Raw genomic sequence first — 57,272 nt, 5'->3', positions numbered from 1 at the left:
GATGGCGTCGGTGACGCTGTGCCACAGGGACCGGCCTTCGGTGACCGCCTCGATGAGCACCGTCAGGTCGTCGTCGGTCAGGACGAGGTCGGCCGCGTTGCGGGCGGCCGCCGAGCCACGGGCCTGGATGCCCACGCCGATGTCGGCGGCACGGATGGCCGCGGCGTCGTTGGCGCCGTCGCCGACCATCCCGACCACCCGGCCGGCGTCCCGCAGCGCCTCGACGACCTGGAGCTTCTGCTCGGGCGCGACGCGTGCCACGACTCCCGCGTCGCGCAGCATCCGGGCCCGTACCGACCTGTCGGCGGACGCGAGTTCGTCGCCCGTGACGACGGTGGTGTCCTCGGGCCAGCCCAGTTCGGCGGCGATCGCGCGCGCGGTCTGCGGGTGGTCGCCGGTCAGCATGACCGGCCGTACGCCCGCCCCGCGCAGCCCGTGCACGAGCGCCGTGGACGTCTCGCGCGGTACGTCGGCCAGGGCGAGCAGGCCGGTGAACTCCAGTTCGTCCAGGGGCGCTTCGAGGGCGTCCGACGGCTCCTCGCCCGCGCGCAGCGGACGTTCGGCGACCGCCAGGACACGCAGCCCGTCGCGGGCCAGCGACTGTGCCGTCCCGGACGCGTGGTCCGGGAGGTCACGGCAGACGGGCAGGAGCGTCTCCGGGGCGCCCTTGACCACCAGGGCCGGGGTGCCGTCGCCCGCCCGGCCGACGGCGGCGGCGTAACCACGGGCAGCCTCGAACGGCCGTCCCTCGGTCTGCTCCCACTCGGGGTCGGGCCCGGCCGCCTTCAGCACCGCCTCGTCGGTGGCGTGCACCGGGCGGGAGGACGAGCCGTTGAGCCGGGGGCAGGCACGGGCGGCGACGCGCAGGGTGCGGGGCATGTCGTCGGGGGCCGTGTCCTTGGCGGCGCGAACCGTGCCGTCGGCCTCGGTGACGCGCACCACACGGAGGCGGTTCTCCGTGAGGGTGCCCGTCTTGTCGAAGCAGACGGTGTCCATGCGGCCCAGCGCCTCCAGGGTGCGCGGGGTGCGGACGAGGACGCCGTGGCGGCTCAGTCGGCGGGCGGCCGACAGTTGCGCCACCGTCGCGACCAGCGGCAGTCCTTCGGGGACGGCGGCGACGGCCACCGCGACTCCACCGCTCACCGCCTCCCGGATGGGCGTGCCGCGCAGCAGGGCCAGACCCGTGACCGCCGCGCCACCGGCCATGGTCAACGGCAGTGCCTTACGGGTGAGTTCCTGGATCCTCGCCTGCACTCCGGCGGACGGGGGCGTACGGGCGGCGAGGGCGACAGCGCGTGCGGCCTCGGTGCGGTCGCCGGTTCCGACCACGACGGCCCGGGCCTGACCGGCCACCACGGTCGTGCCCTCGAAGACCATGCAGGAGCGGTCGGCCACCGGGGCGCGGGGAGTCGGGGCCGTCCGCTTGTCCACCGGCAGGGACTCGCCGGTGAGCGCCGACTCGTCCACCTCCAGTCCGTCCTCCCACAGCAGCCGGGCGTCGGCCGGGACCACGTCGTCCCCCTTCAGCTCGATCACATCGCCGGGGGTGAGCCCGGCGGCGTCCACCGTCCGGGCCTCGGCCGACGTGTCCTCGGCGGGTGGCGCGGTCGGCTCCTCCGCGTCCCTGGGCGTGACGCGGGCCTTCCGTTTCTGGTCCGCGAGCAGCCCGGACAGGGCCCGCTCGGCCCGCAGCCGCTGCACACCGCCGACGAGGGCGTTCAGGTCGAGCGCGCCGAAGACGAGGAGGGCGTCCACGACCGATCCGAGGATCGCGGACGCGGCGGAGCCGACCGCCAGCACGGGGGTGAGGGGGTCGTCGAGCTCGCCGCGGACGGCTCGGGCGAGTTCGAGGGTCCAGCGCACGGGAGCCATCGCGGGGGCATGCCCCATCGCGTCGGCCGCCTCGTGCAGTCGGGTCGTCGCCTCCTCGATCGGCGTCATGTCGGTGCCGGCGCCGGGCTCGTGCTCCAGCCGGGTGAGGACGTCGTCCGGTTCGAGTGCGTGCCAGGCCGTACGCGGGCGAGGACGGGGCGCCCGGGTCATCGCCACACCGAGTGCCGACCGTGCGCCGGTGAGCAGGGCCGTGGCGGCGGCGACGTCCACGGGGACGTGCCGCAGCCCGGGCAGGGGCGAGCGGCGCGGCCCCTTCGACTCGCCGACGGCCACGAGCAGCCCGGAGAGGGCGGCGCCGGACCGGGCCAGGATCTGCGAGCGGCGGCCCACCGCGCGGGCCGCCGGGACCGCGGTCAACAGCCGCCACACATCGGCCGGGCCGTTCAGGGCCAGGACGTCCGCGCCCCAGACGACGGCACTGTCCCCGTCCGCGAGGGCGACGGCCACGTCACCGCCGAGCAGCCCGTCCAGCACGTTCATGGCGTCCTGTGCGTACGTGTCGCCGTCCTGTGCGTACGTGTCGTCGACCGGTACGTGGGTGTCGTCGACCCGTACGCGGGTGTCGTCGACGTCCGCTTCGGGGTCGGCCGAAGGCAGCCGGGCGACCGTGAGGACGGTGGCGCCCTCATCGCGCAGTGCCCGCACGACCTCGCGGAACGGCCGCGCACTGTCCACGACCTGGTCCGCGAGGCTGGTGAAGTCGCGCAGCGCCGGGTCGTCCACCATGACGACGGTGAGGCGGGCTCGGCGTGCCGCGTCCAGGACGGTCTCGGCCCAGGGGTCCGCGCCCGCTCCGGGGGTCCGCAGCGCGCTGGGGTGCAGGACGATCGTGTCGACCGTCTCCAGCTGCCGCAGCCGCTCCGCGTCGCGCACCAGCACGCCGGTCCGGGCCAGTGCCCCGCTCAGTACGGCGTGGAAGGCGGCGGGCCCGTAGCGCGCGGCCTTGGGCGAGCCCGAGAGCACCGCCTCGGCGGCCTCCTGGCCGTCGTGCTTGACCAGCAGGGTGGCCACGGCGCCCAGCACACTGCCGGTGGTGGCGTGGGCGGCGTACTCCTGGGCGGGGGTGGTCCGCAGCGGCGGGCGCACGGAGGGGCGTGGGGGCAGACCGACCCGTACCGGCGTGCACACCTGGTCGTGGGCGGTGTCGAACGCGGTCGCGCGCGCCACCGTGTCCCCCAGTTGGCAGGTGCGCAGCGCACCGTCGAGCAAGAGAGCGATCGGTGTCTGCCCGGCACCGTGCACCGCGGCGTTGCCGGCGGCCAGCAGGACGTCCATGCGGGACGCGCCGAGGCGGTCGCGCAGGAATCCGCGGAAGCGCGGGTTCTCGCGCAGCAGCGTCGCCACCGCGGTCACCAGCCGCGGCGAGGGCGGCAGGCGCAGGAAGGACCCGGCGAGCGCGACCCCGGTGCCGAGGACGTCGGCGGCGAGAGCCGCCGCGGCGGCCCGTATCCCCGCCGCGTCACCGGGATGGGCGTACCCGTCCACGGTCTCGTCCGTCGTCGACAGTCCGTGCCGGGCGGCGAGCGCGATGGTCTCCTCCACCACCTCGTCGCTGAGCGCCTCCTCGGCCGCGGCCACCACGAGCCGCGCCAGTCCCCGGTCCCAGTACGCGAGCGCCACGTCGGGCCGTTCCGCCAGCGCCGCGGCGACCTTGCGGGCCACGTGTTCCGTCCCGCCCTCCCGCCGTGTCCGTTCGAGGGTCTCGGGACGCAGCGGGAAATGGGCCCGTGCACCGGAGCGCCAGGGGCGCGCGCCTCCCGGCAGGGCGTTGCGGGCGACGCGCGCGGCGTGCGCCGCGGTGTCCACGCTCCGTACGCCCGTCCGCGCCGCTCCGGCCACCGCTGCGGCGGCCATGCCCACCGCGGTCCCGGCGCCTCGCGCCAGCAGCCGGGGCCCCGCCGTCGCGAGCCCGGTGGCGACAGCCGTCGGACGGGTCAGCAGCCCGAGACCTGCGGCGTGCCCCCGCTCACCCTGCTCGTCATCCTGCTCGCCACCCCACCGGCCACCTCGTGCCATGACTCTCCTCACCTCGAGCGTGATCCTCTTCCGAGGGGAGCCGGGTTCCCGCGAAACGGCTCGTCATCCACGCCGTCTGTGAGCATGTCCGCCGCCGTGGCGGGCCGCTCACCTCCGCTGGAGCAGGCGGGCCGGAACCGCTGCGGCCAGGATCCGGTAGCCCTCGGGGTTGAGGTGCAGCCAGTCGCCGTCGTGGAGGGTCGGGAGGAGTCGGCGCGGGTTCGCGGGATCGCGGACCGCGCGGTCGAAGTCGAGGACGGCGTCGAAGCGGCCGCTGGTCCGGATCCAGGTGTTGACGGCCTGCCGGGCCGTCTCCCGGTGTCCGGCGGCGTCGTCGTACGGAGTGTTGCCGCCGAAGGGCAGCAGGGTCGCGCCGTAGACGCGGATGCCCTGGGCGTGGGCGCGGACGACGAACTGCTCGTAGGCGGCGATGAGGTCGGCGGTGACGCGCTGCTGGGCGGCGGGGGTGGCCTCGGCGGTCCCGATGTCGTTGATTCCCTCGAAGACGATCAGTTGTTCGACGGCGCTGTGGGCCAGGATGTCGCGGTCCAGGCGGGCGAGGGCGCTCGGGCCGAGTCCGTCGTTGAGGACGCGGTTGCCGCCGGCCGCCTGGTTCACCACGGCGATGTGCCGGGTGCCGGGCTTCTGCTGGAGGCGATCGAAGAGCTGGTCGGGCCAGCGGTTGTTGCCGTTGGTGGTGGAGCCGCGGCCGTCGGTGAGCGAGTCGCCGAGGACGGCGACCGCGGTCGTGGCGGGCCGGGACAGCACCTCGACATCGCTGAGCAGGTACCAGTGGTTGGTCGGGGTCGCTCCGGGCAGGTCCGTGTCCTCGGTGTGGTCGCCGTGCCGGAGGTACGAGGTGGTGCGGGAGCCCGGGTGCGAGGTGAGGGCGAGGGACGCCTGGCCCTCGGCCAGGTACGCCGTCACGGTCAGGTTGGCGCCCGGCTTCAGCGTGAAGTCCAGCGGGTCCGAGACCACTTGGGCGCCGACCGGCACGGTCGTGGACTCCCGGCCGCTGAAGGTCACCGTCCGGGACGTGCCGGGTTCGATCGCGCCGACCCCCGCCTGCCCGCCCAGCGGAAGGGCCACCGTCACGGTGGTCAGCGGCAGCGCGCTGCCCCCGAAGGCGTTGGAGAAACGCAGCCGGACGCGGTCGCCGCCGGTGGTGACGCGCACGGTCTGCCGCAGGGTGGTGTCGACGAGCACGGCACGGTCCCCGGTGAACGGCGCCGGTGGCATGTTGTGGGGCTCGGTGAGCTGCGGCATCGCGGACCAGGTGTTCACCCAGTGCCGGGCGGACGTCGCCGCGTCGCGGGTGCCGGCGCCGTCCGTCCGCTGCGGGCTCCTGACCAGGGCCACCACGGCGGACGATGCCACCATCAGGGCCAGAGCGAGGACGCAGGTGGCGATCAGGGTGGTGAGCGGCGCTCTGCCGGCCGGCTCGGAGGGCTGCGGGGTTCTGGGCGATGGCAAGGGCGGTGCCTTTCTCCGGAAGTGGGGCGAGCATCGACGATGTCCGGGCGCGCACCTCGTCGGCGCACGCCCGGAGGGCTGGTCGGGCGGGAGATCGGTGAGTCGGAGGGCGGCGGGGACGGGAGGTCGGTGAGGTCGGAGGGCGGGCGGGGACCGCAGGCCGGTCAGCGCGGGCGGCCCCTCGGACACGTCAAGCGCTCGTACACGCCGTCCCGTTGAGCGTGTACGACGACGGTGCGGCGCTGTTGCCCGTGTGGTTCGCCTGGTAGCCGATGCTGACGCTCGCGCCGGGTGCGATCGCGGCGTTGTACGTGGCGTTGGTCGCGGTCACAGCGCCGCTCGCCGGGCTGTAGGTGGCGCCCCAGCCGTTGGTGATGGCCTGTCCGGAGGGCAGGGTGAAGCCCAGTTTCCAGCCGTTGACCGCCGTCGTACCGGTGTTGGTGAGGGTGACCGAGGCGGTCAGGCCGGTGCTCCACGCGTTGGTGGTGACGGTCACCTTGCAGGGGCCGGCCGGGGGCTGGGGCGCGGGGCCGGAGCTGTTGAGGCCGAAGAAGGTGAGGACGCGCTCGGCCATGCCCCAGGCGTAGAGGTTGTGACCGGTGCCCTGGAGGCTGATGGCCTCGACGGGGGCGCGGTCACCGGTGCCGCCGTAGCGGGTGCGGGTCCAGCCGGACTGGGGCGAGTCGGTGGCGGCCGGTGTCTGGCTGACACCGTGCACGTGGGTCCACTGCTTGATCTCCTCGCCGAAGTTCGGGTAGCGCAGCACGTCGTCCTCGGTGCCGTGCCACACCTGCATACGGGGCCGGGTCCCGGTGTATCCGGGGTAGGCGCCGCGGACCAGGTCGCCCCAGGCCTGCGGGGTGCGCGTGATGGTGCCGTTCGCGCAGTCGCTGTTCCACTCCGAGCCGTTGGTGGTGGCGAAGCAGGCGAAGGGCACGCCCGCGAAGGCGGCGCCGGCGGCGAACACGTCGGGGTAGTCGCCGAGCAGGACGTTGGTCATCATCGCGCCGGAGGAGATGCCGGTGGCGAAGACGCGGTCGGTGTCGGCGTCGTAGGTGCGGACGGTCCAGTCGACCATGGACTTGATGCCCACGGGGTCGCTGCCGCCGCCGCGGGTCAGCGCCTGCGGGGAGGCGACGTCGAAGCACTTGCTGCTGCGGGTGACGGACGGGTACACGACGATGAACCCGTACCGGTCGGCCAGCGAGGCGTACTCGGTGCCGTTGTACATCGCCGGTCCTGAGCCGGTGCAGTAGTGCACGGCCACCACGATCGCCGGGTTCGCGGTGACGCTGTCCGGCACGTACAGGTACATCTGCAGGTTGCTGGGGTTCGTGCCGAAGCCGGTGATCTCGGTGAGGGCCGCCCGGGGAGCGGCCTCGGCCTTCGCGTCCGCCGCGGCGGCCGTGGGCGCGGTGAGGAGCGTGGCCGCGAGCAACGGCACCAGGGCTCCCAGCAGCGCGACGAGTACCGAACGCAGCGGTCCGCGCGTGCGGTCGTGGGGGGTGAGGGTCACGTCGTTGTGCCTTCCTGTCACGGGTTCGGCAAGAGGGGTCGGTCCGGGCCGGCAGTCGGCAAGAGGGGCCGGTCCGGGTCAGAGTTGGTCCGGGTGAGCAGGCCGCCGCGAAGGTCACGTTGGTCGAGCGGATGGCGAGCGCCTCGACGAGCATCAGGTACCCGCCGCTGTCGCCGATCCGGTAGACGTTGCTCGCCTCGAAGAGGTCGAAGCGGTGGGGCTCGGAGAGCACGATCTCGGTGTCCCGGAAGCCTCCCGGGAACTCGCCGACCGTGGTGCGGGAGCGGTATTGGGACGCGGCGCCCGGTTTCCGGGGAGATCAACGGGCCGGTCGAGGACCAGGTGAAGGAGCCGGGCAGGGGGTCCACCCGGCCGGGCGACGCCAGGACCAGTCCGCTGGCGAACGTACGCACACGTGGAGTCGTCATCGACTCGCCCCTCTCGGAAGGGAAGCGTCCGCCGAGCATCGTGACATGCACATGGTTGCCATGGAAGCGCTCCCACGTGTCGAAAGAATTCGCTCGCGCGGGTGGGCCGTAACCGGTCGACCACCCGACCGAACCCACCCGACCGCGCTCACCAGGCCCGACCCAATGTCTTTTGCGCAAAGCGTTGACTAGAAAGCGCTTGCCCCCTACGTTCCGTTCAGCAGTGTGAACTGCCCGCCAACGCCACTTGGCAAGGGCCAGGCACGCCGGGGTCCCCCACTCCCCGAGAAACCGCTCCACCTGCACCATCGAGGTCCGCACCTCGATCTTTCCGCTCGAGCGTGTCGATCAACATACAGAACGCTGTTCATCTACATGGCCCGTCAGCTCTCCTGAAGGGACGCACCCGCATGCGTACCACCGTCCCCCCACGTACACACACGCAAAGATCAGCCCTGGTGGCCGCCGCGGCCGCCCTGGCGACAGCCGCCGTCCTCGCCCTGCCGCAGTCCGCCGGAGCCGCGGAGACCGCACCGATCGGCTACGGCGCCGGGACCACCGGCGGCGGCAGCGCCACCCCGGTCACCGTCTCGACGCTCGCCGCCTTCCAGAGCGCCGTCACCGGCAACGCGGCCAAGGTCGTCCGCGTCAACGGCCTGATCTCCCTGAGCGGTCAGGTGGACATCGGCTCCAACACGACGGTGCTGGGCGTGGGTTCGTCGTCCGGGTTCACCGGCGGCGGCCTGCGGATCAAGGAAGAGACCAACGTCGTCGTCCGCAACCTGAACATCAGCAAGCCGGTCGCCCCCGCCGACGGCATCACCGTCCAGGAGTCCACGAAGGTGTGGATCGACCACAACTCCTTCTCGGCGGACCGCTCGCACGACAAGGACTACTACGACGGTCTGCTGGACATCAACCACGGTTCCGACAACGTGACGGTGTCCTGGAACACCTTCAAGGAGCACTTCAAGGGCTCGCTCGTCGGCCACAGCGACAACAACGCCTCCGAGGACACCGGCCACCTGAAGGTGACGTACCACCACAACCACTTCGGCAACGTCTACTCGCGCATCCCCAGCCTGCGCTTCGGCACCGGGCACTTCTACAACAACTACGTGGACGGCGCCGAGACCGCCTGCCACTCGCGCATGGGCGCCCAGATGCTCGTGGAGAACAACGTCTTCCGCAACACGGGAGTCGCGGTCACCACGAACCGCAGCAGTGACGTGGACGGCTACGCCAATCTGCGCGGCAACGACCTCGGTGGGGCCGCCACCGAGATCTCCCGGGTGGGGAGCTTCACCACCCCGCCCTACAGCTACACCGCCGAGTCCGCCTCATCCGTCGTCGCCTCGGTGACGTCGGGCGCGGGGGCCGGAAAACTCTGAGAACCCTCCAACCCCCCATCCGCTCGGACAACAGAAGGAATCGGGACATGACTTCTGCAACACGTCCGCGTGCCCGCACGCGCGCGCTGACCGGCACGTTCGCCGCGTTCAGCCTCTCGTTTGGCATGATCATGACTAGTGGGGCCACCCCGGCGAACGCCGCCACCTGGCCGACGCCCAGCAACAGCCAGCCGGTGAGCTCGACCATCAACGTGTCGGGCACCAGGGACGGCGGCATGGTGCGCTACTACGGCAGCGGCGCCCTGGCCGGCGACGGCCAGGAAGAGGGCCAGGACCCGATCTTCAAGCTCGCGGCCGGCGCGACGCTGAAGAACGTCATCATCGGCGCGCCCGGCGCCGACGGCATCCACTGCGAGGGCAACTGCACCCTGCAGAACGTCTGGTGGGAGGACGTCGGCGAGGACGCGGCGACCTTCCGCGGCGGCTCCACCTACACGGTGACCGGCGGCGGCGCCAAGAAGGCGGCGGACAAGGTCTTCCAGCACAACGGGCCCGGCACCGTGAACATCTCCAACTTCGCGGTCAGCGAGTTCAAGACCCTGTACCGCTCGTGCGGCGACTGCTCCACGCAGTACACGCGCAAGGTGAACCTCAGCAACATCGAGGTGACCGGGACCGGCTCCACCGCGCGGCTCGTCGGCATCAACGTCAACCGCGGCGACGTGGCGACCCTGCGGGGCATCACGATCCTCAACGACAGCAGCCGCAAGGTCGTCCCGTGCCAGAAGTACAACAACACCACCGCCGTGGGTACGGGCCCCGACAGCACCAACTGCCTGTACTCCACCTCGGACATCACCTACAGGTGAGACCGCTCGTCACCCACCGGTGAGTCCCACCGACGGCCGGACGGAGCCCTCCCCCACGGGCCTCGTCCGGCCGTCGGCCGTTCGCGCGGGGCGATCACCGTCACAGTCACACCCCGCCCGACCTCACCAGATCTTGCGCTCCCAGAGCGGGCCGATCCGCTCCCACTCCTCGTCCCACTGGTCCATCCGCCGCCGCTCCATACGGCCGCGTACGAGCCGGCCGCCCACGAAGGGCACGGCGGCCACGAACACACCCGCGAGACCGCCGACGAGCGCGGCACGCAGCCGCGCCTGGGACTCGCCGGCCGGCTTGGTGACCAGGAGGCCCTCGGCGTCCGTCCAGACGGTGACCGGGGTGCCCATCAGGCTGGCGGGATCGACCCGGGCCTGCCCCTCGCGGGAGGAGCCGTCCGGCGCCGTCCAGCGGACCTTCGCCCACACCTTCTCCGTGCCGGTACCGCTCGCACCGGACGGCTCCGGCGCGTCCTCGGTGAGGAGCGCGCCGACGGGACGCCACTCGGCGCGCTGCCGGGCGAGGCCGGACTCGACGGAGTCCGCGGCCATGAGGCCCGTGACCACCCCGCCGAACAGGGTCAGGGTCCAGGTGATCAGCACGACCCAGGACTCCAGCCGGTCGCCGCGCCTTCTGAGCGGGTTGCGCCGCCATCGCCACAACCACACCTTCGGACCACGGAATGCCACCATCGGAGGCACCCTCCCTCACACACGCAGGACAGCCGGACCGCTCTCCCATACGGCGGCGGCCCTCCGCCTGCTCATGCGATGTGGGTCACCCCGCCCGGCCCCGGGCGGTCCCCCGCTCCCCCGCCGCCCCCTCCCACGCCCTCTGACCTGCGGCGAAGGTGTTCCGAGGGGTGACTGTCAGTGGTGAGGTGCAGACTGGCCCGTGACTGAGACGACGATGTCCAGGAGGTGGCCGGGATGGCCGACGCACTGCTCACCGTAGGCACGCGCAAGGGGCTCTTCATCGGGCGGCGGCGCGGCGGCGCATGGGAGTTCGACGAGACTCCCTACTTCAACGCGCAGGCGGTCTACGCGATCGCCATCGACACCCGTACGGACACGCCCCGCCTGCTGGTCGGCGGCGACAGCGCGCACTGGGGTCCGTCCGTCTTCCACTCCGACGACCTGGGCCGCACCTGGACCGAGCCGGCGCAGCCCGCGGTCAGGTTCCCGAAGGACACCGGCGCCTCGCTGGAGCGGGTGTGGCAGCTGCACCCGTCGGCCGCCGAGCCGGACGTGGTGTTCGCGGGCACGGAACCGGCCGCGCTGTACCGCTCGGAGGACCGCGGGGAGACCTTCGAGCTGGTACGGCCGCTGTGGGAGCACCCGACCCGCGACAAGTGGCAGCCGGGTGGTGGTGGCGAGGGGCTGCACACGATCCTCACCGACCGGCGCGACCCGCGCGCGGTGACCGTGGCCGTCTCCGCCGCCGGGGTGTTCCGCACCGAGGACGGCGGCGCGAGCTGGTCGCCCTCCAACTCCGGTGTCTCCGCGGTGTTCCTGCCGGACCCGAACCCGGAGTTCGGCCAGTGCGTGCACAAGGTGACCCGGGACGCGGCGACGCCCGACCGGCTGTACCTCCAGAACCACTGGGGGGTGTACCGCAGCGACGACGCGGGCGCCCACTGGGAGGACATCGGCGCGGGCCTGCCCTCCACGTTCGGGTTCGCCGCGGTCGCCCACCCGCACCGGGGGGACACCGCCTATGTCTTCCCGATCAACGCCGACGCGGACCGTGTCCCGGCCGACCACCGCTGCCGGGTCTTCCGCACGGCGGACGCGGGCAAGAGCTGGGAGCCGCTGTCGGCGGGCCTGCCGACAGCGGACCACTACGGCACGGTGCTGCGCGACGCGATGTGCACGGACGGCGCGGACCCGGCGGGGGTGTACTTCGGCAACCGCAACGGCGAGGTGTACGCGTCGGCCGACGACGGCGACAGCTGGCGGCAGTTGGTGTCGCACCTGCCGGACGTGCTGTGCGTACGCGCGGCGGTCGTCGGCTGAGGCGGAGGTGACAGGGGGAGTCCGGTCGTCGATGTCGTCCCGCACGTCACCCGTGCGGTCCGCCAAGTCGTCCTGGGATCGGCCCTGTTCGGCATCGTAACGGTCATCATCGATCACCCGCTGAGCACCCGCTGAGCACCGGTTGAGCACCGGTTGATCGTCATGGCCGTTACGGCAGTAGGGTGACGCCGTGGCACCACGACCGTTGCATGAAATCGTCGAACCGGGCTGGGCGAAGGCCCTCGAACCCGTGGCCGGAAGGATCGCCGAGATGGGCGACTTCCTGCGCGCGGAGATCGCCGCCGGACGCACCTATCTCCCGGCCGGACCCCACGTCCTGAGGGCCTTCCAACAGCCCTTCGACGACGTCCGCGTCCTCATCGTCGGGCAGGACCCCTATCCGACACCGGGTCACGCGGTGGGCCTGTCCTTCTCGGTCGCGCCGGAGGTACGGCCGCTGCCGGGCAGCCTGCTCAACATCTACCGGGAGCTCAACACCGACCTGGGATTGTCCCAGCCGTCCAACGGTGACCTGACGCCCTGGACCCAGCAGGGCGTGCTGCTGCTCAACAGGGCGCTCACCACGGCCCCGCGCAAGCCGGCCGCACACCGGGGCAAGGGCTGGGAGGAGGTCACCGAGCAGGCGATACGAGCGCTGGCCGCGCGTGGGCGCCCCCTGGTGTCGATCCTCTGGGGCCGCGACGCCCGCAATCTGCGCCCCCTGCTCGGCGATCTCCCCTCCATCGAGTCCGCCCATCCCTCCCCCATGTCCGCCGACCGCGGCTTCTTCGGCTCCCGCCCCTTCAGCCGCGCCAACGACCTGCTGACCAGGCAGGGCGGCGCCCCGGTGGACTGGCGCCTGCCGTGACCGGCGGCGAGCCCCCCGTCGTGCTCGCCGTGGACTCCGGGGGCTCCGGGCTGCGGGCGGTGCTGGCGCGGGGCGGTGAGGTGCTCGGCGAGCCGGTCGCGTCCGGAGAGCCGGTGCGGACCGGTGCGCGCGGCATCGACGCCGGACATCTGCTGGAGCAACTGCTGCCCCTCGCGCGGCGGCTGCTCGACGACGCCGACTGCGACCCTCCCGCCGCGGTGGCCGTCGGGGCCGCCGGCTTCGCGACGCTCGGCGAGCAGCTGCGGGCCGAGCTGCCGACGGCGCTGACGCGCGAGTTGGGGGTGCGCCGGGTCGCGCTGATGGCCGACGCGGTCACCGCGTACACCGGCGCCCTCGGTGCGCGGCCGGGTGCCGTGATCGCCGCCGGGACGGGGCTGATCGCGATCGGCACGGACCTGGAGAAGTGGCGCCGGGCCGACGGCTGGGGGCATCTGCTCGGGGACTGCGGCGGCGGGGCGTGGATCGGGCGGGCGGGACTGGAGGCGGCGCTGCGGGCGTACGACGGGCGGACCGGCGGTTCGGCCCGGCTGCGGGCCCGCGCCGAGGAGTTGTTCGGCCCGCTGGACGGGCTGCCCGGCCGGCTCTATCCGAGGCCCGACCGTCCGGCGGTCCTCGCGTCCTTCGCGCCCGAGGTGGCCGCCTGCGCCGGGGGCGACCCGGTGGCGGCGGACATCCTGCGCGCGGCGGCCCGGCACATGGCCGACGCGGCCGCCGCCGTCTGCCCGGCCTCGGGCGAGCCCCGAGTGGCGCTGACCGGGGGCCTGTTCAAGCTGGGCGACCCTCTCCTCGTACCCCTGGAGGCGGAGTTGGCGGAGCGGCTGCCGCACGCGCGGCGGGTGCCGGCCGAGGGGGATCCGTTGGCCGGGGCCGTGCGCATCGCGGCCGCGCTGGCGGGTGGCGGGATCGGGTTGCCGTACGACGAGCGGATGTTGTACGTGGTGGCCGAAAAATAGTACCTGAAACAGGGAGTAATCCAGCCTGTCGGACAAGCATCGCCGTGCACACCCAAGAGCACCACTCAGCAGATAAATACGGTATCGAACGGCCCTGATCGGCACGTAACTCATCAGACAAATCCGGACGGATACCGCTCACCTGCACCCTCCCCGAACAGGGGAACCCAAGAAGCCAGTAACATGCGGCGCCATGAGCTCCCCCACTGGGCCCGCGTCCGGCCTGCCAGTACGAATGCCGCGACCCCGCCAGCCCGGGCGGCACCGCCGCCCGGAGCCGTTGGCGGCTCCCGAGGGCGCGCCCGCGCTCGTCCTCGCGGTGCCCGGCACGCCCAGCGCCGCCACGCGCAGCCTCGCCGAGGAGGTCGTGAGCATCGCACGCTCCGAGCTGCCCGGCCTCGACGCCCGCATCGGCTACGTCGACGGTGGTGCCGACGAGTTCCCCACGCTGCAGTCGGTGCTCGCGTACGCCGCCGAGGAGCGCACCGCCCGTTATGAGCAGGCCCGCGCCGCCGGCATGGACGTCAAGGAGCCGGACGGCCCCGTCGCCGTCGTCGTGCCCCTGCTGGCCGGTCCGGACAGCGCGACGCTGCGCCAGGTCCGGCAGGCCGTCATGGAGAGCCGTATCGCGGCCGAGCTGACCGACGTCCTCGGCCCGCACCCGCTGCTCGCCGAGGCGCTGCACGTGCGGCTGTCCGAGGCCGGTCTGGCGCGTGCCGACCGGGCCCGGCTGTTCACCGTCGCCACCGCCGCGGACGGCATCGTCCTCGCGTCCGTGGGCGGCGAGGAGGCCGTGCAGGCGGCCGGGATCACGGGCATGCTGCTGGCCGCGCGGCTCGCCGTGCCGGTGATGGCCGCCGCGCTCGACCAGGAGGGCTCGATCACCTCCGTGGCCGAGCAGCTGCGCGCCTCGGGCTCCCAGCAGCTCGCGCTCGCGCCGTACCTGATAGGGCCGGAGATCGACGCCGGTCTGATCGAGGCGGCCGCGAAGGAGGCGGGCTGTTCCGCGGCCGAGGCGCTCGGCCCCTACCCGGCGATCGGCAAGCTGGCGCTCGGCAAGTACACGACGGCGCTCGGCATCGCGCCGCAGCAGCCGCAGGGCATGCCGGTCCGTTGAGTCCGGCGCACTGAAACCGGACCACGACCCGTACGGCCGAGGGCCCGCTCCTCTCGCAGGAGCGGGCCCTCGGCCGTATGCATGCCGGCCTGCGGACCTCGCCGGACCTCCGGCTCAGAGGTCCAGGACGACGCAGGAAGCCGCGGGCACCTCGATGGAACCGCCTCGCACCGGTGTGCCCGTGTCCGGGTCGACCGTGAACCAGGTGACGTCGCCGGAGTGCTGGTTGGCCACATACAGCGTCCCGGCGGCGTGGCCGAGGGCGCGCGGCCACTCGCCGCCGCAGGGCACGGTCGTGACCAGGCGCAGCCCGGCACCCTCGACCGCGAGCACGGAGAGCACGTCCGTGCCGCGTGTGGCCGTCCAGACGAAGCGGCCGTCGCAAGACACGGCGATGCCTGAGGGGTACGCGTCGCCCTCCGGGGTGTCCGGAAGTACCGACGCCTCTCCCAGTGGCTCCAGCAGGCCCGCAGAGGCGTTCCAGCGGCAGACGGTGACCGTGGGGGCGAGTTCGTTCAGCACATAGACGTACGATCCGTCCGGCCCGTGCGGGTGGAAGGCGAGGTGGCGGGGGCCGGAGCCCGGCCGGAGCGCTGTCTCGTGGTGGACGACGGGTACGCCGTCCACCAGCGCGCACACCCGCACCGAGTCCGTGCCGAGGTCGACGCCGAGGAACCACCGGCCGCTCGGGTCGGGCAGCACCTGGTGGGCGTGCGGCTCCCGCTGGTGACGGGGGTGCGGGCCCGATCCGGTGTGCCGGAGCGTTCCGGACGCGGGGCCCGCGAGGGTTCCGTCGGGGCGCAGGGGGACGGCGGTCACGCTGCCGGAGCCGTGGTCGGCGGTCAGGACGTGGCCGGCGTGCGGGCAGAGGTGCGTGGGTCCGTCGCCGACCGCCACCGGCGGCCCGGTCAACTCGGGCTTGTCGCCCGTCACCCGGTAGGCGGCCACGGCTCCCGGAGCCGTCTCGCTGACCGCGTACAGCGTGTCCCCGTCCGGCGAGAGGGCGAGGTAGGACGGGTCGGGGACGTCGTCCGCGCCGCCGAGGACGGTCAGCGCGCCGCTCTCCTCGTCCACGGCGGCGACGAGGACGCCGGGGCCTCCCGCCGAGGTGAACGACCCGATGTAGGCCCGTCGTGGCCGCCGCCCGTCCGCCGCCCGAGCTGCTGCTGTCACTGCCGTCCCCTCCCGCTCGTCTGCCGTGCGCGCGAACAGTAGCAGGAGGTCTAGACCAAAGTCTGTACCAGGGACGAGCCTCGCAAGGGCTGGGCGAGGTCCGCGAGGGCACGTTCCAGGCCGTGGAGGTGCGCGAGGGCCTGTTCCGCGCCGGGGTGTTGGCCGGGGTGCGGGACGCCGGCGTGCGCTGGGGCGGCTCGCTCGGGTACGGCGCCGACCAGGGTCTCGACGGCCGACTCGACGCGGCGGCAGGCGGCGGTGAGGCGGGCGTCGTGGGAGGCGTCCGGGTCGGCGGCGACGGCGGCGAGACCGCGGGCCTCCCGGGCGCAGTCGTCGAGCAGGGCGAGCACCCGGCGGGCCCGTTCCTTGCGCGGTCGCAGCGGGTTGAGCGGATGTACCAGGGGCGCGAGGGACAGGCGTACGCGCCCCAGAAGTGCCTCCAGCTCCGCCACGCGCGGCGCCGGGTCCGCGTCGGGGTCGCCCGCCAGGCGCCGGGCCGCCGTCGCGGTGCAGCCGTGCACCGCGTGCAGAGCCCGCCGGACCCACCGGTTGGTGACGGCGTCCGTGGTGACGGGGAGGATCAGCGCCACGGCGAGCGCGGCCCCGAGCGCGCCGACCCCGGTCTGCGCGAGCCGGAGCCCGAGGAGCGCCGGATCCAGGACACCGAGGAGCCCGTAGAGCAGGCCCGCCATGACGGTGACGCACAGCATCATCCAGGAGTACGACACGGCGGCCGTGTAGAAGATGCCGAACACGCAGGCGGCGACGAGGGCGGCGGTGGGGGCCGGGGCGCCGTGCAGGGGGACGGCGACGAGGAGGCCGACGAGGATGCCGGTGACCGTGCCGAGGACGCGTCGGAAGCCGCGGACCAGGGTCTCACCGCGCGACGTGGTGTTCACGAAGATCCACCAGGCGGTGCCGACGGCCCAGTACCAGCGCTCCTGCGAGAGGACCTGCCCGGCGACCATCGCGAAGGCGCAGGCGGCGCTCGCCTGGAAGGCCTGGCGGGTGGTGGGGCGGGCGAGGCCGCGGCCGTCGCCCGGGGCGGGCGCGGCCGCCGGCGGGGTGCGCCGCTCGATGCACCAGGCGCCGAAGCGCACGGCCGAGGACGCGGCCAGCGACAGGCTCATCGCCGTGTACAGCTCGGGCAGTTGGCCGGGGACGGCGTGCAGGAACTGGGTGACGAAGAAGGTCATGAAGGCGAAGATGCCGAGCGCGTGGCCGCGTGGTCCCCAGCGGCGGGCGTAGACGCCGCAGAAGATCACAGCGAGCCAGATCGCGTCGCGCGGCGCCGGCAGGTCGTGCAGCACCGTCGCGAGGGCCAGGACCGGGAAGCCCACGGCGGGCAGCAGCGCGGTGGTGAGCGCCTGGCCGCGCACGGTCGGGTCGGCGACCGTGAACAGCGCGAGGAGCGCCGCGAGCCCGCCCGTGATCGAGGCGGTCAGCGACAGCCCGGCCAGCTCCGACAGGGTCACCGCGAGGCCGATGCCGAGCACCGCCCGCAACGAGATCCGCAGCCGCAGCAGCCCCGGGTCCGGAGCCATGAACATCCTCTTCACCGTGGGCCGCCCGCCCCTCTCCCGTTCAGCTTCAGCCAGTCCGGACACGACCACGCCGTCACGGCATGGAAATGGCGCCGCGGGCACGGACCGGCCTCATTGCCGTCCTGCGCTGCGCGGCGCCATGGATGTCCCCCAGGAAAGCACCAGAGTGACGATGGCTCAACCGGCATCCGGTTCACTGGTCCATTGGTACAGTTTTCGTGATCACCGAATGGCGGAGGGAAGCCAACGGACCATGGCCGTGGACGAGCTCGACACCCGCATCCTGCGGCTGCTGCTGGACCAGCCGCGCACCAGCGTGCGCGAGTACGCCCGCATCCTCGGCGTGGCCCGGGGCACCCTCCAGGCCCGCCTCGACCGTCTGGAACGCGATGGTGTGATCACCGGCACGGGTCCGTCGCTCTCCCCCGCCGCACTCGGCCATCCGGTGCTCGCCTTCGTGCACATCGAGGTGACCCAGGGGCACCTCGACGACGTGGGCGACGCGCTGGCGGCCGTACCGGAGATCATCGAGGCGTTCTCGATCACGGGCGGCGGCGACCTCCTGACACGGGTCGTGGCCCGGGACAACGCGCATCTGGAGGACGTGATCCAGGCGCTGATCAGCCTGCCGGGCGTGGTGCGCACGCGTACGGAGGTGGCGCTCAGGGAGCGGGTGCCGTACCGACTGTCGCCGTTGGTCGAGTCGATCGGCTCGGCGGCGGGCAGGCCTGCGAAGAACTGACATGGCATCGGGGTGAGACGCCCGGAGCCCGGTCAGCCGAACGTGTCGGCGGACCGGGCTCCGGTTCTCGCTGCCGCTCTTGCTCCGGTGGCTCAGGACGCCGTGTCTCGGCCCATTCCCCGGGCTCGTCGGTGGAGGATCCAGCCCGTCACCGTCAGCGCGGCGGCCGAGGCGGCCACGCCGAGGACGGTCAGGCCGGTGGAGGCGAGGCTGCCGTCGTCGCCGGTGGTGGTGGAGCCGCCCGTGCTGCTGGAGCCGCCGGTCGTGCCACTGCCACCGGACGTCGAACCGCTGCTGGAGCCGCCGCCGGTGGACGTGCCACCGGCGCTGTCGCCGTCACCCTCGTCGTCGGTGTCCACCGGGTCCTGGCCGACGAAGGCGACCGGGACCTTGACGTCCTGCGAGCGGTCGCCGGACAGGGTGTGGTCGGCGCGGGTGGCGAGGACACACGTGGCCTTGAAGCAGTCGGTGTACTCGTCCTTGGCGTCGATGGTCAGCTCGACCTCGAACTTGCCGCCGTCCTCGTACGGGGTCGCCAGCTCCTCGCCGTAGTCCGGCGGGTTGGAGGAGATCCACGCGGACGAGTGCGACTCGCCGGTCATGTCGACGCCGCCGATGCACGGCGTGGGCAGTTCGCCGTCGCCGTTGTCGACGCACAGGGCGACGTAGATGCCCTTCTCCTCGTCGTAGCCTGAGCCGGTGACCTTCAGGGTCTGGTTCTCGGTGGCGAGGTTGTTGACCGGGGTGACGGTGAGCTTCTGGCCGTCGGAGCCGGTGACGGTCTTCGTGCCGGAGGGCTCGCTGCCCTCACCGTCCCCGTCGCCGTCGCCGCCGCCGGTGCTGTCGTCGGCCTCGGTGACGGTGAGCGTGAAGGGTGAAGTGCGGGTGACGCCGACGGAGTTGGTGAACACCGCGCGGTACGCGTAGCCGTCGTGCGCCGCCTTGGCGGTGAAGGAGTACGTGTTCTTCGTCGCGCCCTCGATCGCGGACCAGGTCTGGCCGCCGTTGACGCTGACCTCCCACGCCACGGTGGGTTCGGGGGTGCCCTCGGCCGCCGCGACGAACGAGACCTCGTCGCCCGGGGCCACGGTCCGGTCGGTCGGGGACTGGGTCACCTTGGGGGACATCCGGCGGTCGAGCTTGGTGATCTCACCCTCGAAGGGGCTGCTGACGTAGACGCTGGTGCCGCCCGGGGCGACCGCGACGGAGGCCTCGCCGACCTGGGAGTTGTTGTCCGCCAGCTTCGTGGATGTGGCGGCCTCCGCGTAGCCGGCGGTGTCGTACACGCCCAGGTGGCTGGTGTTGTCGCCGCCGTCGCCGGAGTCGCCGTTGTCCTGCCAGACGACGAAGGCGCGCCCGGTGGTGGTGTCGAAGGCGATGTCGACGGCCTCGTCCGGCCCGTCGACGGTCTTCAGGAGCTTGGCGTCCTTGTCGTACACGCGGACGGAGTTCCCGCTGCCCACCCAGACGTTGCCGGTGGCGGGGTCGGCCTCGACGAACCCGACGGAGGCGGCCGGGAGTTCGGCGGTGGCGGTGACCGTGAAGGTACCGGTGTCGACGCGGCGCAGGTCGCCGCCGTCGGACCCGGCGGACCAGGCCGCGCCGTGGGCCTTGTCGACGCCGAGCAGGGAGGCGCCCTCGATGGTGAGGGTTCGGTTGTCGAGGGGGAGGCCAGTGGCGATGTCGACCTCGGAGAGCTGGGCGCCCTGGGCGACCAGGACGGTGGAGTCCTTGGTGCCCGGGCCGACTCCGGTGACGGTGCCGCCCGCGAGCCACTTGCCGGCGGCCGCCGTGTCGCCGTCCTTGGCCGTGCCGATGCCGCGCAGCGGGTAGTGGAAGACGACGCCGTCGCCGGCGAGCGGGGCGGCGATCATCGAGACGTTGCGGGGGCCGAGGGCGCCGCCCGAGCCGGGGGCCTGGGAGATGTGGCTGAGGCTCTTGCCGTCGGCCGCGTCGAGGGCGTGCAGGCCGCGCTCGTTGACGTCCCCGGTGTCGACGAAGTCCTCGGAACCGGCGTACAGCTTGCCGGACTCGGGGTGCAGGAGGAGGTCCTTGACCTCGCCGGCCGCGGTGAACGCGGCGGACTCGACATAGCTGACCGTGCCGGCGGGCACGTCCACGCCATCGCCGTCCCCGTCGCCGGTGTCCTGGCCCTCGAAGGTGACGGGCACGTGGACGTCCTGGGAGCGGTCGCCGGAGTTGCGGTGGTCGACGCGGGTGACGACCGAGCAGACGACCTGGGTGCAGTCGACGCCGTTGTCCTTGGCCTTGACGGCGATCTCGACGTCGAAGGTGCCGCCCGGGCCCCACGTGAGGGCGAGGTCGCCCGCGTATTCGTCGCCCTCGGGGACGATCCACTGCGAGGAGTTGCCGGTGCCGTTCTCGTCGGCGCCGCCGATGCACGGGGTGGGGATCTTGCCGTCGCCGTTGTCCCGGCAGAGGGCCACGTAGATGGCCTTCGTCGCGTCGTAGCCGGAGCCGGTGACCTTCAGCGTCTCGCCGTCGGGGTCCAGGTTGGCGGAGGCGGAGACGGTCAGTTTCTGACCGTCCTTGCCGAGGCCCGTCCTGGGGGTGTCGGCGGCCTGGGCGGCGGTGCTCACCGTGACGGCGGTGACCGCGGCGGCCACCAGGGCGGCGGCTCCGAGCAGCGCCGCGGGGCGTCTGAGCCGCAGTCCGGCCGCGCGGCCCGGCCACCGCCGGTCCGTCGTGTCCTCTGTCATGGATTCCTCATTCGTCGGGTGCGCCCCGCACCCGGGGGACGCCGAGGGCCGGGCCCCTGGGTGAAGGGGCCCGGCCTGGTGAGTGGTTACTGGAAGGCGAGGGGGGCGTGGACGTCGTAGTTGCGGTCGTTGGTGTCGAAGTGGTCGGCGCGGGTCACCACCGCGCAGGTGACGTCCTCGCCGCAGACGCTGCCGTCTTCGAGGGTGGCCTTGACGTAGATGTTCACGCTGAAGGTGCCGCCCGTGCCGAACCTGGAGCTGTTGGCGAACAGGCCGCCGAAGGTGTTGTTGATCCAGTGCGAGGCACCGGTCGAGCCGTCCTCGTCCTGGCCGCCGAGGCAGGGGGTGGGCTTGTTGGCGCCCTGGGCGCCGTCGACGACGCAGAGGCCGACGTAGATGCCCTGGCCGGTGTTGTAGCCGGAGCCGGAGACGGTGATGACCTGGCCCGACGCGGCAGCCGTGTTCGGCGCGGTCAGGGACAGGCTGTAGGTCGTGCCGCCGTCGACGATCGTGCGGGTCGAGGTGGCGGCGGAGGCCGAGGTGGCGAGGCCCAGGGTCAGAGCGGCGGAGGCGGCGACGGCGAGACCGGCGCGGGCGGCGGTGCGGGCGGAAGGAACGACTCTCATCGGGAGAGGACCTTTCTCGAAGACTGCGATACTTAGGTAAGCCTTACCTAAGTGCTTTCATGATCTCTTTGTCAACACGGTGAACTCCGACACGGCCTCGCGGCCACCGGTCACGGAGTACAGCCGAACCGTGTGCGCGCCCTCGGTCGCGCTGTCGTACACCGGGAAGTCGCGGGCGACCTCGCCCGAGTCGTCGGCCACGGCCTGAAAGCGGGTGTCGTCGTCGATCGCGACCAGCACGACCTCACCCGGCTCGAAGCCTTCGCCGGTGACCCGTTGTCCGGCACCCGGGGCCAGGCTCACGCGTTCCACGGCCGCGGACGGGGCCGCCACGGTGCCCTGTTCGGCCTCGGCCTCGACCTCGGCGGCTTCCGCGGACCCTGCCGACGTGTCGCTCGCGTCCGAGGCGGGTGAGGACGCGTCGTCGGCGGTCCCGTCCTGCGGTTCGCCGGTCCCTGAGGTGCCGGTGCCCACGGTCACGTCGAGCGGGGCGAGTTCGTCGCCTGCCGTGTACGGCCGACCACTCCATTCGGCGAGCAGTTCGGCGCCCTCGGCGGTCAGCGACACACGCAGGCCGGACCAGGTCGCGCCGCCGCTGCGTACGGTCGGCGCGGTGGCACCCGTGCCGACCTCTGCCAACGTCAAGTCGCCGCTCTCCCCCGCCCGTTCGGCGCGCACCCGTAGGGTGCCGGTGCCGCCGTCCAGCCGCAGGCGCAGCTCGCCGAGGGTCAGGGTGTCGGCGCCGACCCCGGCCAGGCGGATGGAGCCGTCCAGGTCGACGTCCGCGTCCCCGGCGGCCGGGGCCGCGTTGCCGCCGTCGACCGGGAACCAGGTCCGGCCGCCGGAGCCGCGTACGGCGGGCGCCCCGGCCGTCACCGTCGCGTCGGCGCCGGTGGACGCCTCGAAGGTCGGGCCCCAGCTCGCGTATCCGCCGGACACCTCACGTGAGGCCGCCCCCTCCTGTGCCGTCGCCGTGCCCTGGCAGAGCAGGGTGAGCAACGCGCCCGCCACTGTCACCGCGGCACCAGGTCTGTTCATCACGTCGAAGTCCTCCCTGGAATGTCGGCCGTGAGGCCGACGGGACACCCCGCCTCGGGCGGGGAGTCAACTGGCTTGTGTACGACTGACCCTGACCTGCCGTCAGCTCGGGCCCGCGCTGCCGGGCGCGGTGGCGGTACGGCGTCGGCGGGCCCAGCCCCAGGCCGCCCCGCCTGCCGCGACCAGCCCGGCCGCGGTGATGCCGAGCGGCACGGCGGCGCTGCCCGTGCTGGCCAGCGGGTCGTCCGAGGTGTCCGTGTCGCTCGTCGTACCGCTGCTGCCGGCGGTGGTCGTCGCACCCGTACCGGCCGACGGGGTCGCCGTACTGTCGGTGCCGGAGTCGCTGTCACTGCCGGTTCCGGCGAAGGTCACCGGGATACGGACCGTCTGGCTCTGGTCGCCGCCCCGGGTGTGGTCGTTGCGGGTGATCACGGAGCAGGTCACGCCGGACTTGGCGCAGTCGGTGTTGGCGTCCTTGGCCCGCACCTTGATCCGCACGGAGAACGTGCCCTTGTGCCCGCTGCCCTTGTACGGCTCGGCCAACCCCTCCCCGTACGAAGGCGGGTTGGAGGAGATCCACACCGAGGCGCCGGAGTCGCCGGACATGTCGACGCCGCCGATGCAGGGTGTGGGGGTCTTGCCCGCGCCGTTGTCCACACAGAAGGCGACGTAGATGCCCTTCTCGGTGTTGTAGCCGGTGCCGGACACGGTGACCGTCTCGCCGTCCGGGTCGAGTCCGGAGGACGTGGAGACGGTGAGCTTCTGGTTCTCGGGGCCGGTCGCCGAGCCGCCGGCGGCCACCGCCGAGGGGGCCGGGAAGAGGATCAGGGCACTCGCGACGGCGACGGCCGCCGGGGCGGCTCGTAGGGCTCGTAGGCCACATCTGTGCATCGGTGTCAGCACTCCCACCATAGGAAACTCAGGTAAGGCTAACCTAAGGTAACCAACACCTGGTTCAAACGGTAGACATGGAAGGCGGTTCGATGCGTAGGTCCGGAAGACCTCAACTCACCATGGGGCGAAGGGGAGTTGCCGCGATCGCCGTTGCTTTCGCGATGCTGGCGGCCGGATGTGCAGGCAGTGGCCAAGAGGGAGGCACAGCGGAGGCGAACCCCTCGCCCTCGTCGGCGAGCGCCCGTGCGGCCGCGGCCCAGAAGCAGTTGAGGACGAACTCCCTCGTCCCGTTGGAGGGTCAGGCGCCCACGCCGAAGCTGCCCGTCACCGTCGATTCCTCCGACGGCCGGAAGGTCACCGTCGAGGACGCCTCGCGGATCCTTCCCCTCAACGGGGGCATCGCGGAGATCGTGTTCACACTGGGTCTCGGTGACAAGGTTGTCGGCCGGGACATCACCGCGACCTTCGAGGAGGCCAAGGACCTTCCCCAGGTGACCAAGGCGCACGACGTGAGCGCCGAGAGCGTGCTCTCGCTGGAGCCGACCGTGGTGCTCGCCGACACCGACACCGGGCCCAGTGAGGCCGTCGACCAGATCCGTGACGCCGGGATCCCCGTGGTCGTACTCGATCCGGCCAACGAGCTCTCCGATGTGAGCACGCGGACCGCACGGGTCGCGGAGGCGCTGGGGGTGCCGGCCGCCGGTAAGGCGCTCAACCAGCGCTTCGCCGACGAGTTGAAGGCGGCGCGGGCTGCCGTGCCCCAGGGCAGCGAGCCCAAGGTGGCGTTCCTGTACATGCGGGGCTCGGCCGCCGTCTATCTCATCGGGGGGAAGGGCTCGGGGGCCGACTCGCTCATCGCGGCGGCCGGGGCGGAGGATGCCGGGGTGGCCGCGGGCCTGGACAAACCGTTCACGCCCATCACCAGCGAGGCCCTCGTCAAGGCCCAGCCCGATGTGATCCTCATGATGAGCAAGGGACTTGAGTCGGTCGGCGGCGTGGACGGGCTGGTGGAGATTCCCGGGATCAAGGAGACGCCGGCCGGGATGGACCGGCGGGTGGTGGACCTTGAGGACGGGGTGCTGCTCAGCTTCGGGCCGCGTACGCCGTTGGTGATCGACATTCTGGTGGAGCGGTTGCATCGGGGGTGACGGTGGGGCGGGTTGGTCGTCGTGTGCGGGTGTGTGGGGGCTGGTCGCGCCCACGCGGCGGAGCCGCAAGTCGACACAGCCCCGCGCCCCTGAAAAGCAGGGGCTGCGCCCCGTGCTTTTCGCCCCGCGGGGGCCGTCGTCTTTCAGGGACGCTCTCACGTGTCGAAGTCGACCGTCAGGGTCTCCGAGACGGGGTACGACTGGCAGGTCAGGACGTAGCCCGCGTCGACCTCCGCCGGTTCGAGGGCGAAGTTGCGGCGCATGTCGGCCTTGCCGTCGGTGACCAGGGCGCGGCAGGTCCCGCAGACGCCGCCCTTGCAGGCGAAGGGCAGGTCGGGGCGGGTGCGTTGGGCGCCTTCGAGGATGCTGCGCTCGCGGGAGAGGGCGGCGGTCGTGGAGCGGCCGTCGAGGGTGACGGTGACCTCGCTGACGGGGCCTTCGGCGGCGGCCTCCTCGTGGTGCACCTCCCGCACGGGTTCGTCGTCGGCGTAGAACAGCTCCTGGTGGACGCGGTCGGCCGGCACGCCGAGTCCGGCCAGGACCCGCTGGGCGTCGCGGACCATGCCGTGCGGGCCGCACAGCCACCAGTGGTCCGCCGTGTCGACGTCGACCAGGGAGCCGATGAGCGCCGAGAGCCGATCGGCGTCGAGGCGGCCCGAGAGCACCTCGGCCTCTCGGGGTTCACGGGACAGGACGTGGGCCAACTGGAAGCGGGCCGGATACAGGTCCTTCAGGTCGGCCAGTTCGTCGGCGAACATCACCGTGCCGCTGCGGCGGTTGCCGTAGAAGAGGGTCACGGTCGAGCGGAGGTCCGCGGCCAGCACGGACTCGGCGATGGAGACCATGGGCGTGATGCCGGAGCCCGCCGCGATCAGCACGTGGTGGCCGGGGGTGCCGAGGTCGGGGGTGAAGAAACCCGTGGGGGCCATGACCTCGACGGTGTCGCCGGGCCGTACGTCGTTGACGAGCCACGACGAGAACAGACCGCCCGGCACGACCCGGACACCGATACGCGGCGCCGTACCGGCCGACGAACAGATCGAGTACGACCGCCGCTCGTCCCGCCCGTCGATCTCCCGCCGCAGCGTCAGCGACTGCCCGGGCGAGAACGTGAACTCCTCCGCCAGCTCGGCCGGGATCTCGAAACCGACGGCGACGGCGTCCTCACAGAGGGACTGCACGGAGGCGACACGCACCGTGTGGAAAGCCGGACGGCGGCGGGGACGCGGGCGTGCCACCGGAACGACGGAATCAGCCGAGGCCGGGGGGACGGAATCAGCCGAGGTCGGAGCGGCGGAACGCACCGGGCCTCCCGGCTCCACCCGCAGGCCTCCCGTCGGTTCTTCCTTGAGGCCTTCCATCAGATCTCCTTGACGTACTCGAACGGCTCGCGGCAGGCGCGGCAGCGCCACAGGGCCTTGCAGGGCGTGGCGGCGAAGCGGGAGGTCTCCTCGGTGTCCGCCGAGCCGCAGCGGGGGCAGGCCACCGTGCGCCGGGTCGGCGACAGCGCGAGGGGGACCGGGCCTCGGGGAGCCACTCCGGGTGGGGCGATGCCGTGTTCGGTGAGTGTGCGACGGCCGGTTTCGGTGATCCAGTCGGTGGTCCAGGGCGGGTTGAGGACCGTGCGGATCTCCACCCGTTCATAGCCGGCGGCACGCAACCGCGCGGCCACGTCGGCGCGCATCTCGGCCATGGCCGGGCAGCCCGAGTAGGTCGGGGTCAGGCTCGCGACCACCGTGCCGTCCTCGGTCAACTCCACGTCCCGCAGAACACCCAGGTCGGCGAGCGTCAGCATGGGCAGTTCGGGGTCCGGCACCTGCTCGGCGATGTGCCGGGGGTGCCGCGCGTCGGTCAGGGTCGTCACCATGTCGCCTCCGGGTGGGCACGGGCCACGCTCTGCAACTCGGCGAGGAGCGGCGCGAGATGCTCGGTGTGGTCGCCGCCCCGGCCCGCGCCCGGCAGCGGCCGGTACACCGGCATGGGCAGCCCTGCCGCCTCGGTGACCTGGCGAAGCACGGCGGCGACCTCGTCCCGTACGTCGCAGGCGGTGAACAACTCGCCGAAGTACGGGGCGACTTGCTCCATCGCCTTGCGCATCCGCCGGTGCGACTCCTCCGTGCCGTCGCCCAGGCGTACCGCCCACTCGGCGGCGTACTGCCGGTGGTACGTCAGCTCCTTGACCCCCTTCGCGGCGATCGCCGCGAGCACCTGGTCGGGATGCTCCGCCAGCCGCTCGAAGTGCGCGAGGCGCCAGCTGGACAGCACCAGCAGCCGGACGATCGAGAACGCGAAGTCTCCGCCCGGGAGTTCGGCGAGGCGTACGTTGCGGAAGTCGTCGGCGTCCCGGAAGTAGGCGTACGCGTCCTCGTCGCGCCCGGTGCCGTCGACCTGCCCGGCGCGGGAGTACAACAGACGGGCCTGGCCGAGGAGGTCGAGGCCGATGTTGGCGAGGGCGACCTCCTCCTCCAGCTCGGGGGCGCGGGTGGTCCACTCGGCGAGCCGCTGGGCCAGGACCAGGGCGTCGTCGGCCAACGCCACACAGGTGGCGGCCAGTTCCTGGACGTCGACGCCCTCGGGCACGGTGGTGTCCACGCCGTGCAGGGGGTCCTCGAAGCCGGTGCCGTACGCCCAGCGGGCGTCGTCCTCGTGTCCCTCGGCGAGGGTCAGGTAGACGTGGTCGTCACTCATGCCCTGCTCCTCAGATGTGCGGGACTTCGTCGGGGATGTCGTAGAACGTGGGGTGGCGGTACACCTTGTCGGCGCTGGGCTCGAAGAAGGGGTCCTTCTCGTCGCGGGTGGAGGCGGTGATGTGTTCCGAGCGCACGACCCAGAGGGAAACGCCCTCGTTGCGGCGGGTGTACAGGTCGCGGGCGTGGGTGAGGGCCATGGTGTCGTCGGCGGCGTGCAGGGAACCCACGTGGACGTGGTTCAGGCCGCGCTTGCCGCGTACGAAGACCTCGTACAGCGGCCAGTCGCCCTTGTTCGTGCGGGCCGCGCCACCGTCGTGCGCGCCGGTACCGTCGTTCGTGCCGGTCATGCCGCCCCCTTCCGGGCTCGCTCGCTCTGCTTGGCCGCGTGGGCGGTGGCCGCCTCGCGCACCCAGGTGCCCTCTTCGTGGGCGGTCCGCCGCCGTTCCATCCGCTGGTCGTTGCACGGTCCGTCGCCGCTGATCACGCGCTTCAGCTCGGCCCAGTCGGGGGTGCCGAAGTCGTGGCGGCCGCGCTCCTCGTTCCAGCGCAGGTCCGGGTCGGGGAGCGTGACGCCGAGCTTCTGGGCCTGCGGGACGGTCATGTCGACGAAGCGCTGCCGCAGCTCGTCATTGGAGTGCCGCTTGATCTTCCAGGCCATGGACTGCGCCGAGTTGGGCGAGGCGTCGTCGGGCGGGCCGAACATCATCAGCGACGGCCACCACCAGCGGTCCACCGCGTCCTGGACCATCGCCCGTTGTGCCTCGGTGCCGCGCATCATCGTCAGCAGCAACTCGTAGCCCTGTCGCTGATGGAACGACTCCTCCTTGCAGATCCGCACCATCGCGCGTGCGTACGGACCGTACGAACTCCGGCACAGCGGCACCTGGTTGCAGATCGCCGCGCCGTCCACGAACCAGCCGATGACACCCACGTCGGCGAAGCTCTCCGTCGGGTAGTTGAAGATCGAGGAGTACTTCTGACGGCCCTCGATCAGTCGCCGGGTCAGGTCCGCACGGTCCGCGCCGAGGGTCTCCGCCGCCGAGTACAGATACAGCCCGTGGCCCGCCTCGTCCTGGACCTTCGCGAAGAGGATCGCCTTGCGGCGCAGCGAGGGGGCCCGGGTGATCCACTCGCCCTCCGGCTGCATGCCGATGATCTCCGAGTGCGCGTGCTGCGCGATCTGCCGGACGAGCGTCCGGCGATAGCCCTCCGGCATCCAGTCGCGCGGCTCGATCCGCTGGTCCCGCGCGATCGTCGCGTCGAAGTGCTCCCGCAGCGCGTCCGGGGTGTCCTCGGGGTCCTGGGACGGCGCCCCGGCGGAGTCTGTCGTCGTCATCGCTACCAGCTTCCCAACCGACCATTCGTTCGGTACCAGTGTGACGCGCTTCGACCGGGCGGGCAAGACCTGGATACGGATCACAGGACACGGACGTGTCCCGTACCGCCGCCGGGGTCGACCTCGCAGAGGAGCCGACCCCCTCCTGCATGCTCACGCTGCTCGACGAGTTCGAGAAGCAGGGCGTCGACCCGCGCTCCACGTCCCTGCGGGTGGGCATCTTCGAGGCCGAGCCGTGGACGGAGGAGATGCGCCGGGAGATCGAGGAGCGGACGGGCATCCATGCCGTAGTCGATCCCCTCGGCGACGGCCGCCACGGCAGCCACCCCCAGGGGCGCGGGGAACTGCGCGACCAGCCACGGACAACGCGCGGCCAAGAACCGGCCGGCAGTCCCACGGCGCCGGCTCAGAGCCCCCGGTGGACGACGTGTCCCCCTGTCACAGTGAGAAGCACCGGCGCCGCGGCGACTTCATCGGCGGGCGCTTCCACAGGGTCGAGCCCCAAGGCCGTGAGATCCGCCCGGAAGCCGACGGCGATACGCCCGCCGACGGCCCCCTCGCCGGCGGCCAGCGCCGCGTGAGTCGTGCAGCCCTCCAGCGCCTGGATCCCGGTCAGCCCCGCCCGGGACGCCGCGGCGCCGCGCGGCGCACGGGCCGTCGCCAGAACGCCGCGGGCGTCATGGTGGGCGATCGGCCAGTCCGACCCGAGCGCGACGACCGCACCCGCGTCCCGCAGATCACGCAGTCGCCAAGCCCGCACGGCCCGCTCCTCACCGAGCCGCACGGACCACTCGTCGGACAGATCGGCCCGTGTGAAGCCGGTGTGCGGCGGCTGCATGGACGCGATCACGCCCACCTCGGCGAACCGGGCCACCAGATCGTCCGGCACCGACTCGATGTGCTCCACCCGGTGCGCGAGCCGCCCGCCGGGCCCCAGCGAGGCGACGGTGTCGAGAACATGGCGCACGGCCGCGTCCCCGATCGCATGGGTCGCCGTACGCACCCCGGCCCGGTGCAGCTCCCGTACGGCGGAGCTGTACGCCGCCGGGTCGGGCCAGAACGCGTCGGTGCCCTGGCCGTGGCAGTCGGGATGGTCCAGCCAGGCGGTGCCGCCCTCGACGGTGCCGTCCATGAAGAACTTCACCCCGCCGACCTGCCAGTGCCGTCCGCCCCGGCCCTGCAGTGCCAGGAGTTCCGCCAGGTCGTCCGCGTCGGCGCCGGGCATGCACCAGGGTGCGAAGCGCAGCCGCAGCGGCAGCACCGACTCCTCGGCGACCGCGCCCACCAGGTCGAGGTCGCCGAGGTCCATGACATGGGCCCCGGTGAGGCCGGTGGCCGCCATCCCGCCCAGCAACTCGGCCAGCCGGACGCGGCGTTCGGTGTACGACGGCCGGGGCATGACGGGCTCGACGAGTGCCATGGCGGCATGCTCGACGAGGTGGCCGGTCAGCCGCCCGTCGGCGTCCACCGCGATGTGCGAGCGCTGGGCGAAGGCGCGCGGCCCGGTGATGTCGGCGGCCTTCAGCGCGGCCCCGCTGACGAGGGCGGAGTGGCCGTCGTACAGACGGAGGAAGGCGGGCGCGCCCTCGAGGACGTCCTCGACGAGGGCGCGGTCGACGGGCCGGCCGCCGAAGACGTTGTGGTCCAGGCCGTAGCCGATGACCCAGCCGTCGGTGCGTTGCCCCGCGGTGAGCGCGGCGCGCAGTCCGTCGAGGTCGCGTACGGCGGTCAGGTCGATGCCGGTGGCCATGTCCAGGCCCCACACGGGGTGGCTGTGGCTGTCCACCAGGCCGGGCACCAGCCGGCCGCCGCCCAGGTCCACGACCTCGGTGCCGGGCCCGCGCCAGTCCCGTACGTCCGCCGCCTCACCCACGGCGGCGATCAGGCCGTCGCGTACGGCGACCGCGGTGGCGTACGGCCGCTCCGGGTCGAGGGTGCGGACGTGGGCGCCGGTGATCACGAGGTCGGCGGTGGGCATGGAGAGGTCTCCTCCGAGGGGGCGAGGCGCGGCGGTCGGCTGGGGCGAGGGTCAGGCGTCGGCGTCGGCCGGTGGCTCGGCGGCGAAGTTCGCGTAGACCTCGGGGCGGGCGCGGCGCAGCCATCGGGCGAGTACGAGGCCGATGACGAGGACGGTCGGCACGAGGGCCGCGAGGAAGGTGTTGACGGTGGTCGAGGCGCCGGTGAACTGGTCGAGGTGGGTGACGACCAGGACGATGGCACCGGCCAGGAGCACCGCCGCGACGACGGGAGCGACGACCGTGCGCAGGGTGCCCTCGGTGTGGGTGACGCGCCGGAAGTAGAAGGGCACGGCGAGCGCGGCGAGCAGTTGCAGCAGCATCAGGGCGAGCATGCCGGGGGTATTCACCCACAGCAGCAGTTGCATGTACGGGTCGGCGCCGGCCGCGGCGAAGCCGAGGACGATGATCGCGCCGAGAACGGTCTGGGCGAGGCCCGCGACGTACGGGGAGCGGTGGCGTGGGTGCACACGGGCCAGCGCCTTCGGGAGAATCCCCTCCTCGGCGAGGGCGAGGCCGTAGCGGTTGATGGCGTTGTGGAAGGCGAGGAGGGAGGCGAGGACGCTGGTGACGATGAGGACGCGCATCACGTCGGCCGCCCAGGAGCCGACGTACGTCGTGATGGCGGAGAAGAACAGGTCGGCGGGGTTCGCGCCGGCCGCCGCGATGACCTGCGCGTCGCCGAAGGCCTGGATCACGGTCCACACGATGAAGGCGTAGAACAGGCCGAGGAAGCCGATGGCGAGGTAGGTGGCGCGGGGCACCGTGCGGGCCGGGTCGCGGGCCTCGCGGCGGTAGATGGCGGTCGACTCGAAGCCGGTGAACGCGGCGAACGCGAAGGCCAGCACGGCCACCATGCCGGACACCATGACGTTGCCGGGGGCGAAGGAGGCGAGGGAGAGGCCGTCTGCACCGCCCTTGACCAGCACTCCCCCGGCGAGCAGCACGAGGATGCCGGTCTCGGCGACGAGCAGCACGCCGAGGAGCTTGGCGCCGAAGTCGATGGACCGGTAGCCGGCGTAGCCGATGAGCAGCAGGCCCGCGAGGGAGACGGGCAGCCAGGGGATGTCGGCGCCGAACAGGGCGCGGGCGGTGTCGCGGGTGGCGGTGCCGAGGAGGCCGTAGACGCCGATCTCCATGGCGTTGTAGCCGATCAGCGCGAGCAGCGCGGCGCCGATGCCGGCCCGGCGGCCGAGGCCGCGCCTGATGTACGCGTAGAAGGCGCCGGCGTTGCGGACATGGCGGCTCATGGTGGTGAAGCCGACGGCGAAGACGGCGAGCGTGAGGCCGGCGAGCAGATAGCCGACGGGGGCGCCGATGCCGCCCATCAGGACGGCGAGCGGGGCGACGCCGGCCATCACCGTGAGCGGGGCGGCGGCGGAGACGACGAAGAAGGCGATGTCGGTGGTGCCGAGCGAGCCGGTGCGGAGGGAGGGCGCCGGGGAGGCGGCGCTCTCGGCGGGGGCGGCGCCGGTGGCGTCTGGGGTGACAGTCATGAGGGGAAAGCCCTTCTGGCTGCGGGCAGGGACGAGCGTACCGGGCGTGCGGGGGTGACCTGAGCCGGTAAACCTAAAGGCTTTCGGTTTTCGCAATGTAGCCTTCGTCTCGGACTACTGGGAAGACCCCGGAGGGGACGGACACCATGGGACGGCCGCGCACACCCCTGCTCGACAGGGAGCGCATCACCACCACCGCGCTGGAACTCGTCGACGCGCAGGGCGAGTTCAGCGTGCCGCAGATCGCGCGGCGGCTCGGGGTGCAGACCGGCTCGGTGTACCACCACGTGGACGGCCGGGACGGCATCGTGGAACTGCTGCGCGAGCGGGTCGCGGAGGGCATCGACGTCTCCGCCCTCGACCTCCACCCCTGGGACGAGGCCCTCGCGGCCTGGGCGCGCTCCTACCGGGCGGCCTTCGCGGCCCACCCCCGGGCCATCCCCCTACTGATGACCTCCCCGGTCCGGGCCCCGCGCGTCCTCGAACAGTACGAGCGGGCCGTCGGTCTGCTTCTCGACGCGGGCTTCCCCCTCCCGGACGTGATGCCGGTGCTGGTCGCCCTGGAGAACGTCGTCCTGGGCTCGGCCCTGGACCTCGCCGCCCCCGTGGCGATGTGGGAGATCACCGACGAGTCGGCCGCGCCCCGCCTGGCGGAGGCCCTGGACGCGGCCGGCGACGGCCGCGCGGACGCGGCCTTCGAGCTGGCGCTCGCCGGCTTCCTCGCTCACGCACGACGCAGGCTGGAGGCGTACGCGGAGGTCTAGCGGCGGAACGTGAGGCCTGGGCGCGGGCAGCGGGGCCTGCCGGGCGCGAAAACTCCTGTGCGCCGGCTCGTACACCTCTGCGATCATCCGGGGATGTCCCAGAGTCTGGAATCGCTGGTCCTCCGGCACACCCACCGACTGCCCGCCCCCAAGGGGTCGAACGGCGAAGGCGCCACCGCGGCTCGCCAGTTCGACACCGCGCTCATGTCGGTGGGCTTCAAGCTCTCGACGGAGTTGCTGGCGCAGCTCTCGGGGCTGTCCGAGGCGGCGGTCGTGCACACCGCCAAACGGGCGCTGCGCACCGTGCGCGAGATGGTGGGCGACCACGTCCGGCACAACTCGTACTTCATCGACTTCCCGGCGAACGTGCCCGACACCGACGAGTTCTGGATGCGGTGCGTCGCACAGGCGCTCAGCGACGACACGACCCGGGAAAGCACGATCGCCCAGATGGTGCGAGGCGTGGTGGACCTGCTCACCCTCCCGGCATACGGCAGGTACCAGCACACGTACGCCGACATGCTGGCCGCCCACGACGAGCTGATCGCCGGGGCGGGCGACCGCGTGACGGTCGTGCACCTGGGCGGCGACCTGGACGACGAACTCACCGCCCTGTACCTGGCATTGGCGGGCAGCACCACCCCACTGGGCGAGGAGCACCTGCGCGATCTCAAGACCCTTGCCGGGCACTGCGCGAACGGTCCGCAGCCCGAGGTGGTCCCGGTCCGGGAGAACCGTGCGGTCGTCAACGAGGCCCGGCTCGGTGTCGGCGGGGACCTGCTGCTGGACACCGTCACCGATGTGCTCCGGCTGGCGTGCGCGCTGTCGGACGGTGACGTGTCCCTCCAGGAGCCGACCCGGTTCCGGGCGCTGTCGCGGCCGGTCCGCCGGGCACTGCTCGCGGGACTCGACTCCGTGATCGCGGCGAACCCGGCCAAGCTCGCCGATGTGCACGCGCACCGCGAGCCGTTCAAGCGGCTCGGTGAGCGTCTCCACCCGCACGAGTACCCGCGCTGGCCGCACGCCGCCGATGTGTTCGCCGTCGCGCGGGGCGAGAAGGAGGCGCGGTCCTTCGACAGCCGGGTCGAGAAGCTGCTCGACGAGTTCGACGTCCTCGGTGCCGTGAAGCTGCTGAAGTCCGCTCCCGGCAAGCTGTTCCGCGCGCTGGACCGGCTGCTGCGGACGGCGCGCACCCAGGAGGAGCGGGACGCCGTCGTGGTGGCCGCCGAGGAGGTGGCCCCGCAGGTCTCCGGCCGGCTCGTGCTGTCGGTGCGCGAACACCTCCACAACCGCTCCCGGGACGCCGGGGAGCACCGGGTCTTCGTCAACCGCCTCGGCGGCGCCTGGGTCACCGACGACCAGCGCCCGCCGGTGCCGGTGCCGGAGCGCGAGCGCCTGATCGCCGCCCTGGACGCCGAAATACGCCACCGGCTCCCGACGCCGGACCACCTGTTGGTCGACCCCGGCGTCCTGGACGTCGCGCTGCCGCTGAGCGGGAAGGCGACGGCGGCCGGTCTCGGCGTACTGCCGCGCGGCTCCCTGTCACCGGTCGACGGGCAACTGCTGCGCTTCTTCGTCCACTGGAAGCAGTCGGCCCACGACACCGACTACGACCTGTCGGCGCTGATGCTCGACGAGAACTACGAAACCGTCTCCTGGCTCTCCTACACCGAGCTCACCGACATCGGCGGCGAGCATTCCGGTGACATCACCGAGGCGCCGCACGGCGCCTCGGAGTTCATCAACCTGCGCCTGGACGCCGTCCGGGGCACGTTCATCGTCCCGGAGGTCAACATCTTCTCCGGGGAGAGCTTCGAGCGTGTCGAGGAGTCGTTCTTCGGCTTCATGCTGCGTGAGGGCGAGCAGCATGGGCGGCCGTTCGAGGCGCGCACCGTCCGTATGAAGTCGGAGCTGCGAGGGCCGGGCCGGGTCGCGCTGCCGCTGGCGTTCCAGCGGGGCGAGGACGGCCGGTGGCGGGCGAAGTGGCTGCACCTGTATCTCACGGGCAGTCCGTCGGAGAACCGGGTGGAGGGCAACCGGGTGACGGTCGCGGCGCTGCTGCGCGCCATCGTCGAGCGTGACCAGCTGACGGTCCGCCACCTTGTCGACCTCATGACCGCCGACGGCGCCACAGCCATGACGCCGTGGGACGGGAAGTCCGTCCCGGACGGGCCCGTCACCTACATCGGTCTCGAACGCCCGGAGGGGCTGCACCCGGACTCCCAGGTCACCACCCTCGAAAATCTGCGCGACTTGATCCCTGCCTGACTGCTAACGTTGCCCGTGGCGAGGCCATGAAGGGGCTTCCTTCTCATCTCATTCATAGAGCCTCAGCTCTTTCGCTTTCCTCGCCCTTGACCTCGAACCGGGGGGCGCCGATACGGCGCCTCCCGGTTTCGCGTGCGCGCGGACGGCGGCGGCCGAGCAGGTCACCACTTCCCGCATGCGGGCCGGGTCACCACGTGAGCGTCGCCCGCGCCACCGCGAGCGCCTGTTCCGCGTAGCCACGGCCGAAGAGCACGGCGTGCACCAGCAGCGGGAAGAGCTGGTGCAGTCCGATCCGGTCCGCCCAGCCGTCGGCGAGGGGCGCCGCCCGCTGGTAGCCGTCGAGGATGTGGCCCAGGTGGGGGCAGCCGAAGAGGGCGAGCATCGCCAGGTCGGTCTCGCGGTGGCCGCCGTGGGCCGCCGGGTCGATGAGCCAGGTGTGGCCGTCGGCACCCCACAGGACGTTGCCGTTCCAGAGGTCGCCGTGGAGCCGGGCGGGCGGCTCGGCGGGGCCCGCGAGGTCGGGCAGGCGGTCGCAGACGTCCTCGATCAGGGGCGCCTCGGCCGGGCGGATCGTGCCGTCGTCGACCGCGCGGCGCAGATACGGCAGCACGCGGTGCTCGGCATACCAGGCCGGCCAGTCGGTGCCGGGGAGGTTCCGCATGGGTGCGCGCCCGATGTACGCCTCCCTCGGGCCGCCGGGCGGCGGGGCGCCGAAGGAGGGCGCGCCGGTGGCGTGCAGGACGGCGAGGGCCGCGCCGAAGCGGGTCGCCGCCGCGGCACTCGGTGCCCCCTGCGCCACCCGGTCGATCACCAGGCGGCCCTTGTCGTGGCCGTACAGCGTCGGGACGCGGACCGTGCCCGCCTCGGCCAGCCAGCGCAGCCCCGCCGCCTCGGCCTGGGCCGCGCCGGGGCCGTCGCCCAGCTTGACGAGCACCACCCGCCCGTCGTCGAGGGTGACTTCGGCGAGCGTCCCGGACAGCCGGCGTTCACCGGTCGCCGGGCGGCCGGTGAGTCGGGCCGCCAGGGCACCGGGTGCCGTGCGATCGGTCACGGCGTACCACCTCCAGATCCCTGCCCTCAGGCGCCCGACAGGATCCCGTATGCCCATGTGTGGCGCCGGTGAAATCTCCTACCCATGTCTTGACGTGCGAACGAAACGCTCCGTAGCTTGGCCGATCATTTAGATTCGTGAAGCGAGTTCACGAATATGAACACCCGGGCGGACGGCCCGGAAGAACAACGGAGTGTGCCCATGGGCGTTCGCCGACGAAGTCACCGCCTGGCCGCCATGATCACCGTCGCGGGGCTCGCGTTCGGGGCCGCGGGCTGCGGATCGGGGTCCGACAGCGCCGGGGGCGATGACCCGAACACGCTGGAGGTCTGGACCCGGAGCAATCCGGACCCGGCCGCCACGTACGAGCGGGTGTTCGCCGCCTTCACCGAGAAGACCGGCATCAAGATCGATTACCAGCCGGTCATCAACTTCGACCAGCAGCTCCAGAGCCGGGCGTCCACCAGGGACCTCCCGGACGTGATGATCAACGACACGGCGCTGATGGGCAGTTACCAGAGCCAGGGCCTGCTCGAGACCATCGATCCGGCCGCGATCGAGGGCCACGACCAGATCACCGACAAGACCTGGTCCTCCACCGTGGGCATCGACGGCGAGCACTACGGCATCCCGTACTCCCGCCAGGCCCAGACCCTGATGATCCGCAAGGACTGGCTGCGGAAACTCGGCCTCCAGGCGCCGACGACCTGGGCGGAGATGATCGGCGTGGCGAAGGCCTTCGCCGACCGCGACCCGGACGGCGACGGCAAGAAGGACACCTACGGCATGGTCGTCCCGGGCAGCGCCCAGAACGGCTACGCCGCCTGGTGGGGCGCCAGCTTCCTCTGGTCCGGCGGCGCGAAGATCATCGAGCCGGACGGCAAGGGCTACCGCCCCGCCATGGACTCGGCCGCCGCCGTACGCACCGTCACCTGGATGAAGGACAACCTCTTCTGCGGTGACAACGGTGTCATCCAGCCCGGCGCCATCACCGCCGTCACCGGCACGGCCACCAACTTCCAGGACGGCGACGCCGGGATGTACCTCACCGGCCCGTACAACATCGCCACCTACGACGCGACGCCCGGCAAGGACACGTTCGACGTCGTCCCGTTCCCGGCGGGCCCGGCCGGGTCCACCGTGCTGGCCGACGGGGAGAACATCTACTTCGGCGCGAGGACCGGCAAGACGCGGCAGGAGCAGGCCCTCGCCGCCTTCCTGATCTCCCCCGAGGGCCAGAAGCTCGCCATGACCGGCGACAACCAGCCCGTGGTCCGCATCCCCGTCAACTCCACGCTCGACGCGGCCCAGGTGCGGGACGACCCGCGCTGGAGCGTCGTACAGAAGGCCTACGAGGACGCCTCCGAGCAGTTCCCGAACGCACCCGACTTCGCGCCGATCAAGCAGGACACCGCCGACGCCCTCAACGCGGTCTTCACCTACTGCGGCAGCGACGTCGGCTCAAGCCTCAAGGAACTCAACGACACCCTCGCCGGTGACCTCAAGGACCAGGACCTGTTGAAATGACCGCGACCACCATCGCGCCCCGGCGGCGCGGAGCGCTCACCAAGCGGGTCTTCGGCAAGAAGGCCGTCCTCCCCTGGCTGTTCCTGGCCCCCGGCCTGCTGCTCGCCCTCGTCTTCAAGTTCCTCCCGATGGGCAAGGGCATCTGGCTCAGCTTCTTCGACGTACGGCCGTTCCTCGGCGACCAGTGGGTCGGCCTCGACAACTACACGCGGGTCCTGACCGACCACCGCTTCCAGGACGCGGTCGGCCACACCCTCCTCCTCGGCATCGGGCAGTCGCTCGGCGCGATCGTCGTCGGCTTCTTCCTGGCGCTGCTGCTCGAGGGCCAGGCCCGCTCGCTGAAGATCATGCGCACGGCCGTCTTCCTGCCGGTCGTCACCGCGACCGCCGTCGTCGGTGAGCTGTGGCGGCTGATGTACTACCCGACCTCCGACGGCCTCGTGAACAGCGCCCTGGGCTTCCTGGGGCTCGGCCCGACTCCGTTCCTCGACAACCCGGACACCGCGCTCTGGGCGACGATGGTCATGGGCATCTGGATGGTCGCCCCGTACAACATGGTGATCATCCTCGCCGGACTCGCGGGCGTGGACCGCACGTTGTACGAGGCCGCCGCGATGGACGGGGTGTCCCTGTGGCAGCGGCTTCGCCACGTCACCCTGCCGGCGATCCGCCCGGCCATCGGCATCGTCCTCACACTGGCCGCGATCCGTGGTCTGCGTGTCTTCACCGAGGTGTACGTCCTCACGGGCGGCGGCCCCGCCGGGTCCACCGAGGTGTGGATGACCCGCGCCTACACCCTCGGCTTCACCCGCAACGACATCGGCGGCGCGTCGGCGGCCTCCGTCGTCCTGCTCGCGGTGACGCTGCTGCTCACCGTCACCGTCAACCACTTCCGCAAGAGGGGAGACGTGCGATGAGCGCACCCGCCCTCGACCCCGTCCGGACGCCGTCGTCCGACGAGGCCGTCGCGTCATCCGGGAGAGCCGGCAAGCGGGCCCGGACGACCCCCGCCCGCTTCGACACCGCGCTCGGCTGGAACGACCGGCCCGGCGTCTCCTGGGCCCTGCGGATCCTGCTGTGCGCGACAGCGCTCGGCATCTTCGCGGCGCCCTTCCTGACGATCGTCTCCGGTGCCCTCAGCACCCACCCCAGCGGCTCGTCGCTGTCCTTCCTCCCGCACGACAGCACACTGCTGAACTTCCGGGTGGCCGGGGAGCGCGGCATCTGGGACTACTTCACCAACTCGCTCGTCATCGCGGGCGGCGGACTGCTTCTCCAGCTCGTGGTGTGCGTGCTCGCCGCGTACGCGCTGGCCCGTCACCGGTTCCGCGGTCAGGCGATCGTCATGACGCTGTTCATGCTGACGATGATGCTCCCGGAGGAGGTCATCGCCATCCCGCTGTCCCTGGTCCTCGGCCATGTGCCGGTGGTCGGCATCGACCTGAAGGGCACCGTCTGGGGTGTCATCCTGCCGCTCGGGGCCTGGGGCTTCTCGGTGATGCTGCTGACCGAGTTCATGAAGGACATACCCGGGGAGATCGAGGAGGCCGCCCGCCTCGACGGCGTGGGCGAACTGCGGATGCTGTGGCAGGTCGTGCTGCCGCTGTGCAGGCCCGCGCTCGGGGTGGCCGGGGTCCTCGGCTTCATCATGATCTGGGATCAGTATCTGCTGCCGTTGATCGCCGCCAAGGACCCGACCGACTACACGGTCACCGTGGCCCTCTCCATCCTGCGCACCGATCCCGAGGTCGGCTCGGGCGTCGTCCTCGCCGGCGCGGTCATCGCGCTCCTGCCCAGCCTTGTCGTCTATCTGCTCCTCCAGCGCTCGCTGGTCACCGGCATCGCCGCCGGGGCCACCAAGGGCTGATCTGCCAACCCCCCACGTTTGAGGGAGACATGAAGTTCCAAGGAGTGCTGTTCTTTCCGGTCACGCCGTTCGCATCGGACGGTTCGCTGGACGAGGAACGGCTCGCACAGCACATCGAGGCCGGGGTCGCGGCCGGTGCCGGGGGCGTGTTCGTCGCCTGCGGCACCGGGGAGTTCCACGCGCTGACGCCCGAGGAGATCGAGCGGGCCACGCGGGTCGCGGTCACGGTGACGGCCGGGCGGGTGCCCGTCCTGGCCGCGGCCGGTGGCCCGCCCCCGGTCGCCCGCGACCAGGCCGCCCGGGTCGAACGCGCCGGCGCCGACGGCATCCTGCTGCTGCCGCCGTATCTGGTGAGCGCACCGCAGCGGGGACTCGTCCGGTACGTCGAGGAGGTCACGGCGGCCACCGGCCTGCCCGTCATCTTCTACCAGCGCGGCACCGCCCGGCTCACCGCGGACACCGCTGCCGAGATCGCCACCCTGCCAGGGGTCGTCGGCCTCAAGGACGGCATCGGCGACATCGAGCGGATGCACCGCATCGTCCGCGCGGTACGGGCCGTGCCGGGCACGGAGGGCTTCCAGTTCTTCAACGGGCTGCCCACGGCCGAGATGACCGCGCCCGCCTACCGGGGCATCGGCGTCGGCCTGTACTCCTCCGCCGTGTTCGCCTTCGCCCCGGAGATCGCCCTCGCCTTCCACCGGGCGCTCGCCGACGGCGACGAGGCACTGGTCTCCACGCTCCTCGACGAGTTCTACGGCCCGCTCGTCGAACTGCGGGACGAGGTGCCCGGGTACGCCGTGGCGCTGATCAAGGCGGGGGTGACCCTGCGCGGCCTGGACGTCGGCGGTGTACGGGCTCCCCTGATCGACCCGGCACCGGAGCATGTCTCCCGGCTGGCGAAGCTGATCGACCACGGCCTGGGGGTGGTGGGCGCGTGATGCCGAACCGCCAGGACCCTGATCGTCATGGCCTTGGCCTTCACGGCCGGGAGAGGATGAGCGTATGACCGGCACGCCGGGGACCCGGATCCGGGAGCTGATCGTCACCCCGATCGCCTTCCGCGACCCGCCGCTGCTCAACTCGAGCGGCGTCCACGAACCGCTCGCGCTGCGGACCATCCTCCAACTCGTCCTCGAGGACGGCACGGTGGGGCTCGGCGAGTCTACGGGCGGCACCGTGCGGCTGGAGCGACTTGAAGCGGCGGCGAAGGCGGTGGTCGGCCTGGACGTCTTCGACACCACCGCCGTCTCGGCCGCGATCGACGCCGTACTGCTGCCGACCGTGCCCAGCTCCCACGAACGCGGCTGGACCACCTCGGTGGTCGAGGTGGCCTGCCTCGACGCGCAGGGCAAGCTGCTCGGCCGCCCGGTCAGCGATCTGCTCGGCGGCCGGGTCCGCGACTCCGTGCCCTTCGCCGCGTACCTCTTCTACAAGTGGGCCGAACACCCGGCGCTCGACGGCCGCCCGGCGGTCGGCGACGACTGGGGCGAGGCGCTGGACCCGGCCGGTGTCGTCGAGCAGGCACGGCTGATGCGACAGCGGTACGGGTTCCGGTCGTTCAAGCTCAAGGGCGGTGTCTTCCCACCGGACGAGGAGATCGCGGCGATCAAGGCCCTCGCCGAGGCCTTCCCCGGGCAGCCGCTGCGCCTCGATCCCAACACGGCCTGGACGGTGGAGACCTCGAAGTACGTCGCCCGTGAACTGGACGGCGTACTGGAGTACTTGGAGGACCCGACCGCCACCATCCCCGGTATGGCGGAGGTGGCGAAGGATGCGCCGATGCCGCTGGCGACCAATATGTGCGTGGTCGCCTGGGAGCATCTGAGGCCGGCGATCGAGCGGGACGCGATCCAGGTGCTGCTCACCGACCACCACTACTGGGGCGGACTGCGCCGCACCCGTGAACTGGCCGCCGTCTGCGAGGCGTTCGGGATCGCGCTGTCCATGCACTCCAACTCGCACCTGGGCATCAGCCTGGCCGCGATGACCCATGTCGCGGCGGCCATCCCCCACCTCGACCACTCGTGCGACACGCACTACCCGTGGAACTCGGCGGACGACGTGATCGTCCCCGGCGTACTGGAGTTCCGGGACGGGGAGGTCGCGGTGCCCACGGGGCCCGGGCTGGGTGTGGAGCTGGACCACGACGCCCTCGGCCGGCTGCACCGGCTGTATGTCGACTCGGGCATGCGTTCCCGGGACGACACGGGGTACATGCGCCGGATCCAGCCGGGGTACGAGCTGCGACTGCCCCGCTGGTGAACCACCGCTGACCGAAAGGGGCCGCCTCCGGGCGGCCCTTTTCGCATGGGCGGCCCCTTTCGCATGGGCGGCGTCGTGCGCCCTCCGCGCCGGTCGCGGGAGGCGAGCGAGGGGCGCGGGAGCACGGAGCGGTCGGTGCTCTGCCTCAGTCGGTGGTTTCCGCATCCCCAGGACGCGAAGTCGCCCCCTTCACGCGGTGCCCGACCGGCCGTCCCGCCTGTTTGGCTTATCCGCGACACGTTCCGCCCATCCGCACATGTCGCCTCACAGTCGCCTCTCCGGCGACCGTCGCCTCGGAATCCGCCCACGGCCAAGTCGTATGCGCGCCACCCGAGTTCCGTGTCCCGACAGCACCGCGTTTCGCCGGTGTCCAGGCGTGTCCCCGTACGTCCCCGCACATCCGCTCACCTATCGGGAGGGAATGTGACCGCCCCCGTAAGCTCCTCCGAAAGTGCACCGGAGCCCGCCGACGCACAGCAGTTCACCAGTCTCAGCACCAGGGCCGCGCGGCAGCTCGCGACGACCACCAAGTCCGAACCGCAGATGCAGGCCATCACCTCGCGATGGCTGCTCAAGACGCTGCCGTGGGTGGACGTCAAGGGCGGCACCTACCGGGTCAACCGCCGCCTCCAGCTGCGCATCGGCCGGGGCCGGGTGCAGTTCGACCAGAACGGCGCCGACGACGTCAAGGTCATCCCGGAGACACTGACCGAACTCCCCGCGCTGCGCGGCTACTCCGACATCCCTGCCCTGAGGGAGATCTCCTCCCGGTTCCGGGTGCGTGAAGTGCGCGCCGGCCAGGTGCTGGTGGACGCCGGGCAGCCGGTGACCGAGGCGTATCTCGTGGTGCACGGCCGGTTCACGCGGTACACCATCGGCAAGTACGGCGAGGAGGAGGTCCTCGGCCTCCTCACCGACGGCGACGGGCTGGGCGACGAGGCCATCGGCCACGCCGACCCGCTCTGGCTCAGCTCGGTGCGGGCCGAGACGGCGGGGGTGGTACTGGCCCTCAACTGGGACGCGCTCATGGCGTTCGTGGAGCGCACGCCGTCCCTCGCGGCCCAGTTCGACGCCTTCGCCGATCGGCAGCGCAAGCCCATGAACCGCAAGGGCGAGGCCGATGTGCCCCTGGAGGCGGGACACGTGGGCGAGTTGGCGCTCCCGGGCGGCTTCGTCGACTACGACCTCGCGCCCCGCGAGTACGAACTCTCCCTCACCCAGACGGTGTTGCGCGTCCATACCCGGGTCGCCGATCTCTACAACCACCCGATGGACCAGACGGAGCAGCAACTCCGCCTGACCATCGAGGAGATCCGCGAACGCCAGGAGTGGGAGCTGGTCAACAACCGCGAGTTCGGGCTGCTGCACAACATCGACTACGGCCAGCGGATCAGCACCTTCTCCGGGCCGCCGACCCCGGACGACATGGACGAGCTGCTGTCCATGCGCCGCAAGACCCGGCTGTACCTGGCCCATCCGAAGGCGATCGCGGCCTTCTTCCGACAGTGCAACCGGCGCGGTCTGGTGCCGGGCACGGTGAACGTCGACGGGCACGAGGTGCCGGCGTGGCGCGGGGTGCCGCTCTTCCCGTGCAGCAAGATCCCGATCACGCCGCAGCACACCACCAGCATCATCGCGCTGCGCACCGGCGAGAAGGACCAGGGGGTCGTCGGCCTGCACCAGACGGGTATCCCCGAGGAGTACGAGCCGTCGCTGAACGTGCGGTTCATGGGCGTCGACACCACCGCGATCATGAGTTATCTGGTCACCGCCTACTACTCGTTGGCCGTGCTGGTGCCCGACGCGGCCGGGATCCTGGAGAACGTGCAGGTCGGGTGGATGCCGGAATGAACGAACCGTCAGTGTCCGGTGCCGTGTCGTCGGCCGGTCTGCCATCGGCCGGTCCGCCATCGGCCGGTCCGCCATCGGCCGGTCCGCCGTCAGCCGATCTCCCGTCGCCCGGTCTGCCGTCGGTCGGTATGGCGTCAGCCGGTCCGCCGTCCCCGGCTGTGACATCGGCCGGTCTGCCGTCAGCCGATCTCCCGTCGCCCGGTCTGCCGTCGGTCTGCGCGCCGGCCCGGAGGCGGCTGCCGGGGCCGCCGAGTCCTGCCCGGTCCCGGCGGGCCCGGGGCGGCGGTGCGATCCCCGGGCTGAGGTACCGGCCCGCCGTGCCCGCCGACCCCGCGAAGGCCGCGGAGGTCGACCGCAGGCTGGAGGCCTGGGCGGAGCGCATGGATCTGTTCCCCCGGGAGTGGCGGGGGCAGTTCGCGCGGTTCGGTCTCGGCCGGGCGATCGTGCTCGCGCACCCTGGCGCGGCCGGCCCCGAACACCTCACCGCCGCCGGGAAGTTGCTGCTCGCCGAGCACCTCGTCGACAACCTGTACTGCGAGGTCGACGAGGGCAAGGGCGGCTCGCCGCGCGGCCTCGGCGGTCGGCTGCTCATGGCCCAGTCGGCGCTCGACCCCCTCCACAGCACACCCGAGGTGGAGAATCGGTGGCGGCACGGCGTACGGGGCGACGGTCCGCTGCGTTCGTACCACTTCGCGCTGCGGGACTACGCCGCCCTCGCCACCCCCAGCCAGACCGACCGGCTCGTCCACGATCTCGCCCGGCTGCATCTGGGCTATCTCGGCGAGGCCGCCTGGGCCGAGACCGACCACATGCCGCGGATCTGGGAGTACCTGGTGATGCGGCAGTTCAACAACTTCCGCCCCTGTCTGGCGATCGTCGACGCGGTGGACGGCTGGGAACTGCCGGAGGCCGTCTACGCCCGGCCCGAGGTCCAGCGGATCACCGCGCTGGCCGGGAACGCGTCCACGATCGTCAACGACCTGTACTCCTTCACCAAGGAGATGTCGAACGACCCGGACCATCTCAATCTGCCCATGGTCATCGCCGCCAACGAGCGGTGCGGGCTGAAGGCGGCGTATCTGGAGGCCGTCGAGATCCACAACCGGATCATGGAGGCGTTCGAGGAGGAGTCCGCGGCCCTGTCCGCCACCTCGCCCCTGATCGAGCGCTACGCCACCGCTCTCGCCGCCTGGGTGGCCGGCAACCACGAGTGGCACGCCACCAACACCGACCGCTACAGCCTGCCCGACTACTGGTAACGCCCGGGCATGGCCGACGCCCCACAGCACCGGAGGAGCCACCGTTGACCATCATCGACGCCGTCACCACGACCGCCACGCCCCTGCCGGCCCAGCCCCCGACGTCCTCCCCGGCCCGGTCCACGTACCAGAACCGTGTCGCGGACTACTGGAACGCCGAGGAGAACCCGGTCAACCTCGAACTCGGCAAGATCGACGACCTCTACCACCACCACTACGGCATCGGCGACGCGGACTGGTCCGTCCTGGACGACGACCCCGATCCGGCGCGCCGCCGCGACCGGGTCACCGCCGAACTGCACCGCCTGGAACAGGCCCAGGCCGACCTGCTCGCCCACCATCTGGGCCCCCTCTCCCCCACCGACCGCGTCTTCGACGCCGGCTGCGGGCGCGGCGGCGGCAGCGTGGTGGCCCATCTGCGGTACGGCTGCCAGGCCGACGGTGTCACCATCTCCCGCAAGCAGGCCGAGTTCGCCAATGAGCAGGCCCGCAAGCGGGACATCGACGACCGGGTCCGCTACCACCACCGCGACATGCTCGACACGGGTCTGCCGTCCGGGGAGTACGCGGCGTCCTGGAACAACGAGTCCACCATGTACGTCGAGCTGGACCTGCTCTTCGCCGAGCACGCCCGGCTGCTGCGCCGCGGCGGCCGCTATGTCACCATCACCGGCTGCTACAACGACACCTACGGCCGGGCCTCCCGCGAGGTGTCCCTCATCAACGCCCACTACATCTGCGACATCCACCCGCGCTCCGAGTACTTCCGCGCGATGGCCCGCAACCGCCTCGTCCCCGTCCACGTGGTGGATCTGACCGCCGCCGCCCTGCCCTACTGGGAGCTCCGCAAGCAGGCCGACCACCTGGTCACGGGCATCGAGGACACCTTCATCACCGCCTACGAGAACGGCAGTTTCCAGTACCTGCTGATCGTCGCCGACCGGGTCTGACCGCCCGGCGCGGACGGCCGGCGGATCGGGGGTCCGTTCCGCCGACCGCCCCCCGGTCGCGCGGTCGCTCGCGTCCGCGAGCGCGGCCGGCGTCAGCCAGGGCGGGTCACGGTTCCGTGGTCTCGGATTCGAGTGAGGTGCGGGTCGCCGGGCCGTAGACGCCCGACTCGTCCTCCACGACGACACGGGTCAGCTGGTAGCCGCGGACGGCGCTCTCGACCTCGGGGTCGTAGTCGCCGTCGATGACGCCGTTGTAGAAGCCGATCTGGCGCAGGCGGAGCTGGAGTTCGGTGACCTCGGGTCCGCTGTCGCCGGTGCCGAGGACGGGGTCCTGGCTGTCGGACGGGGTCGGCGCGGGAGCCGCCGTGGCGGTGGAGCCGCTGTTGGAGGGGGTTCTGGTCGGGGTGGCGGAGCCGGTCGGGGTGGTTCGGCTCTCGGTCGGGGTCGCGGCCGGTGAGGTGGACGGGTTCCCGGACGGCGACGCCGAGGAGGCCGTACCGGACGGGGACGCCGATGACGACGACGCCTCCTGGCCGGGCGCGGCCTCCGGGAGGTTCGCCCGTATGTCCTCGGGTCCGGAGCCGTCCCGCGACGGTCCGTCGTACGAGAACAGTCCGCCGATGATTCCGCCCGTCACCAGGACGGCCACCGCGGCGACTCCCACCCCTGCGGCCGACACCGCTCGGCGTCGCCGCCGCTGACCGCCCGGGTCGCTGTCGACGGGAGGTCGCTCGTCGAGGTCGAGGAGGGCAGGTGTGCCGCCGGTCGACCCGCCAGGGAGCGGGGGTTCATCGCCGTCTTTCAACGGCCCCGGCTCCGGCGTGCCTTCGGCGTCCGCCGAGGAGTCGGCCGAGGAGTCGGCCGGCTCGGTGTCGTCACCGACCTTCACAAACGGCCGTATGCGTACCGGGTCGAAGTCCTCCACGGCCTCCGCCTGCGCCGTACGGGTGTCGCGGTGGGCGTCCGAGGCGAGACGGCCGCAGGAGCAGGCCGGAGTGCCGTCCGTCGCCCGGGGCGTACCGCACTGCGGGCAGACAGGGGCTGTCGGTTCACTCACGTGCGGTCTCTCTTCGAACGGGTTTCCGAGTTTAAACGGATCTTCTCCACAGAATCCCCAAGAACAAAGGCGAGTTCGCGCTCATCATGTCTTCATGTGGCGGGACTGGTGCGCGACCCGACGCTCGGTGTGTCATGCCTCTGACATCAATGACATCAATGCCGGTGCGCCGGAGTGGAAGGAACCCCGTGAGCCTCACCCGTACCCGTACCCGTGCCCGTGCCCGTGCCCGTGCCCTGTGCACGGTCGCCGCGCTCGCCCTGGGCGTGCCCGTCGCGTTCTCGGGCCCCGCCGTCGCGGCGGTCCCCACGTACGCGGTCTATCTGCAGAACTCCGTCACCGGGCTCAACGCGGCGGACAACGGCGGTACGGTCGCCGCGCACAACCCCAAGGGCAACGAGGACCACCAGCAGTGGACTCCGGTCGCCGTCAGCGGCGGCCATCAGTTGCGGAACGCCGACGAGTCGGGGATCTGCCTCGGGCGCGGCGGCACCTCGGCGGTGACCACGACCTGTGGCGCGGACGGCACCACGTGGACGATCACCGAGGCCGCGAACAGCACGTACACCATCGGCGTGCCCGGGACCTCGCAGTATCTGACGGGCGCCTCCTCGGACTCCTCGGTCGTCCAGATCGGGTCGAGCGGCACCTACGCCCGCTGGTACCTCACGCCGGTCACCTACGCCACGACGGCCATGCCGTCCACCGACACGCGCACCCTCGACCAGGTCTCGTTCCTCACCTCGCACAACGCCTACGCGAACGGAGTGGACGGCAACTTCGCCTCGTTCCCGGTCAGTCTCTTCCCCAACCAGTCGCGGGGCGTCGCTCAGCAACTCACCGACGGCGTACGGGGGTTCATGCTCGACGCCTACACCGTGTCGGGGCAGGCCGTGCTGTGCCACAACAGTTGTGACGGGGTCAGCAGTCCGGTTCCGCTCGCCACGGACCTCCAGCGCATGGTCGACTTCCTGGAGGCCCATCCGGGTGAGGTGGTCACCGTCTTCCTGGAGGACTACACGGCCTCCGACATACTGAAGTCGTCGCTGGCCTCCGTCAGCGGTCTCTCGGACGTGCTGTACCGGCCCGACCAGGAGGGCGTCGCGACGAGCGGCTGGCCGACGATGGCGGATCTCGCCGCCCGGGGCAAGCAGCTGCTGATCTTCAGTGACCGTACGCGCGCGAGTGACGTCTCCAGCGGATACACGACCCGTGACACGTTCGGTGTGATGTACCAGCGCGAGTGGACCGTGGAGAACTACTGGTCCATGGGCGGTGGGATCGGTGACTCCGACTGGTCCTGCTACAGCCGCTGGGGCACGAGCCGACCGCTCACCACGGACTCGCCCGCCTTCCACCCGCTGTTCGTCATGAACCACTTCCGCGACTACACGGTCAGCGGCACGGCCGAGACGGACAACGCCAAGCTGCTCAACCGCGCGCAGACCTTCTGCACACCAGCCGCCCGCAAGAAGCCCAACTACCTTGCCGTGGACCGCTACGACCTGGGCTCGCCGTCACCGCTCACGACCGTGGGGAACCTCAACACGTACGTCCTCACGGCCGGCCAGTAGCCGTCGCAGGGCCGGGTGCCGACCCGTCCTGCTGCCCGTCCTGCGGATGCGCCGCAGGACGGGCAACTGGCTCCGGCACAGTTTCGCCCGTTCGCCGCCGCCCGCGATCAGGGCGTTGACCGACGCCATCGGGTCACCGCCGACCGACCGTGCCACCAACGCCCCGACGACCAGCGGGAGCAAGGCCACCGCCAGGGCCGAACCGGTGGCGGTGGCCGTGGCGGTGACGTTGCGGAGGGGGCGCGGGCGCGAGGTGTGCGTGTCCATGACGACAGTTCAGCAGCGGCCCGGGGCGCGGGGTATCCGACCACGTACTCAGTCGCCCCGCCCCGGGTACTCAGGCCGCCGCCACCGCTCCCCGCTCCCCCGCCTCCCGATGGATCGGCGTCCCCGACCCGGTCAGCGGTACGCCCGTGCCGCCGCGCCGGGTCGCGACGATCTCCGCCGCGATGGACAGGGCGGTCTCCTCGGGCGTACGAGCGCCGAGGTCGAGCCCGATCGGGGACCTGAGCCGGGCCAACTCCCCATCGGTCAGGCCGACTTCGCGCAGTCGCCGGTCGCGGTCGGCGTGGGTGCGGCGCGAGCCCATCGCTCCCACGAAGGCGACCGGCATCCGCAGGGCCGTCTTCAGCAGGGGTACGTCGAACTTGGCGTCGTGGGTGAGCACGCACAGGACCGTCCGGCTGTCGGTCTCGGTGCGCCGGAGGTAGCGGTGCGGCCAGTCCACCACGATGTCGTCGGCCTCGGGGAAGCGGGTCCGCGTGGCGAAGACCGGGCGGGCGTCGCACACGGTGACGTGGTAGCCGAGGAACTTGCCCGCGCGCACCAGCGCCGCCGCGAAGTCGATCGCCCCGAACACGATCATGCGGGGCGGCGGCACCCTCGTCTCGACGAGCAGCGTGAGGCCGCCGGAGCAGTGCGATCCTCCCCCAGACTCCGTCCGGGGGGACCCCCATCTCGCTCCGCTCGCGGAGAGCTCGATCGTGCCGGTGCGGCCACTGTCCAGCATGGCCCGCGCCTCGGCGGCGGCCGTCCGGTCCAGCTCGGGGTGACCGCCGAGACCGCCTTCGTACGAGCCGACACCCACACCGCTGTCGCCCTGCTCGCGCGACCCGGCGGGCCGTACGAGCAGGGCCTGTCCGAGGAGTTCGGCCGGGCCCCGGACGACGCGGGCGACGGCCGTCGGCTCGTCCTTGCAGGCGGCCGAGAGCGCGGCGCTCAGGACGGCTCGGGCGGGTGACCGGGCGGTGACGGGGGTGACCAGGATGTCGATCACCCCGCCGCAGGTCAGGCCGACGGCGAAGGCGTCCTCGTCGCTGTACCCGAAGCGCTGCAGGACGGTCTCGCCGTCCGCCAGCGCCTGTTGGCACAGCTCGTACACGGCGCCCTCGACGCACCCGCCGGAGACCGAGCCGATGGCCGTGCCCTCGCTGTCGACGGCGAGGGCCGCGCCGGGACCGCGCGGGGCGCTGCCGCTCACCGCCACGACGGTGGCGACGGCGAAGTCCCGGCCCTCCTCGGCCCACGCGCTCAGCTCGGTGGCCAGGTCAAGCATCCCGGCCTGCCATCAGGACGCGGTCGGGCCGGATCGGCAGATGGCGGTGGCGTACGCCGGTGGCGTGCCAGACGGCGTTGGCGACGGCGGCCGCCGCGCCGACGATGCCGATCTCGCCGATGCCCTTGATGCCGACGGGGTCGTCGGGGTCGGGGTCGTCCACCCAGTCCGCCTCGATGGCGGGGACGTCGGCGTGGGCGGCGACGTGGTAGCCGGCGAGGTCGGCGCCGTAGTGGCCGCCGGAGGCCTGGTCGCGTACCGCCTCCTCGTGCAGGGCCATGGAGATGCCCCAGGTCATGCCGCCGATGAACTGGCTGCGTGCGGTGAGGGGGTTGACGATGCGGCCGGCCGCGAAGATGCCGAGCATGCGGCGGACGCGTACCTCGCCGGTGGCGGGGTCCACGGCGACCTCCGCGAACTGGGCGCCGTAGGAGTGGCGTTCCTTCTGGGCGAGGGCGCCGATGGCGGCCGTGGTGTCCGAGCGGACCATGATGCCCTCCGGCGGGATGCCGTCGCTCAGGACGAGCCGTTCCCGCAGTTCGGTCGCGGCGGCCGTGACCGCCCAGGCCCAGGAGCGGGTGCCCATCGAGCCGCCGGCGATCATGGCCGGTCCGAAGTCGCTGTCACCGATGCGGACCCGGACCCGCTCCGGTGCCACCTCCAGCGCGTCGGCGGCCACCAGGGTGAGCGCGGTGCGGGCGCCGGTGCCGATGTCGGCGGCGTTGACGCGCACGGTGAAGGTGCCGTCCGCCTCGGCCGTCACCCCGGCGGTGGAGGGGGCGGCTCCCGCGCCGAAGGAGGCCGCGGCGGTGCCGGTGCCGAGCAGCCAGCGGCCGTCGCGGCGCAGACCGGGGCGCGGGTCGCGGTCGGCCCAGCCGAACCTGCCTGCGCCCTCGCGGAAGCAGGCGTGCAGACGGCGACTGGCGAACGGCAGCCCGGAGACGGGGCCCCGCTCGGGCTCGTTGCGGGCGCGCAGCTCGATCGGGTCGATGCCCAGCTTCTCGGCGAGCTCGTCGAACGCCGACTCCAGGGCGAACGACCCCGGCGCCTCACCCGGCGCGCGCATCCACGTCGGGGTGGGCACGTCGAGCCGTACGACCTTGTTGGCGGTGTGGTGGGCGTCGGCGTCGTACATCACGCGGGCCGGTCCGGCACCCGGCTCGATGAACTCGTGGACGGTCGAGGTGAGGCTCTGGGAGCGGTGTTCCAGGGCGCGGAGCCGCCCGTCGGCGTCGGCGCCGAGCCTGACCCGCTGGGTGGTGGGGCTGCGGTAGCCGGCCAGGGAGAACATCTGACGCCGGGTCATGACGACCCGGACCGGGCGCCGGAGGACGGTCGCGGCCATCACCGCGGCGACCTGGTGGGCACGGACGCCCTTGCTGCCGAAGCCGCCGCCGACGTGTTCGGAGAGGACCCGCACCGAGGCCGGGTCGAGGGAGAACAGGTTGGCGAGCTCGCCCGCGACCCACATGGTGCCCTGGTTGGAGTCGACGACTTCGAGCCGGCCCCCGTCCCAGCGGGCCGTCACCGCGTGCGGCTCCATCGGGTTGTGGTGTTCCTCGGGGGTGGTGTACTCGGCGTCCAGGACGACGGCGGACGCGGCGAGTTCGGCCCCCAGGTCGCCCTTCTCGATCACCGCGGGTCCGAAGGTGTCCAACGCGTACGCGTCCGGGTGCTCGGCGGCGAACGCGACGTCGTGCGGTTCCTGTTCGTAGTGCACCACGAGTGCCTCGGCGGCCTCGCGGGCCTGCTCGGAGGTCTCGGCGACGACCAGCGCGACCGGCCAGCCCAGGTGCGGCACCCGGTCGTGCTGGAAGACGGCCGTGGTCGGGTCCGGTTTCGTGCCCATGAGACCCGTGTAGTCGGTGTCGACGCGCGGGGCGTTCTCGTGGGTCAGGACGCTGAGCACGCCCGGCATCCCGAGCGCGTCGGCGGTCTCGATGGCGCGGATCCGGCCGCGGGCCACGGTGGACAGCGCCAGCCAGCCGTGGACGAGTCCGGCGAAGGGGATCTCGCCCGCGTAGCGGGCCGCTCCGGTGACCTTGTCGCGGCCTTCGACGCGGGTGTGCGCGGTGCCGACGGCGCCCTTGTGTGCCGTGGGGGCGATGGTCATCGGGTGGCCTCCTCGGTGAGTTCGGACAGGACGGCCACGACGAGGTTGCGCATCAGCGGCACCTTGTATCCGTTGTGCGGCAGCGGCTTGGCCTCCGCCAGTTCGGCGTCCGCGGCGGCCGCGAAGGTCTCGGCGTCGGCCGGCGCCCCCGTCAGCGCCCGCTCCGCCGCGTACGCCCGCCACGGCCGGGACGCGACCGCCCCGAAGGCCAGCCGCACCTCGCGTACGACACCGTCCTGGACGTCGAGCGCGGCGGCGATGGAGCCGATGGCGAAGGCGTACGAGGCGCGCTCGCGGACCTTGCGGTAGCGGGAGTGGGCGGCGACCTCGGCGGGCGGCAGGGTCACGCCGGTGATCAGGGCACCCGGCGGCAGGGCCGTCTCGATGTGCGGGGTGTCCCCGACCGGGAGATAGAAGTCGGCGAACGGCAACTCGCCCGGCCCGTCGGCCGTTTCGTACGTCACGACGGCGTCGAAGGCCGTCAGGGCGACACCCATGTCGGAGGGGTGGGTGGCCACGCAGTGCTCGGAGGCGCCGAGGATCGCGTGGTTGTGGTGCTCGCCCTCGATCGCGGGGCAACCGCTGCCGGGCACCCGCTTGTTGCAGGGTTTGGTGACGTCGGCGAAGTAGCCGCAGCGGGTGCGCTGGAGCAGGTTGCCGCCGACGGTGGCCATGTTGCGCAGCTGCCCCGAGGCGCCGGCCAGCACCGCCTGGGTCAACGCCGGGTAGCGGCGCCGGACTTCGGGGTGGGCGGCGAGGTCGCTGTTGGTGACGGTCGCGCCGATGCGCAGTCCGCCGTCCTCGGTGGGCTCGATCCCGTCGAGCGGGAGTTCGCGGACGTCGACGAGGCGCGCGGGCCGCTCGACGCCGCTCTTCATCAGGTCGACGAGGTTGGTGCCGCCGCCGAGGAAACGGGCCTCGGGGTCGGCGCCGAGGAGGGCGACGGCGCCGGAGACGTCGTACGCGCGCCGGTAGTCGAACTCCCTCATGCCACGGCCTCCTTGGACTTCGCCGTGGTGTCGGCGGCGGCGCGGGCGACGGCCTCGACGATCGACACGTAGGCGCCGCAGCGGCACAGGTTGCCGCTCATCCGCTCCCGGATCTCCTCGGCGCTCAGGGGTGGCGGCGTCGCCTCGGGGCGGACGTCGTCGGTGACGGCGCTGGGCCAGCCCGCCGCGTGCTCCTCGATGACCGCGATGGCCGAACAGATCTGGCCCGGTGTGCAGTAGCCGCACTGGTAGCCGTCCAGATCGAGGAACGCCTGCTGCACCGGGTGGAGTCGCTCGCCCTCGGCGACACCTTCGATGGTGGTGATCTCACGTCCCTCGGCCGCCACCGCCAACTGCAGACAGGACACGTTGCGGCGTCCGTCGACGAGGACGGTGCAGGCGCCGCACTGTCCCTGGTCGCAGCCCTTCTTGGTGCCGGTCAGATCGAGTCGCTCGCGCAGCGCGTCGAGCAGGGTGGTGCGGTGGTCGACGGAGAGCGTGTGCTTCTCGCCGTTGATGTTCAGGGTGATGGCGCTGTACGTCGAGGAGGTGGCTGGGGACATGATCAGCCTTCTTTCGCGTATCCGGGACACAGGGAAAACAGGAAGAACAGGGAAAACAGGGAAAAAGGTACGCGCTCCGGCAGGCGGTCGAGTCAGGGATGCGGGGCAGCCGGGGTACTGGCGCCGGCCACACCGACGCTACGATGAACCAACCGGACAGCTGTCCTCTCCGGAAAAACGTAACGGACAGTTGTCCGGTTAACAAGGACGGGTTTCGGCCATGAACCCGTGAGGAGGACGCGTGCGGCAGAAGAAGGACTCCCCTCTGCGCTCGGACGCGCAGCGGAACCGCGAGCGCATCCTGGCAGTCGCCCTGACCGAGTTGACGCGCTCCGCGGACGCGCCGCTGAGCAGAATCGCCAGGAAGGCGTGTGTCGGGCAGGGCACGTTCTACCGCCACTTCCCGAACCGGGAGGCGCTCGTCCTGGAGGTCTACCGGTTCGAGATACGGCAGGTCGCCGACGCCGCCGCGGAACTGCTCGCGACCCGTGAGCCGGACCGGGCGCTCCGCGAGTGGATGGACCGCCTCGCCCTGTTCGCCATGGCCAAGGCGGGCCTCGCGGACGCGATCCGCCAGGCCATCAGCGGCCTGAGCGCCCCGGACAGGCCGGGGCACGCCCCGGTGAGCGAGGCCGCCGAACTGCTGCTCCGCGCGGGCGAGAAGGCCGGAACCATCCGCCCCGGAGTCACCCACGAGGACTTCTTCCTCGCCATCGCCGGCCTCTGGCAGATCGACCCCCAGCAGGACTGGCAGCCGCGCGCCACCCGCCTCCTCGACCTCGTCATGGACGGCCTGCGTACCGGGGCACCGGGAACGGAGAAATGAGCGCCGCCCGGTCCGGCCGGGCGGCGCACGAGGAACACCGGGCAAGGGCCTTTCGTCAGAGCCGCGCCCCGACGTCCGCGCCGTTCGCGGGGCGCAGGAAGTGCGAGGCCGGGAGGGAGCCGTCGGCCGCCCTGGCCCCGGTGATCGTGGCCGCGTCGGTGCTCACGAAGGACCAGGTGCCGCCGAGGTTCCAGGAGTTGCCGCTGCCACCGGAGTTCGAGCCCAGCGAGACATTCGTCCCGTTGGCCACCGCCAGGTTCTTCGTCAGTGTGCCGTCGGCGTCGGCGAAGTCGAATCCGGTGCCCTTGTTGCGCCACGCCGTGCAGCGCTCGGCCACCAGTGCGCCCGGGTTGGCGTTGTCGATGAACCCGCCGGCCGAGTTGTCCCACGCCATGCTGTTGCGCACCACATGCGCCGCGGGCAGGTCCTCCTCACCACCGCCGCCGAGCTTGAAGCCGTTGCCGTCACCCGTGAAGTTCGGCAGACTCCAGCGGTTGTAGCCGTTCCCGTACCCGGCGCTTGCCTCGACCGTCACCGGCGAGAGGAACTCCCAGAAGTCCAGCCCGTCGTCGGAGTTGTTCCACAGCCGGGCGCCCCGCACCACGTTGCCCGTCCCCGAGCCTTCCTTGATCGCCAGACCGTCGGCGCTCTCACCGTTCTTGCGCGGGTCGCGGTTGCCGTAACTGTCCAGATTGATGAACTGGTTGGAGCTCGACGCGCCCTGGAGGTGCACACCGGACTCGTAGTTGTCCCGGGTGATCAGCCGCTCGAAGACATTGCCGCTGGTGTCCACACCGAAGATCCCGTACGGCCCGTTCACGATCTCCAGACCGCTCAGCCGCCAGTACTCTCCCTCGATGTGGATCGCGCCTCGTTGGGCCCGCGGAATGCTGGAGCCCACCGCTCCGGGCGTGTACGGCATCCCCTCGCCGTCGATGACGACCCGCTCTCCGCTGTAGTTGCCCATCCTGATCGGTTGGCTCGCCGTACCGCTCTTGAGCAGCTGGATGTTCGTGGTCGGCGCGTAGGTCCCGCCCCGGATCAGGATCGTGTCACCGGCCTGCGCCAGGTCCACGGCGCGCTGGATGGTCCGTAAGGGTGCCGAGAGTGTCCCGGCGTTGCCGTCGTTGCCGTTGGTCGCCACGTACAGGCTGGTGGCGGCGTGCGCCGAGGGACTGGAGAGGGCGACCAGTCCGCCGACCAGGAGGCTCATGAGGCCCGCGTACGCGGTGAAGGATTTCGGACGCATCGGTCGTCTCCCGGGTTTCGGCTCGCCAGATTGGCGGGAAAGCGCTTTCCATCCGAAACGACGCTAGGGAGTTGCCCTGAGCACGTCAATATTCATGCTCATGATTCTTATTCACATGGATGGACTATCGGGGCCCGGCGACGATCGGTTCGCGCCCTCAGCCAGGCGGCGCGCCGGACGCCATCCCGCCCTTCAGCCGCTCCAGGTCGGACGGGCGGACCTGGATGGCCAGTACGGCGATCAGCGCGGCGACGACCGTGAAGATCGCGGCCATGACGAAGGCGGCCGAGACCCCGGCGGTGAGCACCTCGTCGGACCAGGGCGGTGGAAGCTGCCCGGTCCGTTCGAACTGCAGACGCTCGGCCGGGGTCGCCTCGGACAGGAAGTCCGGGACCTGCTTCTCCGCCTCGTTGGTACTGGCCGTGCCGAACATCGTGACGAGGATGGAGAGGCCGAGTGAACCCCCGACCTGCTGGGTGGCGTTGAGGAGGCCGGAGGCGGCGCCGGTCTCCTGGGTGGCGACGTTGGAGAGCGCCATCAGGGTCAGCGAGACGAACTCCATACCCATGCCGAGGCTGAAGACGAGCATCGGGCCGAGGACGCTGCCGGCGTAGGTGGAGTGGACGTCGGTCAGGGTCAGCCAGGCGAGGCCCGCCGCGGCCAGGATCGCGCCCACCACCATGAACGGCTTCGGGCCGTACGCGGGCAGGAACTTCGAGGCCAGCCCGGCCCCGACCGCGATGACGGCGCTGACCGGGAGGAAGGCGAGCCCGGCCTGCAACGGGCTGAAGTCCAGCACGTTCTGCACGAAGAGCGTCAGGAAGAAGAACATGCCGAAGATCGCGGCGGCGAGGCACAGCATGATCCCGTAGGTGCCCGCCCGGTTCCGGTCACGGAACATGTGCAGCGGTGTGATCGGCTGCTTCGAACGCCGCTCGACCAGGACGAACAGTGCGAGAACGACGACGGCCCCGGCGAACGAGGCCAGCGTCAGCCCGTCCCGCCACCCTTCCTGCGCGGCCCGGATGAACCCGTACACCAGGAGCACCATGCCCACGGTGGAGGTCAGTGCGCCGGTGATGTCGAAATGGCCCGGGTGGCGTTCGGACTCCTTGATCCAGCGGGGTGTGGCCAGCACGATGAGCAGCCCGATCGGCACGTTGACGAACAGCACCCACCGCCAGTTCAGCCACTCCACGAGGATGCCGCCCGCGAGCAGCCCGATCGCGCCGCCGCCCGCCGAGACCGCCGCGAAGACCCCGAACGCCCGGTTGCGCTCCGGTCCTTCACGGAACGTCGTACTGATCAGCGCGAGGGACGTCGGGGACGCGATGGCGCCGCCGACACCCTGGAGGGCGCGGGCGGCGAGGAGTTGGCCGGCGTTCTGGGCGAGACCACCGAGGAGCGAGGCCGCCACGAAGAGCAGCACCCCGAAGATGAACACCCGCCGCCGGCCGAGGATGTCACCGGCCCGGCCACCCAACAGCAGCAGACCGCCGAAGGTCAGCGTGTACGCGTTGACCACCCAGGCCAGGCTCGTCGTCGAGAAGTCCAGCGAGCGCTGGATGTCCGGCAACGCGATGTTCACGAT

The 57,272-nt window shown here is 71.9% G+C and carries 46 protein-coding genes and 2 pseudogenes (2 of these 48 cut by a window edge); 21 read left to right on the top strand and 27 right to left on the bottom strand.

What is annotated here, in order from left to right; translation table 11 throughout:
• The 4 genes and pseudogenes from JIX56_RS42560 to JIX56_RS42545 form a co-directional block, all read right to left on the bottom strand.
• Positions 1–3,909, bottom strand: partial view of a cation-translocating P-type ATPase gene (locus JIX56_RS42560; RefSeq protein WP_257549102.1) — the 5' portion only. 633 nt of this gene lie to the left of the window's left edge; 3,909 of the gene's 4,542 nt are visible here — the first part of the coding sequence; the start codon lies at positions 3,907–3,909; its stop codon lies beyond the left edge, outside the window.
• A 108-nt stretch (positions 3,910–4,017) separates the two neighbouring features.
• Positions 4,018–5,322: an SGNH/GDSL hydrolase family protein gene (locus tag JIX56_RS42555; protein ID WP_257551441.1), complete on the bottom strand. Its 1,305-nt coding sequence runs from the start codon at positions 5,320–5,322 to the stop codon at positions 4,018–4,020.
• Between the two features lie 250 nt (positions 5,323–5,572).
• Positions 5,573–6,898 (bottom strand): extracellular catalytic domain type 1 short-chain-length polyhydroxyalkanoate depolymerase, encoded by a 1,326-nt coding sequence (locus JIX56_RS42550; protein ID WP_257549100.1) that lies wholly within the window; start codon positions 6,896–6,898, stop codon positions 5,573–5,575.
• Between the two features lie 187 nt (positions 6,899–7,085).
• Positions 7,086–7,130 (bottom strand): annotated as a pseudogene (locus JIX56_RS42545) (hypothetical protein); the annotation flags it as partial.
• 606 nt (positions 7,131–7,736) lie between these two features.
• On the opposite strand from JIX56_RS42545, the gene JIX56_RS42540 reads away from it, so the two are divergent.
• Both JIX56_RS42540 and JIX56_RS42535 read left to right on the top strand, forming a co-directional pair.
• Positions 7,737–8,717, top strand: a complete 981-nt coding sequence (locus tag JIX56_RS42540) for a pectate lyase family protein (RefSeq protein WP_257549098.1) — start codon at positions 7,737–7,739, stop codon at positions 8,715–8,717.
• 47 nt (positions 8,718–8,764) lie between these two features.
• A complete protein-coding gene (locus JIX56_RS42535) occupies positions 8,765–9,547 on the top strand; it encodes a pectate lyase (protein WP_257549096.1) in 783 nt (260 codons plus the stop codon).
• Positions 9,548–9,670: 123 nt separating this feature from the next.
• Here JIX56_RS42535 and JIX56_RS42530 read toward each other — a convergent pair whose 3' ends face one another.
• Entirely contained in the window at positions 9,671–10,252 is a 582-nt protein-coding gene (locus JIX56_RS42530; protein WP_257549095.1) for an Rv1733c family protein, read from the bottom strand.
• A 237-nt stretch (positions 10,253–10,489) separates the two neighbouring features.
• Between JIX56_RS42530 and JIX56_RS42525 the strand changes: the two genes are divergently transcribed.
• The 4 genes from JIX56_RS42525 to JIX56_RS42510 all read left to right on the top strand — a co-directional run bounded on the left by JIX56_RS42525 (position 10,490) and on the right by JIX56_RS42510 (position 14,534).
• Positions 10,490–11,575, top strand: coding sequence for a WD40/YVTN/BNR-like repeat-containing protein (locus JIX56_RS42525; RefSeq protein WP_257549093.1), 1,086 nt, complete (start codon positions 10,490–10,492; stop codon positions 11,573–11,575).
• Between the two features lie 190 nt (positions 11,576–11,765).
• Positions 11,766–12,443, top strand: a complete 678-nt coding sequence (locus tag JIX56_RS42520) for a uracil-DNA glycosylase (protein ID WP_257549091.1) — start codon at positions 11,766–11,768, stop codon at positions 12,441–12,443.
• Complete coding sequence (locus JIX56_RS42515) at positions 12,440–13,417, top strand: N-acetylglucosamine kinase (RefSeq protein ID WP_257549089.1); 978 nt, start codon at positions 12,440–12,442, stop codon at positions 13,415–13,417. The genes JIX56_RS42520 and JIX56_RS42515 overlap by 4 nt, the downstream gene beginning before the upstream one ends.
• Positions 13,418–13,610: 193 nt before the next feature.
• Positions 13,611–14,534 carry a sirohydrochlorin chelatase gene (locus tag JIX56_RS42510; protein WP_257549087.1) on the top strand — a complete coding sequence of 308 codons (924 nt, stop codon included), beginning with the start codon at positions 13,611–13,613 and terminating at the stop codon, positions 14,532–14,534.
• Between the two features lie 114 nt (positions 14,535–14,648).
• Here the strand turns inward: JIX56_RS42510 and JIX56_RS42505 are convergent, their stop codons facing one another.
• Both JIX56_RS42505 and JIX56_RS42500 read right to left on the bottom strand, forming a co-directional pair.
• The gene (locus JIX56_RS42505) at positions 14,649–15,707 is read right to left on the bottom strand and encodes a lactonase family protein (RefSeq protein ID WP_257549085.1); all 1,059 of its coding nucleotides are present in this window, start codon (positions 15,705–15,707) and stop codon (positions 14,649–14,651) included.
• 50 nt (positions 15,708–15,757) lie between these two features.
• Positions 15,758–17,257: an FUSC family protein gene (locus JIX56_RS42500; RefSeq protein ID WP_257549083.1), complete on the bottom strand. Its 1,500-nt coding sequence runs from the start codon at positions 17,255–17,257 to the stop codon at positions 15,758–15,760.
• Positions 17,258–17,504: 247 nt separating this feature from the next.
• Here JIX56_RS42500 and JIX56_RS42495 point away from each other — a divergent pair, with 247 nt between their 5' ends.
• Positions 17,505–17,993 carry an Lrp/AsnC family transcriptional regulator gene (locus tag JIX56_RS42495; RefSeq protein WP_257549081.1) on the top strand — a complete coding sequence of 163 codons (489 nt, stop codon included), beginning with the start codon at positions 17,505–17,507 and terminating at the stop codon, positions 17,991–17,993.
• Between the two features lie 92 nt (positions 17,994–18,085).
• Here JIX56_RS42495 and JIX56_RS42490 read toward each other — a convergent pair whose 3' ends face one another.
• The 4 genes from JIX56_RS42490 to JIX56_RS42475 form a co-directional block, all read right to left on the bottom strand.
• Positions 18,086–20,713: an immunoglobulin domain-containing protein gene (locus tag JIX56_RS42490; RefSeq protein ID WP_257549079.1), complete on the bottom strand. Its 2,628-nt coding sequence runs from the start codon at positions 20,711–20,713 to the stop codon at positions 18,086–18,088.
• 86 nt (positions 20,714–20,799) lie between these two features.
• Positions 20,800–21,339: a hypothetical protein gene (locus tag JIX56_RS42485; RefSeq protein WP_257549077.1), complete on the bottom strand. Its 540-nt coding sequence runs from the start codon at positions 21,337–21,339 to the stop codon at positions 20,800–20,802.
• Positions 21,340–21,396: 57 nt separating this feature from the next.
• Positions 21,397–22,377, bottom strand: a complete 981-nt coding sequence (locus tag JIX56_RS42480; protein ID WP_257551440.1) for an HtaA domain-containing protein — start codon at positions 22,375–22,377, stop codon at positions 21,397–21,399.
• 102 nt (positions 22,378–22,479) lie between these two features.
• Positions 22,480–23,268, bottom strand: a complete 789-nt coding sequence (locus tag JIX56_RS42475; RefSeq protein ID WP_257549075.1) for a hypothetical protein — start codon at positions 23,266–23,268, stop codon at positions 22,480–22,482.
• 92 nt (positions 23,269–23,360) lie between these two features.
• Here JIX56_RS42475 and JIX56_RS42470 point away from each other — a divergent pair, with 92 nt between their 5' ends.
• Positions 23,361–24,419 (top strand): heme/hemin ABC transporter substrate-binding protein, encoded by a 1,059-nt coding sequence (locus tag JIX56_RS42470; RefSeq protein ID WP_257549074.1) that lies wholly within the window; start codon positions 23,361–23,363, stop codon positions 24,417–24,419.
• 155 nt (positions 24,420–24,574) lie between these two features.
• Here JIX56_RS42470 and paaE read toward each other — a convergent pair whose 3' ends face one another.
• The 5 genes from paaE to paaA are packed head-to-tail and all read right to left on the bottom strand — an operon-like array spanning position 24,575 to position 28,445.
• Positions 24,575–25,780: a 1,2-phenylacetyl-CoA epoxidase subunit PaaE gene (paaE, locus tag JIX56_RS42465; RefSeq protein WP_257549072.1), complete on the bottom strand. Its 1,206-nt coding sequence runs from the start codon at positions 25,778–25,780 to the stop codon at positions 24,575–24,577.
• On the bottom strand, positions 25,780–26,286 hold the full coding sequence (paaD, locus tag JIX56_RS42460) for a 1,2-phenylacetyl-CoA epoxidase subunit PaaD (protein WP_257549070.1): 507 nt from the start codon (positions 26,284–26,286) through the stop codon (positions 25,780–25,782). The genes paaE and paaD overlap by 1 nt, the downstream gene beginning before the upstream one ends.
• Entirely contained in the window at positions 26,280–27,107 is an 828-nt protein-coding gene (gene paaC / locus JIX56_RS42455) for a 1,2-phenylacetyl-CoA epoxidase subunit PaaC (RefSeq protein ID WP_257549068.1), read from the bottom strand. The genes paaD and paaC overlap by 7 nt, the downstream gene beginning before the upstream one ends.
• A 10-nt stretch (positions 27,108–27,117) precedes the next feature.
• Entirely contained in the window at positions 27,118–27,456 is a 339-nt protein-coding gene (gene paaB / locus JIX56_RS42450; RefSeq protein WP_257549066.1) for a 1,2-phenylacetyl-CoA epoxidase subunit PaaB, read from the bottom strand.
• Positions 27,453–28,445 (bottom strand): 1,2-phenylacetyl-CoA epoxidase subunit PaaA, encoded by a 993-nt coding sequence (paaA, locus tag JIX56_RS42445; RefSeq protein WP_257549064.1) that lies wholly within the window; start codon positions 28,443–28,445, stop codon positions 27,453–27,455. The genes paaB and paaA overlap by 4 nt, the downstream gene beginning before the upstream one ends.
• Positions 28,446–28,582: 137 nt before the next feature.
• Here paaA and JIX56_RS42440 point away from each other — a divergent pair.
• Positions 28,583–28,735, top strand: a pseudogene (locus JIX56_RS42440) (phenylacetate--CoA ligase); the annotation flags it as partial.
• A gap of 116 nt (positions 28,736–28,851) precedes the next feature.
• On the opposite strand, the gene JIX56_RS42435 reads toward JIX56_RS42440, so the two are convergent.
• Entirely contained in the window at positions 28,852–30,423 is a 1,572-nt protein-coding gene (locus tag JIX56_RS42435; protein ID WP_257549062.1) for an amidohydrolase, read from the bottom strand.
• 51 nt (positions 30,424–30,474) lie between these two features.
• Positions 30,475–31,956, bottom strand: coding sequence for an APC family permease (locus JIX56_RS42430; RefSeq protein WP_257549060.1), 1,482 nt, complete (start codon positions 31,954–31,956; stop codon positions 30,475–30,477).
• A 146-nt stretch (positions 31,957–32,102) separates the two neighbouring features.
• Here JIX56_RS42430 and JIX56_RS42425 point away from each other — a divergent pair, with 146 nt between their 5' ends.
• On the top strand, positions 32,103–32,720 hold the full coding sequence (locus JIX56_RS42425; RefSeq protein WP_257549058.1) for a TetR/AcrR family transcriptional regulator: 618 nt from the start codon (positions 32,103–32,105) through the stop codon (positions 32,718–32,720).
• A gap of 93 nt (positions 32,721–32,813) precedes the next feature.
• Positions 32,814–34,988 carry a hypothetical protein gene (locus JIX56_RS42420; RefSeq protein ID WP_257549057.1) on the top strand — a complete coding sequence of 725 codons (2,175 nt, stop codon included), beginning with the start codon at positions 32,814–32,816 and terminating at the stop codon, positions 34,986–34,988.
• Between the two features lie 187 nt (positions 34,989–35,175).
• Here the strand turns inward: JIX56_RS42420 and JIX56_RS42415 are convergent, their stop codons facing one another.
• Entirely contained in the window at positions 35,176–36,039 is an 864-nt protein-coding gene (locus tag JIX56_RS42415; RefSeq protein ID WP_257549056.1) for a fructosamine kinase family protein, read from the bottom strand.
• Positions 36,040–36,240: 201 nt separating this feature from the next.
• Here JIX56_RS42415 and JIX56_RS42410 point away from each other — a divergent pair, with 201 nt between their 5' ends.
• From JIX56_RS42410 to JIX56_RS42375, 8 genes are all read left to right on the top strand, one after another.
• On the top strand, positions 36,241–37,566 hold the full coding sequence (locus JIX56_RS42410) for an ABC transporter substrate-binding protein (protein ID WP_257549055.1): 1,326 nt from the start codon (positions 36,241–36,243) through the stop codon (positions 37,564–37,566).
• Positions 37,563–38,483 carry a carbohydrate ABC transporter permease gene (locus tag JIX56_RS42405; RefSeq protein WP_257549053.1) on the top strand — a complete coding sequence of 307 codons (921 nt, stop codon included), beginning with the start codon at positions 37,563–37,565 and terminating at the stop codon, positions 38,481–38,483. The genes JIX56_RS42410 and JIX56_RS42405 overlap by 4 nt, the downstream gene beginning before the upstream one ends.
• The gene (locus tag JIX56_RS42400) at positions 38,480–39,433 is read left to right on the top strand and encodes a carbohydrate ABC transporter permease (protein ID WP_257549052.1); all 954 of its coding nucleotides are present in this window, start codon (positions 38,480–38,482) and stop codon (positions 39,431–39,433) included. The genes JIX56_RS42405 and JIX56_RS42400 overlap by 4 nt, the downstream gene beginning before the upstream one ends.
• A 29-nt stretch (positions 39,434–39,462) precedes the next feature.
• On the top strand, positions 39,463–40,371 hold the full coding sequence (locus JIX56_RS42395; protein ID WP_257549051.1) for a 5-dehydro-4-deoxyglucarate dehydratase: 909 nt from the start codon (positions 39,463–39,465) through the stop codon (positions 40,369–40,371).
• Between the two features lie 64 nt (positions 40,372–40,435).
• Entirely contained in the window at positions 40,436–41,695 is a 1,260-nt protein-coding gene (locus tag JIX56_RS42390) for a glucarate dehydratase family protein (protein ID WP_257549050.1), read from the top strand.
• Between the two features lie 423 nt (positions 41,696–42,118).
• Positions 42,119–43,546: a family 2B encapsulin nanocompartment shell protein gene (locus JIX56_RS42385; protein WP_257549049.1), complete on the top strand. Its 1,428-nt coding sequence runs from the start codon at positions 42,119–42,121 to the stop codon at positions 43,544–43,546.
• The gene (locus JIX56_RS42380) at positions 43,543–44,805 is read left to right on the top strand and encodes a family 2 encapsulin nanocompartment cargo protein terpene cyclase (protein WP_443031972.1); all 1,263 of its coding nucleotides are present in this window, start codon (positions 43,543–43,545) and stop codon (positions 44,803–44,805) included. Before JIX56_RS42385 ends, JIX56_RS42380 begins: the two co-directional genes overlap by 4 nt.
• 44 nt (positions 44,806–44,849) lie before the next feature.
• Complete coding sequence (locus JIX56_RS42375; RefSeq protein ID WP_443031971.1) at positions 44,850–45,755, top strand: geranyl diphosphate 2-C-methyltransferase; 906 nt, start codon at positions 44,850–44,852, stop codon at positions 45,753–45,755.
• A 106-nt stretch (positions 45,756–45,861) separates the two neighbouring features.
• Here JIX56_RS42375 and JIX56_RS42370 read toward each other — a convergent pair whose 3' ends face one another.
• Positions 45,862–46,812, bottom strand: a complete 951-nt coding sequence (locus tag JIX56_RS42370; RefSeq protein ID WP_257549047.1) for a peptidoglycan-binding domain-containing protein — start codon at positions 46,810–46,812, stop codon at positions 45,862–45,864.
• 188 nt (positions 46,813–47,000) lie between these two features.
• On the opposite strand from JIX56_RS42370, the gene JIX56_RS42365 reads away from it, so the two are divergent.
• Positions 47,001–48,386, top strand: coding sequence for an RICIN domain-containing protein (locus JIX56_RS42365; protein ID WP_257549045.1), 1,386 nt, complete (start codon positions 47,001–47,003; stop codon positions 48,384–48,386).
• Here JIX56_RS42365 and JIX56_RS42360 read toward each other — a convergent pair.
• From JIX56_RS42360 to JIX56_RS42340, 5 genes are all read right to left on the bottom strand, one after another.
• Complete coding sequence (locus JIX56_RS42360) at positions 48,330–48,653, bottom strand: hypothetical protein (RefSeq protein WP_257549044.1); 324 nt, start codon at positions 48,651–48,653, stop codon at positions 48,330–48,332. The two genes, JIX56_RS42365 and JIX56_RS42360, sit on opposite strands and share 57 nt — an antisense overlap.
• A gap of 70 nt (positions 48,654–48,723) precedes the next feature.
• The gene (locus JIX56_RS42355; RefSeq protein ID WP_257549043.1) at positions 48,724–49,941 is read right to left on the bottom strand and encodes an XdhC family protein; all 1,218 of its coding nucleotides are present in this window, start codon (positions 49,939–49,941) and stop codon (positions 48,724–48,726) included.
• A complete protein-coding gene (locus JIX56_RS42350) occupies positions 49,934–52,054 on the bottom strand; it encodes a xanthine dehydrogenase family protein molybdopterin-binding subunit (RefSeq protein ID WP_257549042.1) in 2,121 nt (706 codons plus the stop codon). The genes JIX56_RS42355 and JIX56_RS42350 overlap by 8 nt, the downstream gene beginning before the upstream one ends.
• On the bottom strand, positions 52,051–53,043 hold the full coding sequence (locus JIX56_RS42345; protein WP_257549041.1) for an FAD binding domain-containing protein: 993 nt from the start codon (positions 53,041–53,043) through the stop codon (positions 52,051–52,053). Before JIX56_RS42345 ends, JIX56_RS42350 begins: the two co-directional genes overlap by 4 nt.
• Positions 53,040–53,606 carry a (2Fe-2S)-binding protein gene (locus JIX56_RS42340; RefSeq protein WP_257549039.1) on the bottom strand — a complete coding sequence of 189 codons (567 nt, stop codon included), beginning with the start codon at positions 53,604–53,606 and terminating at the stop codon, positions 53,040–53,042. Before JIX56_RS42340 ends, JIX56_RS42345 begins: the two co-directional genes overlap by 4 nt.
• 241 nt (positions 53,607–53,847) lie before the next feature.
• Between JIX56_RS42340 and JIX56_RS42335 the strand changes: the two genes are divergently transcribed.
• The gene (locus tag JIX56_RS42335) at positions 53,848–54,432 is read left to right on the top strand and encodes a TetR/AcrR family transcriptional regulator (protein ID WP_257549038.1); all 585 of its coding nucleotides are present in this window, start codon (positions 53,848–53,850) and stop codon (positions 54,430–54,432) included.
• 55 nt (positions 54,433–54,487) lie between these two features.
• Here the strand turns inward: JIX56_RS42335 and JIX56_RS42330 are convergent, their stop codons facing one another.
• Both JIX56_RS42330 and JIX56_RS42325 read right to left on the bottom strand, forming a co-directional pair.
• Positions 54,488–55,681, bottom strand: coding sequence for a right-handed parallel beta-helix repeat-containing protein (locus tag JIX56_RS42330; RefSeq protein ID WP_257549036.1), 1,194 nt, complete (start codon positions 55,679–55,681; stop codon positions 54,488–54,490).
• A 157-nt stretch (positions 55,682–55,838) separates the two neighbouring features.
• Positions 55,839–57,272, bottom strand: partial view of an MFS transporter gene (locus tag JIX56_RS42325; protein ID WP_257549034.1) — the 3' portion only. 54 nt of this gene lie beyond the right edge of the window; 1,434 of the gene's 1,488 nt are visible here — the last part of the coding sequence; its start codon lies beyond the right edge, outside the window; the stop codon is at positions 55,839–55,841.

Source organism: Streptomyces sp. CA-210063, assembly GCF_024612015.1.
Lineage (GTDB): Bacteria > Actinomycetota > Actinomycetes > Streptomycetales > Streptomycetaceae > Streptomyces.
This window is presented reverse-complemented; position numbering and strand designations above follow the sequence as displayed.

What these genes read in the sequence shown, in the direction of transcription:
- JIX56_RS42400 (WP_257549052.1), top strand. Translation starts at nt 38,480, where the DNA reads ATGAGCGCACCCGCCCTCGACCCCGTCCGGACGCCGTCGTCCGACGAG.
- JIX56_RS42350 (WP_257549042.1), bottom strand. Translation starts at nt 52,054, where the DNA reads ATGACCATCGCCCCCACGGCACACAAGGGCGCCGTCGGCACCGCGCAC.
- JIX56_RS42380 (WP_443031972.1), top strand. Translation starts at nt 43,543, where the DNA reads ATGAACGAACCGTCAGTGTCCGGTGCCGTGTCGTCGGCCGGTCTGCCA.
- JIX56_RS42500 (WP_257549083.1), bottom strand. Translation starts at nt 17,257, where the DNA reads ATGTTCATGGCTCCGGACCCGGGGCTGCTGCGGCTGCGGATCTCGTTG.
- JIX56_RS42360 (WP_257549044.1), bottom strand. Translation starts at nt 48,653, where the DNA reads ATGGACACGCACACCTCGCGCCCGCGCCCCCTCCGCAACGTCACCGCC.
- JIX56_RS42355 (WP_257549043.1), bottom strand. Translation starts at nt 49,941, where the DNA reads ATGCTTGACCTGGCCACCGAGCTGAGCGCGTGGGCCGAGGAGGGCCGG.
- JIX56_RS42490 (WP_257549079.1), bottom strand. Translation starts at nt 20,713, where the DNA reads ATGACAGAGGACACGACGGACCGGCGGTGGCCGGGCCGCGCGGCCGGA.
- paaC (WP_257549068.1), bottom strand. Translation starts at nt 27,107, where the DNA reads ATGAGTGACGACCACGTCTACCTGACCCTCGCCGAGGGACACGAGGAC.
- JIX56_RS42480 (WP_257551440.1), bottom strand. Translation starts at nt 22,377, where the DNA reads ATGAACAGACCTGGTGCCGCGGTGACAGTGGCGGGCGCGTTGCTCACC.
- JIX56_RS42525 (WP_257549093.1), top strand. Translation starts at nt 10,490, where the DNA reads ATGGCCGACGCACTGCTCACCGTAGGCACGCGCAAGGGGCTCTTCATC.
- JIX56_RS42395 (WP_257549051.1), top strand. Translation starts at nt 39,463, where the DNA reads ATGAAGTTCCAAGGAGTGCTGTTCTTTCCGGTCACGCCGTTCGCATCG.
- JIX56_RS42425 (WP_257549058.1), top strand. Translation starts at nt 32,103, where the DNA reads ATGGGACGGCCGCGCACACCCCTGCTCGACAGGGAGCGCATCACCACC.
- JIX56_RS42485 (WP_257549077.1), bottom strand. Translation starts at nt 21,339, where the DNA reads ATGAGAGTCGTTCCTTCCGCCCGCACCGCCGCCCGCGCCGGTCTCGCC.
- JIX56_RS42410 (WP_257549055.1), top strand. Translation starts at nt 36,241, where the DNA reads ATGGGCGTTCGCCGACGAAGTCACCGCCTGGCCGCCATGATCACCGTC.
- JIX56_RS42390 (WP_257549050.1), top strand. Translation starts at nt 40,436, where the DNA reads ATGACCGGCACGCCGGGGACCCGGATCCGGGAGCTGATCGTCACCCCG.
- JIX56_RS42405 (WP_257549053.1), top strand. Translation starts at nt 37,563, where the DNA reads ATGACCGCGACCACCATCGCGCCCCGGCGGCGCGGAGCGCTCACCAAG.
- JIX56_RS42435 (WP_257549062.1), bottom strand. Translation starts at nt 30,423, where the DNA reads ATGCCCACCGCCGACCTCGTGATCACCGGCGCCCACGTCCGCACCCTC.
- paaA (WP_257549064.1), bottom strand. Translation starts at nt 28,445, where the DNA reads ATGACGACGACAGACTCCGCCGGGGCGCCGTCCCAGGACCCCGAGGAC.
- JIX56_RS42510 (WP_257549087.1), top strand. Translation starts at nt 13,611, where the DNA reads ATGAGCTCCCCCACTGGGCCCGCGTCCGGCCTGCCAGTACGAATGCCG.
- JIX56_RS42530 (WP_257549095.1), bottom strand. Translation starts at nt 10,252, where the DNA reads ATGGTGGCATTCCGTGGTCCGAAGGTGTGGTTGTGGCGATGGCGGCGC.
- JIX56_RS42475 (WP_257549075.1), bottom strand. Translation starts at nt 23,268, where the DNA reads ATGCACAGATGTGGCCTACGAGCCCTACGAGCCGCCCCGGCGGCCGTC.
- JIX56_RS42535 (WP_257549096.1), top strand. Translation starts at nt 8,765, where the DNA reads ATGACTTCTGCAACACGTCCGCGTGCCCGCACGCGCGCGCTGACCGGC.
- JIX56_RS42340 (WP_257549039.1), bottom strand. Translation starts at nt 53,606, where the DNA reads ATGTCCCCAGCCACCTCCTCGACGTACAGCGCCATCACCCTGAACATC.
- JIX56_RS42430 (WP_257549060.1), bottom strand. Translation starts at nt 31,956, where the DNA reads ATGACTGTCACCCCAGACGCCACCGGCGCCGCCCCCGCCGAGAGCGCC.
- paaD (WP_257549070.1), bottom strand. Translation starts at nt 26,286, where the DNA reads ATGGTGACGACCCTGACCGACGCGCGGCACCCCCGGCACATCGCCGAG.
- JIX56_RS42420 (WP_257549057.1), top strand. Translation starts at nt 32,814, where the DNA reads ATGTCCCAGAGTCTGGAATCGCTGGTCCTCCGGCACACCCACCGACTG.
- JIX56_RS42540 (WP_257549098.1), top strand. Translation starts at nt 7,737, where the DNA reads ATGCGTACCACCGTCCCCCCACGTACACACACGCAAAGATCAGCCCTG.
- JIX56_RS42330 (WP_257549036.1), bottom strand. Translation starts at nt 55,681, where the DNA reads ATGCGTCCGAAATCCTTCACCGCGTACGCGGGCCTCATGAGCCTCCTG.
- JIX56_RS42345 (WP_257549041.1), bottom strand. Translation starts at nt 53,043, where the DNA reads ATGAGGGAGTTCGACTACCGGCGCGCGTACGACGTCTCCGGCGCCGTC.
- JIX56_RS42495 (WP_257549081.1), top strand. Translation starts at nt 17,505, where the DNA reads ATGGCCGTGGACGAGCTCGACACCCGCATCCTGCGGCTGCTGCTGGAC.
- paaB (WP_257549066.1), bottom strand. Translation starts at nt 27,456, where the DNA reads ATGACCGGCACGAACGACGGTACCGGCGCGCACGACGGTGGCGCGGCC.
- JIX56_RS42470 (WP_257549074.1), top strand. Translation starts at nt 23,361, where the DNA reads ATGCGTAGGTCCGGAAGACCTCAACTCACCATGGGGCGAAGGGGAGTT.
- paaE (WP_257549072.1), bottom strand. Translation starts at nt 25,780, where the DNA reads ATGGAAGGCCTCAAGGAAGAACCGACGGGAGGCCTGCGGGTGGAGCCG.